Source organism: Thermosediminibacter oceani DSM 16646, from assembly GCF_000144645.1.
GTDB lineage: Bacteria > Bacillota > Thermosediminibacteria > Thermosediminibacterales > Thermosediminibacteraceae > Thermosediminibacter > Thermosediminibacter oceani.
In genome coordinates this window covers 1,957,546-2,015,216 of record NC_014377.1, presented here as the reverse complement: position 1 = coordinate 2,015,216, position 57,671 = coordinate 1,957,546, and the positions used below count along the sequence as shown (strand labels likewise).

52 protein-coding genes and 1 pseudogene (2 of these 53 only partly in view) are annotated in these 57,671 nt (G+C 44.6%); 36 read left to right on the top strand and 17 right to left on the bottom strand.

Annotated elements, in window-relative coordinates:
- Positions 1–347, bottom strand: partial view of a sigma-54 interaction domain-containing protein gene (locus tag TOCE_RS10045; RefSeq protein WP_013276735.1) — the 5' portion only. 1,072 nt of this gene lie to the left of the window's left edge; 347 of the gene's 1,419 nt are visible here — the first part of the coding sequence; the start codon lies at positions 345–347; its stop codon lies off the left edge, out of view.
- Positions 348–573: 226 nt separating this feature from the next.
- On the opposite strand from TOCE_RS10045, the gene zupT reads away from it, so the two are divergent.
- From zupT to iadA, 3 genes are all read left to right on the top strand, one after another.
- Entirely contained in the window at positions 574–1,395 is an 822-nt protein-coding gene (zupT, locus tag TOCE_RS10040; protein WP_013276734.1) for a zinc transporter ZupT, read from the top strand.
- An 82-nt stretch (positions 1,396–1,477) separates the two neighbouring features.
- The gene (locus TOCE_RS10035; RefSeq protein WP_013276733.1) at positions 1,478–3,124 is read left to right on the top strand and encodes a M20/M25/M40 family metallo-hydrolase; all 1,647 of its coding nucleotides are present in this window, start codon (positions 1,478–1,480) and stop codon (positions 3,122–3,124) included.
- 3 nt (positions 3,125–3,127) lie between these two features.
- The gene (gene iadA, locus TOCE_RS10030) at positions 3,128–4,303 is read left to right on the top strand and encodes a beta-aspartyl-peptidase (RefSeq protein WP_013276732.1); all 1,176 of its coding nucleotides are present in this window, start codon (positions 3,128–3,130) and stop codon (positions 4,301–4,303) included.
- Positions 4,304–4,330: 27 nt separating this feature from the next.
- Here the strand turns inward: iadA and TOCE_RS10025 are convergent, their stop codons facing one another.
- Positions 4,331–4,822 carry a hypothetical protein gene (locus tag TOCE_RS10025; protein WP_013276731.1) on the bottom strand — a complete coding sequence of 164 codons (492 nt, stop codon included), beginning with the start codon at positions 4,820–4,822 and terminating at the stop codon, positions 4,331–4,333.
- 948 nt (positions 4,823–5,770) lie between these two features.
- Here TOCE_RS10025 and TOCE_RS10020 point away from each other — a divergent pair.
- Positions 5,771–7,231 carry an IS1182 family transposase gene (locus TOCE_RS10020; protein WP_425358463.1) on the top strand — a complete coding sequence of 487 codons (1,461 nt, stop codon included), beginning with the start codon at positions 5,771–5,773 and terminating at the stop codon, positions 7,229–7,231.
- A 55-nt stretch (positions 7,232–7,286) separates the two neighbouring features.
- Here the strand turns inward: TOCE_RS10020 and TOCE_RS10015 are convergent, their stop codons facing one another.
- A complete protein-coding gene (locus TOCE_RS10015) occupies positions 7,287–7,796 on the bottom strand; it encodes a transcription repressor NadR (protein ID WP_013276730.1) in 510 nt (169 codons plus the stop codon).
- 156 nt (positions 7,797–7,952) lie between these two features.
- Here TOCE_RS10015 and TOCE_RS10010 point away from each other — a divergent pair, with 156 nt between their 5' ends.
- From TOCE_RS10010 to TOCE_RS09995, 4 genes are all read left to right on the top strand, one after another.
- A complete protein-coding gene (locus tag TOCE_RS10010) occupies positions 7,953–8,678 on the top strand; it encodes a protease complex subunit PrcB family protein (protein WP_013276729.1) in 726 nt (241 codons plus the stop codon).
- 217 nt (positions 8,679–8,895) lie between these two features.
- Positions 8,896–10,986: a ribonucleoside triphosphate reductase gene (locus TOCE_RS10005; protein WP_013276728.1), complete on the top strand. Its 2,091-nt coding sequence runs from the start codon at positions 8,896–8,898 to the stop codon at positions 10,984–10,986.
- Positions 10,970–11,665 carry an anaerobic ribonucleoside-triphosphate reductase activating protein gene (locus TOCE_RS10000; protein ID WP_041423934.1) on the top strand — a complete coding sequence of 232 codons (696 nt, stop codon included), beginning with the start codon at positions 10,970–10,972 and terminating at the stop codon, positions 11,663–11,665. Before TOCE_RS10005 ends, TOCE_RS10000 begins: the two co-directional genes overlap by 17 nt.
- Positions 11,666–11,677: 12 nt before the next feature.
- Positions 11,678–11,926, top strand: a complete 249-nt coding sequence (locus TOCE_RS09995) for a YkoF family thiamine/hydroxymethylpyrimidine-binding protein (protein ID WP_013276726.1) — start codon at positions 11,678–11,680, stop codon at positions 11,924–11,926.
- A gap of 51 nt (positions 11,927–11,977) precedes the next feature.
- Here the strand turns inward: TOCE_RS09995 and TOCE_RS09990 are convergent, their stop codons facing one another.
- Positions 11,978–13,438, bottom strand: a complete 1,461-nt coding sequence (locus TOCE_RS09990; RefSeq protein ID WP_425358462.1) for an IS1182 family transposase — start codon at positions 13,436–13,438, stop codon at positions 11,978–11,980.
- Positions 13,439–13,649: 211 nt separating this feature from the next.
- Between TOCE_RS09990 and mobA the strand changes: the two genes are divergently transcribed.
- The 6 genes from mobA (at position 13,650) to TOCE_RS09955 (ending at position 19,617) form a co-directional block, all read left to right on the top strand.
- Positions 13,650–14,258, top strand: coding sequence for a molybdenum cofactor guanylyltransferase (gene mobA, locus TOCE_RS09985; protein ID WP_013276725.1), 609 nt, complete (start codon positions 13,650–13,652; stop codon positions 14,256–14,258).
- A gap of 21 nt (positions 14,259–14,279) precedes the next feature.
- Positions 14,280–15,047 (top strand): tRNA (adenine-N1)-methyltransferase, encoded by a 768-nt coding sequence (locus TOCE_RS09980; protein ID WP_013276724.1) that lies wholly within the window; start codon positions 14,280–14,282, stop codon positions 15,045–15,047.
- Positions 15,048–15,254: 207 nt separating this feature from the next.
- On the top strand, positions 15,255–17,342 hold the full coding sequence (locus TOCE_RS09975; protein WP_013276723.1) for a BglG family transcription antiterminator: 2,088 nt from the start codon (positions 15,255–15,257) through the stop codon (positions 17,340–17,342).
- Positions 17,343–17,624: 282 nt separating this feature from the next.
- A complete protein-coding gene (locus TOCE_RS09965) occupies positions 17,625–17,951 on the top strand; it encodes a PTS sugar transporter subunit IIB (protein ID WP_013276721.1) in 327 nt (108 codons plus the stop codon).
- A gap of 12 nt (positions 17,952–17,963) precedes the next feature.
- Positions 17,964–19,280 carry a PTS sugar transporter subunit IIC gene (locus TOCE_RS09960; RefSeq protein ID WP_013276720.1) on the top strand — a complete coding sequence of 439 codons (1,317 nt, stop codon included), beginning with the start codon at positions 17,964–17,966 and terminating at the stop codon, positions 19,278–19,280.
- A 19-nt stretch (positions 19,281–19,299) separates the two neighbouring features.
- A complete protein-coding gene (locus tag TOCE_RS09955; protein ID WP_013276719.1) occupies positions 19,300–19,617 on the top strand; it encodes a PTS sugar transporter subunit IIA in 318 nt (105 codons plus the stop codon).
- 35 nt (positions 19,618–19,652) lie between these two features.
- Here the strand turns inward: TOCE_RS09955 and TOCE_RS09950 are convergent, their stop codons facing one another.
- Positions 19,653–19,925 (bottom strand): putative Se/S carrier protein, encoded by a 273-nt coding sequence (locus tag TOCE_RS09950; protein WP_013276718.1) that lies wholly within the window; start codon positions 19,923–19,925, stop codon positions 19,653–19,655.
- 182 nt (positions 19,926–20,107) lie between these two features.
- Between TOCE_RS09950 and selD the strand changes: the two genes are divergently transcribed.
- The 3 genes from selD (at position 20,108) to plsY (ending at position 23,470) form a co-directional block, all read left to right on the top strand.
- Entirely contained in the window at positions 20,108–21,145 is a 1,038-nt protein-coding gene (gene selD, locus TOCE_RS09945) for a selenide, water dikinase SelD (protein WP_013276717.1), read from the top strand.
- A gap of 148 nt (positions 21,146–21,293) precedes the next feature.
- The gene (locus tag TOCE_RS09940; RefSeq protein ID WP_425358462.1) at positions 21,294–22,754 is read left to right on the top strand and encodes an IS1182 family transposase; all 1,461 of its coding nucleotides are present in this window, start codon (positions 21,294–21,296) and stop codon (positions 22,752–22,754) included.
- Between the two features lie 119 nt (positions 22,755–22,873).
- Positions 22,874–23,470: a glycerol-3-phosphate 1-O-acyltransferase PlsY gene (plsY, locus tag TOCE_RS09935; protein WP_013276716.1), complete on the top strand. Its 597-nt coding sequence runs from the start codon at positions 22,874–22,876 to the stop codon at positions 23,468–23,470.
- Positions 23,471–23,543: 73 nt separating this feature from the next.
- On the opposite strand, the gene TOCE_RS09930 is transcribed toward plsY, so the two are convergent.
- The 3 genes from TOCE_RS09930 to TOCE_RS09920 all read right to left on the bottom strand — a co-directional run bounded on the left by TOCE_RS09930 (position 23,544) and on the right by TOCE_RS09920 (position 25,425).
- Positions 23,544–23,783, bottom strand: a complete 240-nt coding sequence (locus tag TOCE_RS09930; protein ID WP_013276715.1) for a thioredoxin family protein — start codon at positions 23,781–23,783, stop codon at positions 23,544–23,546.
- Positions 23,784–23,923: 140 nt separating this feature from the next.
- Positions 23,924–25,096 carry a permease gene (locus tag TOCE_RS09925; RefSeq protein WP_013276714.1) on the bottom strand — a complete coding sequence of 391 codons (1,173 nt, stop codon included), beginning with the start codon at positions 25,094–25,096 and terminating at the stop codon, positions 23,924–23,926.
- Positions 25,093–25,425, bottom strand: a complete 333-nt coding sequence (locus TOCE_RS09920; protein ID WP_013276713.1) for an ArsR/SmtB family transcription factor — start codon at positions 25,423–25,425, stop codon at positions 25,093–25,095. Before TOCE_RS09920 ends, TOCE_RS09925 begins: the two co-directional genes overlap by 4 nt.
- A gap of 255 nt (positions 25,426–25,680) precedes the next feature.
- Between TOCE_RS09920 and TOCE_RS09915 the strand changes: the two genes are divergently transcribed.
- Positions 25,681–26,049, top strand: a complete 369-nt coding sequence (locus tag TOCE_RS09915) for an ArsR/SmtB family transcription factor (RefSeq protein WP_013276712.1) — start codon at positions 25,681–25,683, stop codon at positions 26,047–26,049.
- A gap of 40 nt (positions 26,050–26,089) precedes the next feature.
- Positions 26,090–27,160 carry an ACR3 family arsenite efflux transporter gene (arsB, locus tag TOCE_RS09910; protein WP_013276711.1) on the top strand — a complete coding sequence of 357 codons (1,071 nt, stop codon included), beginning with the start codon at positions 26,090–26,092 and terminating at the stop codon, positions 27,158–27,160.
- A 90-nt stretch (positions 27,161–27,250) separates the two neighbouring features.
- Here arsB and hydF read toward each other — a convergent pair whose 3' ends face one another.
- On the bottom strand, positions 27,251–28,495 hold the full coding sequence (gene hydF / locus TOCE_RS09905; RefSeq protein ID WP_013276710.1) for a [FeFe] hydrogenase H-cluster maturation GTPase HydF: 1,245 nt from the start codon (positions 28,493–28,495) through the stop codon (positions 27,251–27,253).
- A 153-nt stretch (positions 28,496–28,648) separates the two neighbouring features.
- Here hydF and TOCE_RS09900 point away from each other — a divergent pair, with 153 nt between their 5' ends.
- The 9 genes and pseudogenes from TOCE_RS09900 (at position 28,649) to TOCE_RS12960 (ending at position 39,711) form a co-directional block, all read left to right on the top strand.
- Positions 28,649–29,503: a DUF8173 domain-containing protein gene (locus TOCE_RS09900; RefSeq protein WP_013276709.1), complete on the top strand. Its 855-nt coding sequence runs from the start codon at positions 28,649–28,651 to the stop codon at positions 29,501–29,503.
- A gap of 77 nt (positions 29,504–29,580) precedes the next feature.
- Positions 29,581–30,402 (top strand): diadenylate cyclase CdaA, encoded by an 822-nt coding sequence (cdaA, locus tag TOCE_RS09895; RefSeq protein WP_013276708.1) that lies wholly within the window; start codon positions 29,581–29,583, stop codon positions 30,400–30,402.
- A complete protein-coding gene (locus TOCE_RS09890) occupies positions 30,395–31,600 on the top strand; it encodes a CdaR family protein (RefSeq protein ID WP_013276707.1) in 1,206 nt (401 codons plus the stop codon). The genes cdaA and TOCE_RS09890 overlap by 8 nt, the downstream gene beginning before the upstream one ends.
- Positions 31,601–31,643: 43 nt before the next feature.
- Positions 31,644–32,984 carry a phosphoglucosamine mutase gene (glmM, locus tag TOCE_RS09885; protein WP_013276706.1) on the top strand — a complete coding sequence of 447 codons (1,341 nt, stop codon included), beginning with the start codon at positions 31,644–31,646 and terminating at the stop codon, positions 32,982–32,984.
- Positions 32,985–33,332: 348 nt separating this feature from the next.
- The gene (gene glmS, locus TOCE_RS09880) at positions 33,333–35,162 is read left to right on the top strand and encodes a glutamine--fructose-6-phosphate transaminase (isomerizing) (RefSeq protein WP_013276705.1); all 1,830 of its coding nucleotides are present in this window, start codon (positions 33,333–33,335) and stop codon (positions 35,160–35,162) included.
- A gap of 474 nt (positions 35,163–35,636) precedes the next feature.
- Positions 35,637–35,984 (top strand): potassium transporter TrkG, encoded by a 348-nt coding sequence (locus TOCE_RS09870; protein WP_013276704.1) that lies wholly within the window; start codon positions 35,637–35,639, stop codon positions 35,982–35,984.
- 19 nt (positions 35,985–36,003) lie between these two features.
- Positions 36,004–36,177 (top strand): VanZ family protein, encoded by a 174-nt coding sequence (locus tag TOCE_RS12970; RefSeq protein ID WP_148218483.1) that lies wholly within the window; start codon positions 36,004–36,006, stop codon positions 36,175–36,177.
- A 738-nt stretch (positions 36,178–36,915) separates the two neighbouring features.
- Positions 36,916–39,532: pseudogene (locus TOCE_RS12965) on the top strand (phosphoenolpyruvate synthase).
- A gap of 17 nt (positions 39,533–39,549) precedes the next feature.
- A complete protein-coding gene (locus TOCE_RS12960) occupies positions 39,550–39,711 on the top strand; it encodes a putative immunity protein (RefSeq protein ID WP_425358482.1) in 162 nt (53 codons plus the stop codon).
- On the opposite strand, the gene TOCE_RS09855 is transcribed toward TOCE_RS12960, so the two are convergent.
- Positions 39,697–40,050 (bottom strand): winged helix-turn-helix transcriptional regulator, encoded by a 354-nt coding sequence (locus tag TOCE_RS09855; protein ID WP_013276703.1) that lies wholly within the window; start codon positions 40,048–40,050, stop codon positions 39,697–39,699. The two genes, TOCE_RS12960 and TOCE_RS09855, sit on opposite strands and share 15 nt — an antisense overlap.
- A 146-nt stretch (positions 40,051–40,196) precedes the next feature.
- Here TOCE_RS09855 and TOCE_RS09850 point away from each other — a divergent pair, with 146 nt between their 5' ends.
- The 3 genes from TOCE_RS09850 to istB (TOCE_RS09840) all read left to right on the top strand — a co-directional run bounded on the left by TOCE_RS09850 (position 40,197) and on the right by istB (TOCE_RS09840) (position 43,135).
- Positions 40,197–40,745 carry a GNAT family N-acetyltransferase gene (locus TOCE_RS09850; RefSeq protein WP_013276702.1) on the top strand — a complete coding sequence of 183 codons (549 nt, stop codon included), beginning with the start codon at positions 40,197–40,199 and terminating at the stop codon, positions 40,743–40,745.
- Between the two features lie 150 nt (positions 40,746–40,895).
- Positions 40,896–42,410, top strand: a complete 1,515-nt coding sequence (gene istA / locus TOCE_RS09845) for an IS21 family transposase (protein WP_083768529.1) — start codon at positions 40,896–40,898, stop codon at positions 42,408–42,410.
- The gene (gene istB, locus TOCE_RS09840) at positions 42,404–43,135 is read left to right on the top strand and encodes an IS21-like element helper ATPase IstB (RefSeq protein ID WP_013275115.1); all 732 of its coding nucleotides are present in this window, start codon (positions 42,404–42,406) and stop codon (positions 43,133–43,135) included. Before istA (TOCE_RS09845) ends, istB (TOCE_RS09840) begins: the two co-directional genes overlap by 7 nt.
- A 78-nt stretch (positions 43,136–43,213) precedes the next feature.
- On the opposite strand, the gene TOCE_RS09835 is transcribed toward istB (TOCE_RS09840), so the two are convergent.
- A complete protein-coding gene (locus TOCE_RS09835) occupies positions 43,214–44,098 on the bottom strand; it encodes an IS3 family transposase (RefSeq protein WP_281054657.1) in 885 nt (294 codons plus the stop codon).
- Between the two features lie 26 nt (positions 44,099–44,124).
- Entirely contained in the window at positions 44,125–44,808 is a 684-nt protein-coding gene (locus TOCE_RS09830) for a helix-turn-helix domain-containing protein (protein WP_013276699.1), read from the bottom strand.
- A gap of 288 nt (positions 44,809–45,096) precedes the next feature.
- Here TOCE_RS09830 and TOCE_RS12335 point away from each other — a divergent pair, with 288 nt between their 5' ends.
- Entirely contained in the window at positions 45,097–45,243 is a 147-nt protein-coding gene (locus tag TOCE_RS12335) for a hypothetical protein (RefSeq protein ID WP_013276698.1), read from the top strand.
- 27 nt (positions 45,244–45,270) lie between these two features.
- On the opposite strand, the gene istB (TOCE_RS09820) is transcribed toward TOCE_RS12335, so the two are convergent.
- Positions 45,271–46,041: an IS21-like element helper ATPase IstB gene (gene istB / locus TOCE_RS09820; protein WP_013275028.1), complete on the bottom strand. Its 771-nt coding sequence runs from the start codon at positions 46,039–46,041 to the stop codon at positions 45,271–45,273.
- Entirely contained in the window at positions 46,038–47,267 is a 1,230-nt protein-coding gene (istA, locus tag TOCE_RS09815) for an IS21 family transposase (RefSeq protein ID WP_013275027.1), read from the bottom strand. Before istA (TOCE_RS09815) ends, istB (TOCE_RS09820) begins: the two co-directional genes overlap by 4 nt.
- Positions 47,268–47,365: 98 nt before the next feature.
- On the opposite strand from istA (TOCE_RS09815), the gene TOCE_RS11990 reads away from it, so the two are divergent.
- From TOCE_RS11990 to TOCE_RS09805, 4 genes are all read left to right on the top strand, one after another.
- Positions 47,366–47,764, top strand: a complete 399-nt coding sequence (locus TOCE_RS11990) for a GNAT family N-acetyltransferase (protein ID WP_187286570.1) — start codon at positions 47,366–47,368, stop codon at positions 47,762–47,764.
- A gap of 119 nt (positions 47,765–47,883) precedes the next feature.
- Positions 47,884–48,090, top strand: a complete 207-nt coding sequence (locus TOCE_RS11985) for a DUF47 domain-containing protein (RefSeq protein ID WP_148218482.1) — start codon at positions 47,884–47,886, stop codon at positions 48,088–48,090.
- 580 nt (positions 48,091–48,670) lie between these two features.
- Positions 48,671–49,816: a DNA recombination protein RmuC gene (locus TOCE_RS09810; RefSeq protein WP_223156819.1), complete on the top strand. Its 1,146-nt coding sequence runs from the start codon at positions 48,671–48,673 to the stop codon at positions 49,814–49,816.
- A gap of 124 nt (positions 49,817–49,940) precedes the next feature.
- Positions 49,941–51,992 (top strand): UvrD-helicase domain-containing protein, encoded by a 2,052-nt coding sequence (locus TOCE_RS09805; protein ID WP_013276696.1) that lies wholly within the window; start codon positions 49,941–49,943, stop codon positions 51,990–51,992.
- A gap of 54 nt (positions 51,993–52,046) precedes the next feature.
- On the opposite strand, the gene TOCE_RS09800 is transcribed toward TOCE_RS09805, so the two are convergent.
- The 3 genes in view from TOCE_RS09800 to TOCE_RS09790 are tightly spaced (at most 14 nt apart) and all read right to left on the bottom strand, a layout consistent with a single transcriptional unit that may run on beyond the window.
- The gene (locus TOCE_RS09800) at positions 52,047–55,145 is read right to left on the bottom strand and encodes a restriction endonuclease (RefSeq protein WP_013276695.1); all 3,099 of its coding nucleotides are present in this window, start codon (positions 55,143–55,145) and stop codon (positions 52,047–52,049) included.
- Between the two features lie 14 nt (positions 55,146–55,159).
- Entirely contained in the window at positions 55,160–57,256 is a 2,097-nt protein-coding gene (locus TOCE_RS09795) for a site-specific DNA-methyltransferase (protein ID WP_013276694.1), read from the bottom strand.
- Positions 57,257–57,269: 13 nt separating this feature from the next.
- Positions 57,270–57,671 carry the 3' portion of a DUF4391 domain-containing protein gene (locus TOCE_RS09790; RefSeq protein WP_013276693.1) on the bottom strand. 324 nt of this gene lie beyond the right edge of the window, so only the last 402 of its 726 coding nucleotides appear in the window; the start codon falls outside the window, past its right edge; its stop codon occupies positions 57,270–57,272.

Here is a 57,671-nt window from a genome sequence, read left to right as displayed (position 1 = left end):
CCCAGTACCTGCCCGTTTTCGACGATGGGTATCGTGGTGTTTAGTGTCCTGATCTCCATGCCTTTGTAGTTCAGGTATTGCTGGTAGCGGTTGAATATAGGCCGTCCGGTCTCGATAACCTGATAAATTGTACTTTCTTCGGGAGTCAGGGATGGAAATACTTCGAGAAGCTTTTTCCCTATGACGTTTTTGGATTCCAGGCCTTCGAAGCGGGTCAGTGTATTGTTGTAGAAAATGATGTTGTAGTCCCGGTCGACGATGATGATGCCTTCGTCCAGGGCATCGAAAATCTTCCTTATGGTTTTGTAGGAGAGAATCTCCTTCAAACGCTTCTCGACCTCGTTCATTTTCCATCACCACATATAAGGTTTTCTACGGGCAATCCGGGATTCCTCCCGTGTGAAGAAAAACCGCAAAAAAATTTTGCTGAAAACGCCGGTTTTGCGCCCCGCATTGCCGCGTAGGAATAAATTTTCGCAGTATCGGAGGAAATTGGCAATAATATATCGAATTGATTAAAACCAATTATAAAGACTACGCTTTTCAAAATACCGGTTAAGGGGGGTGTGGAAAGTGCCGGAAGGCGGCATTGGATTCGCTTTTTTGCTCACGCTGCTCGCAGGTCTGTCTACTGGGATCGGCGGCGCTATAGCTTTTTTTGCAAAGCGCACCAATACCAGGTTTCTTTCGGCGGCTTTAGGTTTTTCCGCCGGGGTAATGATATACGTTTCCTTTGTCGAAATTTTTCCACAGGCCCGGGAGACCCTTGTCGAAAGTCTCGGGGAAGGATTTGGGCCCTGGGTGGCGGTCTTGGCCTTTTTCTCGGGCATTTTTCTTATCGCCGTCATCGATAAGCTCGTGCCTTCCTTCGAAAATCCTCACGAGGTCCATACCGTGGAGAAGGTGCGCAGCACCGGGACGGCGGCCGGTGACGACGGCAACTATAAACTCTTGAAAATGGGAATGCTAATGGCGATGGCGGTAGCCGTCCACAATTTCCCCGAGGGATTGGCTGCGTTCATAGCTTCTCTAAAAAGTCAGGCCTTGGGCGTTTATATCGGCATAGCTGTTGCCATACACAATATACCCGAGGGCATAGCCGTGTCCATCCCTGTGTATTACGCTACCGGAGACAGGAGGAAGGCATTTTGGTATTCGTTCCTGTCGGGCCTTGCGGAACCCTTCGGAGCCCTTTCAGGGTACCTGATCCTCTCTAAGTTTCTCACGGAAGTGGCCTTTGGTGCGGTGTTCGCCGCCGTGGGAGGCATAATGGTCTTCATATCTCTTGACCAGCTCTTGCCTACAGCCCGGGAATATGGCGAGCACCACCTTTCCGTGTACGGTCTGGTGCTGGGTATGATGGTCATGGCGGCGAGCCTCCTGCTGGCTTCCTGAAGAATTGCGGGTTGTGATGGCGCACAGCGGCCTTCGCCGTGAGTAAAAAGTTGAGAACATTATTTATGCCGGGAGGGATTGAATGTTGGAAAGAGAACTCATCCGGCAGCTCACCGTGGAGCTCACCGGAATAAAGAGCATAGTAGGCACCCCTGGAGAGATAAGGGTGGCCGAAAAGATTTACGATTTTTTAAAAGGCCTTGACTATTACGTAAAACACCCCGATTACCTCATGCTGTCGGATTTAAAGGAAGACGCTCTGGGCAGAAAGAACGTGATAGCCCTGCTGAAAGGGGAAAAGGGCTATTCCAGGAACACAGTGATCCTAATAGGGCACATAGACACCGTGGGTGTGGATGATTACGGAAATATCAGAGAATACGCCACCGATCCGGAAAGGCTGAAAGAGGCCCTCAGGATGAAGGAGCTGGACGAAGATACCTTAAAGGATCTGGAGAGCGGGGACTGGCTGTTCGGCAGGGGAATATTCGACATGAAGGCCGGGGTGGCGACCCATATGGCCCTGATGAAAAAACTTTCGGAAAATGTCCATCAACTGGAGGGCAACGTGGTGTTCCTGGCATTGGCCGACGAAGAGGGTAATTCCACCGGTATGCTTTCGGCGGTGGATGAGCTAGTGCGCCTTGCGGAAAGCCGCGACCTCGAGTACATGGCCGCCGTCAACACCGACTACATGGCACCCCGGTTTCCCGGCGACGACAGGAGGTACATCTATATAGGCACAGTGGGGAAGATACTGCCCTGTTTTTACATATACGGCAAGGAGACCCACGTGGGACAGGCCTTCGAAGGCCTTGACGCCAACCTGCTTGCAGCAGAAATATTAAAGGAAGTTGACCTGGCCTTCGACCTATGCGACATAGTGGAAAACGAAGCTTCTGTTCCACCCATAAGCCTGAGCCAGCGGGATTTGAAATCCGTGTACTCGGTGCAGACGGTGAACGAAGCATACCTTTACTTCAACTATTCCACCCACAGCAGCCAGCCGGACGAGGTGCTGGCCAAACTGAAAGCCAAGGCCGAAAAAGCCTTCAAGAGTGTGCTGAATAAGCTCAATGACGAGTACAGGCGCTACTGCCTGGCCACCGGTCTGCCTTACAGGGAACTGCCGTGGGAGGTGCAGGTGCTGACCTTCGAGGAGCTTTATAGCGCCGTCAGGGCTGAGATGGGCGACAATATCGACGAATTTCTCAAAAAACTTAAGGAGGAGTTGCTGCGCCAAAATCCCGACCAAAGAATATACAGCCTGCAGGTGGTGAGGGAACTGCACCGGCATTGGTCCAACAAGAACCCGGTTGTGATCCTGTTTTTCGCTCCGCCGTATTACCCGCACATTTACGTGAAGGGCGAAAATGAAAAGGAAAGAAAGCTGCTTGAGGCCGTAAACGAGGCTGTAGCCCATGCGTCCGCAAGATTCCCTTACAGGTTTGAAATAAAGAAGTTTTACCCGTATATTTCGGACCTGAGCTATTTCTCGGTTCCGGAAAAAGTTGAGGCAATCAGCGCTCTTATTAACAATATGCCGGGGTGGAATGAAATCTACTCGCTGCCAATCGAGTCTATACAAAAAATAAACGTCCCCGTCGTCAACATAGGCCCCTATGGTAAGGACGCCCATAAATTCACCGAAAGGGTTAACATATCCTATTCCTTCGAGGTGATGCCGGAAATCCTGGAGATGACGGTGAAATTATTGCTGGAGGGATAACCCGTGATTCACATTAAAGATGCTCATGTCTTTGCCCCGGAAGATATGGGAATTTGCGACGTAGTCATCGAAGCGGGAAAAATCATATACGTGGGTAAGAGCTGTGAGGTAAAGGGCCCTTTTCAGGTGGATGTGGTCCACCTGGAAGGTGCGTATTTGTGCCCCGGGTTTATCGACCAGCACGTCCACATAACGGGCGGAGGCGGCGAAGGAGGCCCGGAGACCTCGACGCCGGAAATAAAGCTTTCCGACCTGACGAGAAACGGTATAACAACGGTGATAGGCTGCCTCGGGACCGACGGTATTACAAGGTCCATGGCAAGGCTCTACAACAAAGCCAGAGCCCTTGAGATAGAAGGCATTTCCACGTATATATTCACCGGCGCCTACCAGTTTCCCCTCCCCACTCTGACCGGCAGCATCCAGACCGACCTTATCTTTATAGACAAAGTGGTGGGGGTGGGGGAAGTGGCCATATCGGACCACCGCTCCTCCCATGCCTCCGCCGCCGAACTTGCCCGACTGGCTGGTGAAGCCAGGGTGGCGGCCATGATAGGCAAAAAAGGTGGTAAGCTGCACCTGCACGTGGGCGATGGTCCGAGGGGACTCAAAGCGCTTTTCCGCATAGCCAGATCTACCGATGTACCGTTATCCCAGTTCCAGCCCACCCACCTTAACCGGTGCCGCAGGCTGATGGAAGAATCTATCGAATTCGCCATGGCGGGAGGTTACTGCGACTACACCGCCGGCGAAGACATCCTGGAAGACGACGGGGTTACCGCAGCCCAGGCCGTTTATGAGGCTTTAAAGGCCGGTGCACCGGCCGAGAACCTCACCATAAGCTCCGACGGCAACGGCAGCTTACCCGTATTTGATTCCTGCAAAAGGCTGGTGGGCATTGGCATAGGTGACGTTTCCTCCCTTTTAAAGAGCCTGAAGGCTATGGTCTTCAAATACGACATACCCCTGGAAATTGCCCTGGCCACGGTGACGAAAAATCCAGCCGGCATTCACCGGCTGGAGGGTAAAGGTGAGATAAGGGAAGGATTCGACGCGGACCTGGTGGTGATGGATGGAAATTTGGAGGTTCGAAGCGTCATAGCAAAAGGAAGATGGATGGTACGGGACGGAGAAGTACAGGTTTTCGGCACTTTCGAGAAATCGATGGGGGGAAAATAAAAAAGCCTGCATCTTAACGGTGCAGGCTTAATTTCTCACCCTGAATAAGGCCCTTGCAAGCACCGTCCTTGCCAGGACGACGGTAATAGCGCCGTCCACCAGATGGTGCAGGAGCGTTCCGGCGCCTACCAGGACAATGGCATTGTAGAGCGTAAAACCGAAGGGGAGAACTACTAGGGATTCCCCCAGAGCGTGTACCGGCGCCGTTATCATAAGCGCCGTTTCCAGGGGGGTACCTTGCTGGACCAGCTTCGCTCCAATATAGCCGAAGACGACGTGGATGAATGCCCTGGCGGCTACAACGGGCCCCATCATTATGAGAAACCCAGCGGTGGATCCGAGGCCGACCATTACCGCTACCAGCGGGTTGATTAAAAAGGCCAGCATGACCGGCACGTGGGAGGCCAGGGTTGCCGAAAAGGGCGGAATATAGATGCGCAGGTAACCGCCTAAGGATATGGGAATTACCAGGGCAAGGGCGGTCAGCAGTGCGCCCACTACCAAGTTTTTCGCGTTCATGTAAATCCCATCCTCCGTTCGATAAGATATCTGTATATATTCTACTGTATATACAGCTATATGTCAACAACTTACCGATCAGGAGACGCTTCATATGTCTTGTATTTTTAGCAAGTTGATATAAAATTTTCTATAAAATAATGGAGCATAAATTTTCTTCCTTACCCATTTAGCAGATATTAGATTTTTTAAGAAAAAATAGGTATGTATAAGTAAAATTTGGTACGTTACTGAAAAAAAGCTTGTAATTTTACTCTTTTTGATATAATATGATTTATAAAAACACCTCTTTTGGTGTATAATAATGGTGATAAAAAAGATATTCTCCGGTGCGGCAACACCGGAGAATATCGGCAGCGTGGTTAATCGAATTTTTCCGATTCCTGGTTTTGACGTTCCTTGATTGGGTGGCAAAAGTCTTTCTAATCTAGTTGCTTTTTAGGAGGCTTATTTTTTTTTCTTTGTTTAGCGCGATGATTGCAACTATTAATTGAAGGAGCTCTATTAAATCGGATATTGTCATATTGGATTTTCCTCCTCCCTGGCGTCAAAGACCAGGAGCGGAGGCAAATTCTCCCACACTGCTATCTAAATTATAGCGGTATTCTAAAAGGAAGGCAAGAGTATTATCATACTAGGCAGAAAAGCTAATTTGTACTAGTCCTCCTAGCTAGTTAGGCTAGGTTTTTTTCTTTTTTCCTTTTATTTCTTCGTCGGTCGTCTTTGATGGTGAGGACATCGGCACCGATTAATATCTGCATATTTGCTGTGTGGATTTTTAGGGGCAGGCGATTTCGATGCGGAAGAAAAAAAGGTTGCCCGCATCCGGGCAACCCCAGACTGTCGACAAAGTAACTGTCGACAGTCTTTTTTTGCAAAAGCCAGTACAAAAATCATCAGCTTTTTAGTAAAATTAAAGAAGATACAAAAATATTGTGGGGCGATGAAATGTTAACGAAGAAAAATCGAGAAATAATAGAGCAGGTAGAATTAGTAAGCATCGATAGCTTAGTACCTCAAGACCATCTCCTTAGGGCAGTAGAAGAAAGCATCGACTTTAATTTCATTTATGATGAAGTAAAAGACCTATATAGCGAAAATACAGGAAGACCTAGTATTGACCCGGTAGTGTTAATTAAGCTACTCATGCTCCAAGCATTGTATGGAATCCGCTCCATGCGCCAAACCATCAGAGAAGTAGAAGTCAATGTAGCTTACCGTTGGTTTTTAGGCTATGGATTACAAGAAAAAATACCTCACTTTTCAACTTTTGGAAAAAACTATGAACGGCGGTTTAAGGAAAGTGATCTATTTGAAAAGATATTCGAGCGGGTGTTGATGGAAGCAATAGAATGCGGGTTTGTTAAAACAGATGCAGTATTTATCGATGCTACTCACATAAAAGCCAGTGCCAATAAGAATAAATATATCGAGAAAGTCGCTAAGCAACGGACTCAAAAATATAAGAAAGAACTTTTAAAAGAAATCAACGCCGAACGGGAAGCAAACGGTAAAAAGCCCTTTGAAGAAGAAGATGATGATGACGATAACAACAAAGGAGAAAATAGCTCTAAAAAAGTCAGGGTAAGCACCACAGATCCTGAAAGTGGGATGTTTCAAAAAGGGGAAAAAGAGCGCTGCTTTGCCTACACAGCTTCTGTAGCCTGTGACCGGAACAACTTTGTCCTTGGTGTCAAAATAGCACCTGGAAATGTTCATGACAGCCAGGTATTCTCCGATTTATTTCAAGAAGTAAACGATAAATTTTCTAAAATAGAGGCGGTAGTGGTTGATGCAGGCTACAAAACCCCCGGGATATGCAGAGAAATCATTGAGGCAGGAGCGCTTCCCGTTATGCCCTACAAGAGGCCGATGACCAAAGATGGCTACTTTAAAAAACGCGAATACGTCTATGACGAATATTATGATTGTTACATATGCCCCAACAACCAAATATTAGAATACAGCACCACCAACCGGGCGGGATACCGGGAATATAGGAGCAACCCCCAAATATGCTGTAAATGTCCCATGCGCCTACAGTGCACCAAAAGTAAAAATTACACAAAAATCATAACTCGGCATATATGGGAGCATTACATAGAAATAGCGGAAGATATAAGACACACCCAATGGGGTAAAGAACTATACAAAATGCGCGGCCAGACCATCGAGCGGGTATTTGCCGATGCGAAGGAAAAGCATGGCATGCGCTATACAAATCTACGAGGCTTGAGGAAAGTTGGACATTACCTCACGCTTCTTTTCGCATGCATGAATTTAAAAAAGCTGGCTTTATGGAAGAAAAGACGGGGAACGTTTCCGCCAACAGTCCCCGCTTTACATTCGTTTTTCTTAAAAATTTTCTTCGCCTTCAACAAAAAGCCGCTTTTAGGTTATGCATCCTAAAAGCGGCTTTGTCTACAAGCTGAGGTTGCCCGCATCCGGGCAACCCGTTATCATTTCATTCCAACAGTATTCCCTTTCTTTTCAGGATTTCACAGGCCTTTTTGATGGAGTCCTCGTTTATGGCCTGGATCGTGTGCAGGTGCACCCCCTGGGTGAGCTGGGAAAGGAGGGCGGCGTTGTGCTGTTCCATTTTTCTCATAAAATCTTCCACGTCTTCGGAGCTGTTGAGCATGAGCATACCATGGATTTCGCCGTATATGGGATGTTCCACTATCACGTCGACCACCCTGCAGCCGCATTCCACGAAAGCCATGAGCTCCTCGTGCGTTTCCTCCCTGCCGTGGCGGCACGCCACCTTTTTCGTTATGAAGCCCAGGGGCTCCATTATCATGTAACCCTGGGATGTGGCTATTATATCTTTACCCGATGCCCGGAGGATGGCTATATCCTGAACGATAACCTGCCTGGTCACGTTGAAAATCTTTGCGAGATCACCGCCGGAAACCGGTTTTCTCTCCGCTTTTAGGATTTCCACAATTCTTGCTCTTCTCTCTTCGGCATTCATTTTTTCTCACCCCAACTTTGTGATGATTAAATTATAACAGAATTTGTCTGCCCGATAAATTATTCCAAGGAGGATGGTACACGTTGAACCTTGATTTTTTTGCGGCAAATGGGATATAATGAAGTAACACAGGAGAAACCCGGAGGGATGTTTTTTATGAAAACCACAAAGGTCATATTTATTAATTTCCTCGTGCTTCTGATGGCAGTCGTGCTCATCACCGGGTGCAGGAAAGAAGCTCAGGAGCCGGCGACGGTCGAGCCGGTAATGGGCGATATCAAGTTTGAGGTTATTGCCGAAAATTCGGTCGAATTCCAGGAACTTTTAAAGGATGAAACCTTCCGGAAGTGGTACGATGAAAAGAAGAAGATCGAAGGTTTTCACGCTTTCGACGGAAAGGGTAAAAAATACATACTGGTAAGCGCCGGTGAAAAGCCGACCGGTGGTTACAGCGTTGAAGTCCTTTCCGTTACCGGCAGGCAGGATGACCTCTACTTGCAGGGCCGGGTGAAAGCACCCGCCAAAGACCAGATGGTGACCCAGGTGATAACTTATCCGAGCGTCCTAATTAGCGTACCCGTGGACGAAAGGCAAGTAACCGGGGAATTAAAAACCGAGGAACTAAAAGTAGAAAAGCCTGAAGAACCCCAGAAGCCCGAGGGTCATAAAGCTTTAAAGGGTGAGGCGGTTTTTCTCGGCCAGATAGACAATAACTCCATCGAAGTCAAGGAAGGAGACACCTTCCAGGTATACAGGCTATCACCCGATATTAAGGACAGGTTTGACAGTTTTAACCTGAAAGAAAACGACCGGATCCAATTCATGTACTACGTCAATGAGCACAACCAGAGGGTGATGACCGAGCTGAAGAAGATGCCCTGATGATGCGGACCCCGGCTTGACGCCGGGGTCTCATCTTGAATCTATATAAAAATTCAAGGGGTGATTTGAAGAGTTCAGGGAAAGTACCTGAGGACTAGTATTAAATTCCCGCCTTTTTTAGCTTTTTTATCGCATTGATTGTCCATTTAACTATCGATAGAATATATATGATGCCAGGTATATTGACGTAATTTACAGTAAATTGGAGGTTTTCGTAATGTTGACTCAAATTATTAAGAGGGATGGGACGGTTCAAAAATTCGACAGAGAAAAAATAGAAAATGCTATTTTTAAGGCTGCCAGGGCCGTAGGCGGCAGCGACAGGACCATCGCGCAGCGCCTAACCGACGAAGTAATAAAAATCCTGGAAAAAAGATACCGGGGCTCGGTGCCCACGGTGGAGAACGTCCAGGATACAGTCGAAAAGGTGCTTATCGAAAACGGCCATGCCAGGACCGCAAAAGCGTACATACTGTACAGGAAGCAGCACCAGGACATGCGGGAATTCCGCAAAGTTTTCCTGGACATCGAGGATACGGTGGACAATTACATAGGCAGGACCGACTGGAGGATCAACGAAAACAGCAATATGGGCTTCTCGCTGCAGGGCCTCAACAACCACATATCCAGCGCGGTCATTTCTAAATACTGGCTCAGCAAGATCTACCCCGAAGAGGTGAGAAACGCCCACATCAGCGGAGATTTTCACATCCATGACCTGGGACTCCTTTCGGTTTACTGCTGCGGCTGGGACCTGAGGGATCTTTTGCTCTCGGGCTTTACGGGGGTCAAGGGAAAGGTTGCCAGCAAACCGCCCAGGCACTTCAGGTCCGCCCTGGGGCAGATAGTTAATTTCTTTTACACCCTGCAGGGAGAAGCCGCCGGAGCCCAAGCTCTTAGCAACTTCGACACTTACCTTGCTCCGTTTATTCATTACGACGGCCTTAGCTACAAGGAAGTCAAGCAGGCGATGCAGGAATTCATATTCAACCTGAACGTACCGACCAGAGTGGGCTTTCAGACTCCCTTTGTAAATATTACGCTGGACCTGGTACCGCCGGAGATAATAGCCAGGGAGCCTGTCATCATCGGCGGCCAGTTAATGGACAGGACCTACGGCGAATTTCAGAAAGAAATGGACATGCTGAACATGGCCTTCGCCGAGGTAATGATGGAGGGAGATGCCAACGGCCGGATTTTCACCTTCCCCATCCCGACCTATAATATAACAAAGGAGTTCGACTGGGATAACCCCGTTGTCGATAAAATAATGGAGATGACGGCCAAGTACGGCCTGCCCTATTTTTCCAATTTCATAAACAGCGACATGAAGCCTGAAGATGTGCGCTCGATGTGCTGCCGCCTCCGTTTGGACAACCGCGAGCTTAGAAAGCGAGGCGGCGGCCTCTTCGGAGCCAACCCCCTGACCGGCTCCATAGGCGTTGTGACGATAAACATGCCCAGGATCGGTTACACAGCAAAGAGCGAAGACGAATTTTTCGACAAGCTTTCCCGGCTCATGGACATTGCCAGGACAAGCCTGGAGATAAAGCGCAAGGTGCTGGAGAGAATGACGAGGGAAGGGCTTTACCCCTACGCCAGATTTTACCTTAGGGATGTCTACGAGCGGTTCGGTGCCTACTGGCAGAACCATTTCAACACCATCGGCCTCGTGGGCATGAACGAAGCCCTGATGAATTTCATGGGGTGCGGTATCGCGGACCCGGAGGGCAGGAACTTCGCGCTTAAAGTGCTGGACTTCATGAGGGAAAGGATTTCCCGTTACCAGGAGGAAACCGGTGAACTCTACAACTTGGAAGCCACCCCGGCGGAAGGTGCTTCCTATAGACTTGCGAGAAAGGATAGGGAGATTTTCGGCGAAAAGATCATAACCTGCGGCCAGGACGAGCCCTACTACACCAACTCCACCCAGCTCCCGGTGGATTTCACCGAGGACGTATTCGCCGCCCTGGACCATCAAGATGAGCTGCAGTGCAAGTACACCGGCGGTACCGTTTTCCACATGTTCCTGGGAGAAAAGATGGACAAAGACACCTGCAAGGCCCTGGTGAGAAAAATAGCGGAAAATTACCGCCTGCCTTATTACACCGTGACTCCCACGTTCTCGGTATGCGGGGAACACGGCTACATCTCCGGGGAGCACTTCCAATGCCCCAGCTGCGTGCGGGAATGCGAGGTTTACAGCCGGATAGTGGGCTACTACAGGCCCGTCCAGTGCTGGAACAACGGCAAGAAGGCGGAATTTGCCGATAGAAGGGAATACAGGATATATGCCGTTAATATATGACTTCATGCCGGTATCCGCCGCCGATTACCCGGGCGTCGTGGCTTGTACCGTGTTCCTGCCGGGGTGTAATTTCCGGTGCCCGTACTGCCACAACGGCCCGCTGGTAACGGGCAGCCCGAAAGGCAAGGTACCGGAAAGCGTTTTTTTCGATTACCTGGAACGCAGGAAAAAGTTAATTGACGGTGTATGCATAACCGGCGGTGAGCCTACGCTGTGGAGCGACCTTCCGGAGTTTATCTTAAAGCTTAAAAAAAGAGGATTGAAAGTCAAGCTCGATACCAACGGTTCCAGGCCCGAAGTCTTAAAGGAGCTTCTTAATAAAGGTTTGCTAGACTATGTCGCCGTAGACATAAAAACCCGTCCGGAACGTTACGGCATTTTTACCGCCGATGAAAGTCAGATAGAAGGAGTTAGGGAAAGCGTAGAGCTTTTGAAGGCTTCTTTGGCCGATTACGAGTTCAGGACCACGGTGCACGAAAAAATCCACTCGCCCGAAGACTTTGAGGCAATCGGCCGGTGGCTTTCGGGTGCGAAAAGATACGTGCTCCAGGGATACCGCTTTTCCGAAGGCGTGCTGGACCCGGAGTTTTGTGGGGAAAAGCCCTGTGACGGTGCCCTGCTGGAGAGGATAAAGGAAAGCCTCCGGGAAAGCTTCGGCGAAGTGGTTATACGAAATTAGGAGGCGTCGGGTATGTTCACATGCCAGGTGTCCCTCTTCCCGCTGGGAAGGGAGGATTACGAGAGGGTTGTGCTCAAATCTCTACAATCCCTCGAGGAGTTTGACGTGGACGTGGATGTGACTCCTTTGAGCACCCTTATTCGCGGCAGCGAAGAAGAAGTGTGGAAGGCGGTGCGGGCCCTTTATGACGCGGGAGCCCGCGAGGGCGGGAAGGTGGTTATGTTTTTGACGATGACGAACAGAACCGGGAAAGGCAGCTGATAGTTGAAGACCGCTCTTTCGAGCGGTCTCAGCTTGTAGACAAAGCCGCTTTTAGGATGCATAACCTAAAAGCGGCTTTTTGTTGAAGGCGAAGAAAATTTTTAAGAAAAACGAATGTAAAGCGGGGACTGTTGGCGGAAACGTTCCCCGTCTTTTCTTCCATAAAGCCAGCTTTTTTAAATTCATGCATGCGAAAAGAAGCGTGAGGTAATGTCCAACTTTCCTCAAGCCTCGTAGATTTGTATAGCGCATGCCATGCTTTTCCTTCGCATCGGCAAATACCCGCTCGATGGTCTGGCCGCGCATTTTGTATAGTTCTTTACCCCATTGGGTGTGTCTTATATCTTCCGCTATTTCTATGTAATGCTCCCATATATGCCGAGTTATGATTTTTGTGTAATTTTTACTTTTGGTGCACTGTAGGCGCATGGGACATTTACAGCATATTTGGGGGTTGCTCCTATATTCCCGGTATCCCGCCCGGTTGGTGGTGCTGTATTCTAATATTTGGTTGTTGGGGCATATGTAACAATCATAATATTCGTCATAGACGTATTCGCGTTTTTTAAAGTAGCCATCTTTGGTCATCGGCCTCTTGTAGGGCATAACGGGAAGCGCTCCTGCCTCAATGATTTCTCTGCATATCCCGGGGGTTTTGTAGCCTGCATCAACCACTACCGCCTCTATTTTAGAAAATTTATCGTTTACTTCTTGAAATAAATCGGAGAATACCTGGCTGTCATGAACATTTCCAGGTGCTATTTTGACACCAAGGACAAAGTTGTTCCGGTCACAGGCTACAGAAGCTGTGTAGGCAAAGCAGCGCTCTTTTTCCCCTTTTTGAAACATCCCACTTTCAGGATCTGTGGTGCTTACCCTGACTTTTTTAGAGCTATTTTCTCCTTTGTTGTTATCGTCATCATCATCTTCTTCTTCAAAGGGCTTTTTACCGTTTGCTTCCCGTTCGGCGTTGATTTCTTTTAAAAGTTCTTCCTTATATTTTTGAGTCCGTTGCTTAGCGACTTTCTCGATATATTTATTCTTATTGGCACTGGCTTTTATGTGAGTAGCATCGATAAATACTGCATCTGTTTTAACAAACCCGCATTCTATTGCTTCCATCAACACCCGCTCGAATATCTTTTCAAATAGATCACTTTCCTTAAACCGCCGTTCATAGTTTTTTCCAAAAGTTGAAAAGTGAGGTATTTTTTCTTGTAATCCATAGCCTAAAAACCAACGGTAAGCTACATTGACTTCTACTTCTCTGATGGTTTGGCGCATGGAGCGGATTCCATACAATGCTTGGAGCATGAGTAGCTTAATTAACACTACCGGGTCAATACTAGGTCTTCCTGTATTTTCGCTATATAGGTCTTTTACTTCATCATAAATGAAATTAAAGTCGATGCTTTCTTCTACTGCCCTAAGGAGATGGTCTTGAGGTACTAAGCTATCGATGCTTACTAATTCTACCTGCTCTATTATTTCTCGATTTTTCTTCGTTAACATTTCATCGCCCCACAATATTTTTGTATCTTCTTTAATTTTACTAAAAAGCTGATGATTTTTGTACTAGCTTTTGCAAAAAAAGACTGTCGACAGTTACTTTGTCGACAGTCTGAGACCGCTCTTTCGAGCGGTCTTTCGGTATTTTTTGTGGTTGCCCTGTGGAGGTTTTTGCTATAATATAATAGAGACTTTTTCGGAAGGACAGGTGTTTGTGGGGGAATTTTCGGCGGTCATATTAAACGGGGGTAAGTCTTCCCGAATATCCGTAAAGAACAAAGGCCTCCTGGAGATAGGAGGAATGACCATCCTGGAAAGGATCCTTGCTGTGCTGGACCCCTTATTTGAGGACATTCTGGTCATATCCAACTCCCCCGGGGAAATCGATTATTTCAAAGGCCGCTGCCGCATATTCAAGGATGAGGTAAAAGGGCTGGGTCCTATCGGGGGCATTTACACAGGACTTAAGAAAATGAAAAACCAAGCCGGGTTTTTCGTGGCATGCGACATGCCCTTTTTGAACGCGGAACTCATAAGGGATCTCCTCAAAAGCTCCGAAGGCTTCGACGCGGTATGTCCCCGGTGCCGGGAGATGATAGAACCCCTTCACGCCGTTTACAGCAAAAAATGCATCGGTGCAATAGAAGCTCTTATTAAAAAGAAAGGCTCCATCCGGGTCCGGGATCTGCTTGCCATGGTCAGGACCAGGTACATAGATGTGGATACGGAAAAAATCCACTTGGTTTTTTTTAACATAAATACAAGGGAAGACTATGAAAGAGCGCTGTTGTTGGAAAAGGATTTCCTCAATATGGAGAAATAGAATGAGAGAAGGGGGCAAAAGATGCAGTCGGGATTTGCAACAAAAAGGGTCATAATAGGGCCCGATGGGTTTAAAAAAGTGGTCGATATCGCTTCGCCGAACAAAATAGGATTGCCCAACGGACAAATAGATTCGACTGTGCTTGCTGGCGTAAGCCCTGGGGGCAGCTTCGAGGTCAACGGTACGGTGTACCATGTGCTGACTTGTGACATGTTCGATTACGTAATGCACTACCTTAAACGGCGCACCCAGATCGTGTATCCCAAAGAGGGAGCTTATATACTCATGCGCCTCGACGTCTCTCCGGGCAAGCGGGTGGGGGAAGCCGGCACCGGCTCCGGAGCCTTCACTGTGTGCCTTTCCCGGGCTGTGGGACCCGAGGGCAGAGTGTACACCTACGAGCAGCGGGAGGAGTTTCACAAGCTCGCCGAGAAGAACATCAGGGGCTTTTCTGAATTCGATAATGTTGTGATGCACAACAAATCCATCACCGAAGGGATAGAGGAAAGGGATCTGGATGCCTTTTTCCTGGACGTGAGGGAACCCTGGGAAGTTATTGCCGAGGTCAGGAAAGCGCTGAAACCCGCCGGCCACCTGGGCATCCTGGTTCCGACGGCGAACCAGGTTTCCGAGACCATGAAGTCCCTTAATGAGAACGGCTTTTACATCTCCGAGGTCGTCGAAATCATGATGAGGAAGTACAAGCTGGTCCCGGAAAGATTAAGGCCCGAGGACCTGATGGTAGGACATACAGGATATCTGATTTTTGCAAGAAAATTGGGAGAGTGAGGCAGTGGAAACACTGCCTTTTTTGTTTGTGTGTCGGGTATAGGCTGAACTAGAGCAGTGAAAATCTATAATATTAAAAATATGACACAAAACTCATGACAGTGTATTTACATCTTTTCCTTGGATGGATGGCTGATTGGTTGTATAATAAAAGTGAGAGCGGTTTGGTGTATTATTAAAATATTGACAAAAGGGTAATGAACTAAAATGGTTAAATTGAACGGGCGCCAACTCAATATTTTAAAAACGCTGCTGTCGCATCCCAATGTGAGAATTGAGGATATTGGAAATAAGTTTGATGTAAGCAGAAGAACAGTTTACAGGGAAATTGCTGTTGTAAATGAGTTTTTAAAGGATTACAACTTGAGAATTGCAAATTCACATGAAGGCTTAATCGTAGAAGGAAATGTTGCGGATATAGAAAAATTGAAGCTTGATATGATAGGTTATAGATCAAATATTGAGCCAAAGGAGAGAAGAAAGCTTATATTATCAGAACTTTTGCAAATTACAGAACCCGTCAAATTGGAATATTTTAGCCGCAAATTCAATGTAACTACGTCCACAATAAGTTATGATTTAAAAGAATTGGAAGAATGGCTTAAAAAGCAGGGACTCGTATTGGTTGCAAAGCCCGGCTATGGAGTTTATGTCTCGGGAAATGAAAATTCGTTTAGAAAGGCCATAGCTAAGTTCCTATATGAGAATTTTGATACATCCGATCTCATTAATTTTTTGAGGACGGGCTATTTGAAAAAGAACAGATTTGACAAAAATATCGAATTAAGGCTTTTGAACCTTATCGACTATGATACTGTACTAAAAATTGAAAAGGCCATTTTAAGGCTTGAATCGGAAATCGACTTTGATATCGTCGAGAGCTCATATCTTGGGCTTATTGTACATCTAGCTCTGGCGGTAAAAAGGTTGAAAAACGGCGAATCGATAGAGATGGGGGAGGAAAATTTAAGGGAGCTTAAAAAGACCGAAGAGTATAGATTTGCCCAGAAATTGGCCGGATATTTGGAAGAAGAGCTGGACTTAACTATACCCGAAGACGAGATCGGCTATGTGACGGTTCACCTAATAGGAGCAAAGTACAGAGCTAATGCGCAAAGTTACAACTACAAAGATATAGAAAATATTGCAGAAGAAATGATTAAAAAAGGAGAAGAAATTTTTAACATAAATTTTTCCAACGATAAACTTTTAGAGGAAGGTTTAAAAACTCATCTGGCACCGACGATATACAGGCTCAAAATGGGGCTGGACATCAGGAATCCTTTGCTTTGCGATATAAAATCTAAATACCCCCTGCTCTTTGAAAAAAGTGATAAAATTTGCGATGTTCTGAGGGAAAAGTTGAATGTCGAAATCCCCGAAGATGAAGTAGGATATGTGGCGATGCACTTTGGAGCGGCTTTAGAGAGAATGAAAGATGTCGCAAAAACATACAATATAATGGTGGTATGCGCCAGCGGAATAGGGACCTCAAGGATGCTCATGTCGAAACTTAAAATATTTCCCCAGATAAATGTTGTCGAGGTCGCGTCAAGCGTAAAGTTGAAAGATATTAAAGACAGAAAAGACATAGACCTTGTTGTATCCACAATACCCCTTGATATTGAAGATAAGAAAGTGGTAGTCGTAAATCCTTTGCTCTTGAAAGAAGACGTGGAAAAGTTAAAGGAAGCGTTGAATACCGATTTTATAATAGAGTACGAAACAAAGGCAAACGCTTTGAAGAATAAGAATTATCAAGAAAAAGCGTTGCATATAGCTAATTACGGAAAGAGGATTCTCGAGCTCTGTGATGCTCTGGTTTATGCCTCCGTGGAAGGCAGGAATTCTGACCGCATTATAGATAACATACTTGAAGTTTTACTGGTAAAAAAACTCATAAGACGAAATCAAACGGCCGGGATCAAAAAGCGGCTTTTAAATAGGGAAAGCCTCGGGAAAATAGTTTTACCGGGCAAAGGATTTGTAATATATCACTGCGCAATAGAGAATTTGGATTTTCCGCTGGTGGTTGTCGGAAGGGTAATCGATGAGTTTAAAATGGAAAATCTTGCTGGAGATTATGAAAAGATAAAGACGGCATTTTTGATGCTGGCGCCGCAGGAAGATCCTGAAAGTATCGAAGTTTTGGGGGATTTGAGCGCTTCTTTAATCGAAGATAGTAATTTCGTAGAAGACCTAAACAACGCAGCTTCTGAGGAAACAACCAGGCAAAAGGTTAAAGAAGTGTTAATGAAAAAATATTATGAAGAAATAAGAAGAGCGATTTTGTAGGGGGATAGTATGTTTACCATACCGGTACTGCAGAGAAAAATATTTTACGTGCTTTTGTCTATTGTGTGGGGATCTTTTGGTATATACTCTATGATTCACAGTAGTTTTGCCGATGGCCTAAAAATACTAATTTTTGGGGGCATCTTTATATCGTTTGTAGCAATAATTCAGGCATATGTGATAAAGATGTTACAAATGTACGATAATAATTTAAAGAAACAAGATAAAGGCTGAGAAGGATTAGATTGCTTTTAAGAATAATTTACGGAGGGGATGTAAAACATGACAATACGGGGTGTAATATTATGCAGCTGGGGAGCGACATCGAGTGCCCTTGCAAAAAAAGTTACGGATGAAGCAAAAAAACAGGGCCTTGACGTTGTAGTAGACGCCGGCGGGACGGGGGAATTTAAAAAGAAAGCGGAAGAATACGATGTTGCACTGCTGGAACCTCAAGTAAGGCATCTAAAAAAAGAAATCGAATCGATTGCTTCGAAGTACAATATCCCCGTCGACATCGTCGATATGCAGGCTTTCGCTTTAATGGATGGTAAAAAAATTTTAAATCAAATAATCGAACTTGCTAAAAAAAGTGGTAAAGAAGTTTAAGGGGGGTCTTTCATGAGCGAAAGGATTTCAAAAAACTGGTTCATGAAGTGGATGGAAAATTCCCTCATGCCGGTCCTGGCAAGAATTGCACAAAATGTATATCTGCAATCGATCAGGGATGCTTTTTCGAGTTTTGCATTGCCTGTGATTTTGACCGGCGCAATCTTCTTAATTATCGCGAACCCGCCGGAAGGGGTTAACCTCTGGCTGATAAGAGCGTGGGCTAATGCGGTTAAACCAATTTCAGCGCAAATTATATTGCCCTTCCATCTTACATTCGGCATAATGGCAATGATGGTTGCTTTCGGTACAGCCTACAGCCTTGCAGCAAGATGGGACCTTGACGAGACAATGACGGGAATCATTTCAATGCTCGCCTTTTTTATAACAAGTTTTCCGGCAACAGACGTAACAAAAGTAACTTTTGGAGATGCATTGAATTACCTTGGCGGACAGGGTTTGTTTGTAGCAATAATTATAGGTATAATTACGGCAAAAGTTGTTAAATTCTTTAACGAAAAAGGTTTGGTTATAAAAATGCCCGAAGGCGTGCCGCCTTACGTTGTGAGAAGCTTTTTAGCGCTGGTTCCTATGTTCGTCATGATAGTGTCGGCGTGGATTGTAGAGTGGATAGTATGGTCGAAATTCCACATAACGCTTCCCCAATTGGTGCTCAACCTGTTTAAACCCCTTGTCGCAGCATCGAATAGCTATCCTGCAGCCCTTGCGGAAATAGTACTCATGATGTTGCTGTGGTCATTAGGTATACACGGTATGAACGTGGTATCATCGATCGCTTATCCCTTCTGGATGACCCAGCTTGCAGCAAATGCGGAGGCTGCGGCAAAGGGCCTGCCTTTGCCGGGAATCGTGACCGAGCCATTTTTCCACATGTTTTCGCACCTCGGCGGTTCCGGTGTAACCTGGCCTTTGGTTATAATGTTCCTGCTTTCCGCATCCGCCCAATTGAGGACGATCGGAAAGGCAGCATTAATACCCGCAGTATTTAATATCAATGAGCCGGTTATATTCGGTGCACCCATTGTATTAAACCCGATATTGATAATACCGTTTATAGTAGCTCCGGCTGTTGTTGTCACGATAAACTACATTGCTTTTGCAACAAATATAGTCCCAAGGCCTATTATACAGCTTCCGTTTACCGTTCCGGTGTTCTTCGGCGGATTTTTATCGACAGGCGGACACTGGCAGGGAGCTGTGTTACAGCTTGTAAACTTGTTGGTTGCTGCGGTTATATATTATCCGTTCTTTAAAATGTATGAAGCTCAACTTCTGAAAGATGAAAAAAGCGCAGCGCAACACGAATAAAGTAAGAGGAGGATATTTCATGGATTTAGAGCAAATTATATACCACTTAGTGCTACACGGAGGAAACGCAAGAGCGGAAGCTTATGAAGCCTTAGACGCAGCTGAAAGAGGGGACTTTGAAGCTGCAGAGGCTCATCTTGAAAAAGCGGATGAGGAATTTTACGAAGGGCATAAGTACCAGAATATGCTGACACAGGGTGAACAGAGTCAGACCCCAAATTTCCTCGTGATACATGCTCAGGATCAGCTCATGACGGCCCTCGCTGAAAAAAACCTCATAAAAAGAATGATAAACTTATACAAAAGAATACACGACTTGGAAAAGAAATGTAATTAACAACAAAAGGGCTACACTATTGTAGCCCTTTAATTTTACTCCACTCTTTTCAACAGCCGGGGTTTTTCTTTTGGCGATTGGTAAAGGTAAATGGAATCATATTCGACACCGACCTTTTCGACGGTGTCGATTAAAGCCCGTTCACTGGTGGCGGTCACCTTTGCCGCTACCCCGCAGCTGGAGCTTATCTCCCTGGGCACCGGCACCAGCTGAAAAGATGTACCTGAGCCCTTCATTCTTGACTCGAACCTCAACGCGTGGTGGACCGATGGAAAAGTTATCATAAAAAAAGGGTATTTTTCAGTCATCAAATCTACCTCGCCTTCAAAGGAATTTTACCACAATTCTAAGCGAAAAAGGATTTAAAAAATATATTTATTTAATGCAGTTTATAGATATGATTTATACACCGAAGGGTCAACATTGACAAAGCTTGAATAAAATGGGATACTTTAATGGAAAAAATGAAAAATACGGAGGTGAACCGCCCGTGGAAAAGGTAAAACTCACAGAGCTCACCTGCAGTTCCGGCTGAGCTTCCAAGCTTTCGCCTTCGGCGCTGTCGCAGGTCCTGCGGCATTTACCGGTAATAAAAGACGAAAACCTGCTGGTGGGTCTTGAAACGTCCGACGACGCGGCGGTTTATAAGATAAACGAAGAGCTGGCAATAATCCATACGGTGGACTTTTTCACTCCTGTGGTGGACGACCCGTACCTTTTCGGGCAGATAGCCGCCTGCAACGCCCTCAGCGATATTTACGCCATGGGGGGAAGGCCGCTCTTAGCGCTGAACATCGTGGGCTTTCCCGAAAAACTGGTGGAGGACGTGCTGCCCCTGGTGATGAAGGGCGGTGCCGACAAGGTGATCGAAGCGGGCGCGATAATAGCAGGAGGCCATTCCATAAAGACTCCTGAGCCGGTATACGGCCTTTCGGTGCTGGGCGTGGTGCACCCTGACAGGGTACTTACCAATGCCGGGGCGAAACCCGGGGATGTTGTAGTCCTCACTAAACCCCTGGGGACCGGTGTATTCACTACGGCCGCCAAGGCGGGAATGGTTGACAGTCGGGTAGAAAGGGAAGCGCTCGAGGCCATGAATACCCTTAATAAGTCTGCTTCGGATGCTGCCGTACAGGTGGGCGTAAGCGCCGTAACCGACATAACGGGCTTCGGACTTTTGGGCCACGCGCATGAGATGGCAGCAGGCTCCGGTGTGACTTTGAGGATACAGGCGGAAAAAGTTCCGGTTATTCCGGGAATACTCCAATACGCCGCCATGGGGCTTTTGCCGGCAGGTCTCTACGCCAACAGAAAGTACCTGGCGGATAAGGTCGCTTTTGCCGAAAATATCAGGGAAGAACTGGCCGACGTTTTGTTCGACCCCCAGACGTCGGGAGGCCTTCTTATATCCTGTCCGGAAGAAAGAGCCGAAGCCATGATGGAAGAACTTAAAAACAACGGCGTAAAATGGGCGTCGATAATAGGGCGTGTTGAAGAAAAATCCGGTAAGGATATAATAGTAGAGTGAAAAATAGGTTATACTTTTTTATAAAAGTTATAACCTCAGACTGTCGACAAAGTAACTGTCGACAGTCTTTTTTTGCAAAAGCTAGTACAAAAATCATCAGCTTTTTAGTAAAATTAAAGAAGATACAAAAATATTGTGGGGCGATGAAATGTTAACGAAGAAAAATCGAGAAATAATAGAGCAGGTAGAATTAGTAAGCATCGATAGCTTAGTACCTCAAGACCATCTCCTTAGGGCAGTAGAAGAAAGCATCGACTTTAATTTCATTTATGATGAAGTAAAAGACCTATATAGCGAAAATACAGGAAGACCTAGTATTGACCCGGTAGTGTTAATTAAGCTACTCATGCTCCAAGCATTGTATGGAATCCGCTCCATGCGCCAAACCATCAGAGAAGTAGAAGTCAATGTAGCTTACCGTTGGTTTTTAGGCTATGGATTACAAGAAAAAATACCTCACTTTTCAACTTTTGGAAAAAACTATGAACGGCGGTTTAAGGAAAGTGATCTATTTGAAAAGATATTCGAGCGGGTGTTGATGGAAGCAATAGAATGCGGGTTTGTTAAAACAGATGCAGTATTTATCGATGCTACTCACATAAAAGCCAGTGCCAATAAGAATAAATATATCGAGAAAGTCGCTAAGCAACGGACTCAAAAATATAAGGAAGAACTTTTAAAAGAAATCAACGCCGAACGGGAAGCAAACGGTAAAAAGCCCTTTGAAGAAGAAGATGATGATGACGATAACAACAAAGGAGAAAATAGCTCTAAAAAAGTCAGGGTAAGCACCACAGATCCTGAAAGTGGGATGTTTCAAAAAGGGGAAAAAGAGCGCTGCTTTGCCTACACAGCTTCTGTAGCCTGTGACCGGAACAACTTTGTCCTTGGTGTCAAAATAGCACCTGGAAATGTTCATGACAGCCAGGTATTCTCCGATTTATTTCAAGAAGTAAACGATAAATTTTCTAAAATAGAGGCGGTAGTGGTTGATGCAGGCTACAAAACCCCCGGGATATGCAGAGAAATCATTGAGGCAGGAGCGCTTCCCGTTATGCCCTACAAGAGGCCGATGACCAAAGATGGCTACTTTAAAAAACGCGAATACGTCTATGACGAATATTATGATTGTTACATATGCCCCAACAACCAAATATTAGAATACAGCACCACCAACCGGGCGGGATACCGGGAATATAGGAGCAACCCCCAAATATGCTGTAAATGTCCCATGCGCCTACAGTGCACCAAAAGTAAAAATTACACAAAAATCATAACTCGGCATATATGGGAGCATTACATAGAAATAGCGGAAGATATAAGACACACCCAATGGGGTAAAGAACTATACAAAATGCGCGGCCAGACCATCGAGCGGGTATTTGCCGATGCGAAGGAAAAGCATGGCATGCGCTATACAAATCTACGAGGCTTGAGGAAAGTTGGACATTACCTCACGCTTCTTTTCGCATGCATGAATTTAAAAAAGCTGGCTTTATGGAAGAAAAGACGGGGAACGTTTCCGCCAACAGTCCCCGCTTTACATTCGTTTTTCTTAAAAATTTTCTTCGCCTTCAACAAAAAGCCGCTTTTAGGTTATGCATCCTAAAAGCGGCTTTGTCTACAAGCTGAGGTTATACTTTTTTATAAAAGTTATAACCTATTTTTTTATTTTCTTGAAATAATATATGTGATAAAATAAAAATACGGACGGGAGGTGAAGACCGGTTGCTCAAATTTATACTTGCGGGAATCATTAGTTACTTAATAGGTTCCATATCCTCCGCCCACCTGATATGCAAAAAATACTACGGTATCGATATAAGGAAATACGGAAGCGGCAACCCCGGTACCACCAACGTGCTCAGGGTGGTTGGCGGCAGGGCCGCGGCTGCAGTGTATGCGGCCGACTTCCTGAAAGGATTTCTCGTTGCTACCCTCGCTAAATTTATAGGCGGCGACGAACTGGCGCTTTTCAGCGGCCTTTTTGTTATAATTGGTCACGACTGGTCTTTTTTCCTCAACTTCAACGGCGGCAAGGGCATAGCCACCAGCATGGGCGTTGTGCTTGCCCTGGCCCCCAAGGTTGCGCTGTTTTCTTTTCTGGTGGGGGCAGCTGCCATACTGCTGACGAGATACGTTTCCCTGGGGTCCATTGTCGGTAGTGCATTCTTCCCTTTATTCCTTGTGATTTTCCGTTTCCCGGCCAAATACATAGCGTACGGCGTAATAATAGCTGCGATAGCCATTTACAGGCACAGGACCAATATAAAAAGGTTGGTTGCGGGCAAGGAGCATAAGCTGGGCGAAAAGATAAAAAACTGAAAAAGAAAAGGACAATTCGCGAATCGGTAGGAATTGTCCTTTAATATTTTATCAGGGGGAAATATGGCGTCTTTTAAATGAACTGTCGCAATATCTCTTTTATTTCATCCTTTGATGCAACTTTGCCCTCTACCTTAACCTCGCCGTTGACGACAAGTCCGGGGGTAAACATAATGTCGTACTCCATAATTTTGTTTACCTCCTGGACTTTTTCGATGTTTGCTGATATTCCCAGTTCCTCAAGAGCTTCTCTGGTATTCTGTTCGAGCGCCCTGCATTTGGGGCAGCCTGTACCTAGAATTTTAATTTCCATGATTTAACCTCCCTGGTCAATTTTAAATTTTATTCCCACTATACCGGGCCCATAATTATAGGTTTACCGGCAGGGTATCAAGAATTTGATGACTGCTTTTGTATAAGCCTCCCCTGTCCTTGTATTGTTATTTAAAAATTTTAAAATAGCACGCCAAATATATACCCGGTTATTGTGGCCATTATGACTACAAGAGATACATATGTGACGGTTTTCTTTGGCCCCAGCACACTGTTTATAACCAGCATATTGGGGAGGCTTAAAGCAGGGCCGGCCAGCAGCATGGCGAGGGCGGGCCCCTGGCCCATACCGGAACCTAAAAGCCCCTGGAGTATGGGGACTTCGGTAAGGGTGGCAAAATACATGAAGGCTCCCACGACCGACGCTAGAAAATTGGCGAAAAGGGAATTTCCGCCGACCACGGAGGCCACGTAACGGGCCGGTATTATACCCGCATCGACCTCCGGGCGCCCCATGAGAAAACCTGCCACGAGCACCCCGCCGAAGAGCAGCGGCGTTATCTGCTTTGCAAAGCCCCAGCTCGAGTCAACCCATGAAACCAGCTCTTCCTTTTTAAACCAGTGATATAAAATCAGCGAAAGGCTGGCCATAAGTATCGCCGTAATGTACCATTTTACGGCGTAAACCGCGCTGAAGAAGCCCACCGGCTGTGCGGGCTTTCCCCATGCGGTGAAGATGAGGATGAGGACGAGGTTTGTAAAATAGATTATTTCCTGATACAGAGTCCTTCCTTCTTCCTGGTCAGAAGAGCCGATGAGTCCAATCTTGCTGGTCCTCTCTTTGTCTTCTTTGCCAAACAATAACTCCATAATTAAACCGATAACTACCGCAAAAGTAATTGCCCCGAGAGCCCGGGCGATCCCCAGTTTCCACCCCAGAATCCGGGCTGTCATTATTATGGCCAGCACGTTGATGGCCGGGCCCGAGTAAAGGAAAGCAACCGCCGGCCCTATTCCGGCGCCTCTCTTATATATTCCGGCGAAAAGGGGCAGCACAGTACAGGAGCATACAGCCAGGATAGTGCCTGAAACTGAAGCTACTGCGTATGAGAGCCATTTTTTTGCTTCTCTGCCGAAGTACTTTATAACCGCAGCCTGGGAGATGAAATTGGCTATGGCGCCGGCTATGAAGAAGGCCGGGACAAGGCAAGTCAGCACGTGGAGCCTGGCGTAGTCCTGGAGCATGTAAAGGGATTCAATCACAGCACCAGTGAATCTCGAGTTTGAAAGGGGCATGTAATAGGCGAATAAAAATACGCCGACAATCAAAGATAGTTTCTGCCATTCCTTCATCTTAACATCTCCTTCCCGTTTATAAAACTGTACCTGCTTTTTAGATCCGCTTCTAGAACCTCATCAGCGCATTTGAGAAAGTTGACGACACAGGGCATTCTGACTTTATAATTAACCGTCAGGCCCTGTTTTCTGCTTTCTATAATTCCCACGTTCTTCAATACGGCCAGGTGCTTGGAAACGGCCGGCTGGTCGATATTCAATTTATCTGCGATATTGCAGACGCACATTTCACCGTACGTTGCAAGAATCTCGAGGATTCTCAACCTCGTAGGATGGGCTAGGGCTTTGAATATTGCTGCATACATATCGTATATATCATTGGGCATATGAAGAAACCTCCTCTGCTCGAATATATTCCAATATTAGCATATAGGAAATTAAATTGTCAATAGTTAGGCAAAAGATGGTTGAAAGAAGTTGACTTTTTAATAAAAGTAAATTATAATATAAGCAAATACTTATATATCGTGCTTACATAATAAAATACCAGAGGGAAAGGGGGGTTATAAGCCACTGGTAGATTAAATTCGTTTGCGAGATTGAATATTCAATGTTCTAAATAAATTCCTGGAGGGTTTTTCTTGCTCGAAGAATTGCAGAAGGTTTTCAAAGCCATGGGGCAATCCACCAGGCTCAAGATACTCATGCTTGCTGCAAACCGCACCTTGTGTGTATGTGAACTCGAATATATTCTTGGAATAACCCAATCGGCAGTTTCCCAGCATCTGAGGATTTTAAAAGAAGCCAACTTGGTGATAGAAACAAGGGAGGGACAGTGGGCTTTTTATTCATTAAATAAAAAATACCTTGAAAAAATAGCGGGGAATATAAAGACAATTTTCGGTGAAGATCTTATTAAATGCAGCGAACTTTCAGAAGAAATTAAAAGACTCGAGTACCTCGAAAAGCACCCAATCATAACATGTAAGAGACCGGACACTCCCCATTAAAATTCGAATCATTCAACATCCTATGAAAGGAGAGAGTTGTATGGCAGAAAAAGATATTAAGGTAAAGAAACCCGGACTGGGATTTTTTGAAAAGTATCTCACTATATGGGTAGTGTTGTGCATAATTGCTGGAATATTGATAGGTCAAAAGTTTCCGGCCTTTCCCGAGTTTTTATCTAGGTTTACCTACGCACAGGTATCAATACCCGTTGCTATTCTTATATGGTTTATGATCTATCCGATGATGGTCCAGATAGATTTCAGCAGCGTCGTCAGGGTGGGGAAAAACCCAAAAGGTCTTGCCATTACCCTTATTACCAACTGGTTAATAAAGCCCTTTACTATGTTCTTTTTCGCATGGCTGTTTCTTAAGAATATATTTTCCCCCTGGATTTCACCGGAACTTGCCCAGCAGTATCTTGCCGGAGCTATATTCCTGGGTGCGGCTCCCTGCACGGCTATGGTCTTCGTATGGAGCTATCTTACCGACGGCGACCCGAACTACACCCTGGTACAGGTTGCCATAAATGACCTGGTTTTACTCTTTGCGTATGCACCCATAGTAATGTTCCAGTTGGGCCTCGCGAAGCTCAGAGTGCCGTATGAGACCATAATTCTTTCCGTAGTTCTTTATATAGTAATTCCGCTCGCAGCTGGGTATTTAACTAGAAATTATCTGATAAAAAATAAAGGTATTGAATGGTTTGAGAGAGATTTTTTGCCTTTACTGAGGCCTTTTACCATAATCGGGTTGCTTTTAACTCTTATCATCATCTTCAGCTTTGAGGGAAAGTATATCATTGAAAATCCGATTCACATACTGCTCATAGCGGTACCGTTGACAATCCAGACTTACTTCATTTTTATACTGGCTTATGCATGGGCCAAATTGTGGAAGGTGGATCGTTCTGTGGCCGCTCCTGCAGCTATGATAGGTGCCAGCAACTTTTTCGAGCTGGCGGTAGCGGTGGCCGTATCACTTTTCGGCCTGGAGTCAGGAGCCGCCGTTGCCACGGTGGTGGGGGTTCTGGAAGAAGTGCCGATAATGCTAAGTCTTGTGGCTATAGCAAATCGTACGAAACACTGGTTTCCTGAAAGACAGAAGGTATAACGATTTCTGTTTAAAGCTCTTCAAAGCAAAAAGAGGCATATTCTCATTGGGAGAATATGCCTCGATATTTTTATTAATTGGAGAGTTTTCTTAAGACTCCGGCGAAAGCAGCGAAGCGGCTTCCGGAATTGGCTCCAGGGCCCTTTCCAGTATGCCCGTGGCGTAGGCGATGAAAACGCCGTAGTTCACTACCGGAATACCCTTTTGCTTTAAGAGTGAAAGCCTGTACATCATCTCTTTTGTGTTAATCATGCATCCGCCGCAGTGGATAACGAGCTTTATTTCGTCCAGGTTTTCCGGGAAACCGAATCCGCTTGTCCACGTGTAATCTAAGTCGAAGCCCAGGATCTGCGTAAGCCACCGGGGAATCTTTACCGTGCCTATATCGTCCTTCTGCCTGTGGTGGGTACAGGCCTCGGCGATGAGCACCCTGTCGCCGGGCTTCAGGTTTTTTATGGCCTTTACGCCCTCCACGAGCTGTGCCAGGTCACCTTTGTAGCGGGCAAAGAGTATAGAGAAGGAAGTCATGGGTATATCCCGGGGCGTGTCCTGGGCTACCCGGGCGAAGGCCTGGGAATCGGTTACGACTATGCGCGGCTTTTTTGCGAGATTTTTCAGGGTTTCCTTAAGTTCGGTTTCTTTGGTAACGACGGCTATGGCGCCGTGGTCTAGCACATCCCTGATCGTCTGTTGTTGAGGAAGGATAAGCCTGCCTTTGGGCGCCGCCTTGTCGATAGGCACCACCAGCACCACGAAGTCGCCGGGGGCAATGAGGTCGCCGATAAGAGGGCGCTCCGCAAAGCTCGAAGGGGCTTTGTTTATTATCTCCCGCTTGAGTTCTTCGATACCCTGCCTTTTCAGGGCGGACACTTCTACGAGCTTAAGGCCAAGCCGTTTTTCCCAAGTTTCTTTTTCTTCAGGCGTGTACCCAGCAACGTCGCTTTTGTTTATAACCCCCACTACGGGTATGTTTTTCTCCCTGATTCTCTCCAGGATTTCCAGGTCATAGCCGGTGACTCCCATTCCGCCGTCTATTATCAAAACGGCAAGATCGGTCTTATTCAGCACCTGGTAGGTCTTCTTGATCCGGAGTTCCCCGAGTTCGCCTTCGTCGTCGATACCCGCTGTGTCGATTATGACGACGGGTCCGATGGGTAGAAGCTCCATAGCTTTGAAAACTGGGTCGGTTGTTGTTCCAGCTACGGAGGATACCAGAGCTATGTCCTGGTTGGTAATTGCGTTGATGAGGCTGGACTTGCCTGCGTTTCTGCGGCCGAAGATAGCGATGTGAAGCCTGCTTGCCAGCGGTGTGTCGTTAAGGGTACTTTTCTGCAATTTATATCATCCTCTTCCGTATTATATATTGTAAGGTAATTTATTTTTTCAAAGCTGCCTGCAAGTTTATTATATCACATATTGAGAAGGGGGCGCATAAATGATATTATCATAGTAAGCTAACTGTAATTTTTTGGAGAAGGAGGAATACAATTGAAGAGGTTTTTGATTTTGCTCCTGGCGGCTTTATTCCTGCTTCCGGCCTATGCCCTGGCTGACGGGGGCTATATAGCACAGATGGGTAAAGATTTGGTGATAGGCCCCGGTGAGGTGCTCGACGGCGACGCAGTAGCTATTATGGGCAGCGTTATCGTGAACGGAAAGGTCTCGGGCGACGCTGTGGCCGTAATGGGTGACGTCGTCGTCAACGGAACGGTGGAAGGCGACGCTACAGCTGTTGGCGGTAGGGTCGTTATCGATAAAAACGGCAGGGTGCTGGGGAAGACAAACCAGGTCGGTATCGCCGGTGGCATCGGCGAGATGATGAGGAATCCGGGGATGCGCGGGTTTTACTGGAATCCCGGCATAATGGTCCGCCCCTTCAGGCCTAGAACTACCGTATTCAATTTTGTGCGCTTTCTGGGCACGTTAGCCCTCGGAGCTCTTGCAATAGCGCTTTTCCCCAACAGCGTGAGGACAGCGGCACAAGCCGTGGATAAAGACACCGGGAACAAGTTGCTCAAAGGGTTTCTTATAATGCTGCTGACGCCGGTAGTCGCGCTGCTTCTCGTGTTCACCCTCATTGGGATCCCTTTGATACCTGCTGTCATAATTTTGGTGGTTGCCGCCGGGTTTTTCGGATATCTTGCGATAAGCGTATTCCTGGGGAGAAAGCTAAACGTACACCTTCGCATAAATACTAATCTTTTCACGGAATACCTCCTGGGGGCGTTGGCGCTCTGGCTGGTACAGCTTGTGCCTTACGTCGGAGGCATTGTTTCCCTGGTGGTCTTCATACTTTCCCTGGGTATCACTCTTGAGACCAGATTCGGCACGAAGCAAGCTTAGAAATTTTGTGGCAAAATATATTTATTCCTTATAACATGTTATAATATTAAGTAGATTACGGGCCATGAGGTGGAAAGATGTCTTTACAGCTTTTTGAGCTTTTCAAGGGCTTCCGGTTGATGGACCTTCTCGATATAGCCATTGTGGCTTACGTTTCTTACAAGGCGATACAGCTCATCCGCGGCACGCGGGCGGTGCAGCTCTTAAGAGGCCTCATTGTATTCGTGGTATTTACAAAGGTGAGCGAATGGCTCGGCCTTTACACCATAAACTGGCTGTTGAAGAACGCCACGACCGTCGGTGTCATAGCGCTTCTCGTCGTATTCCAGCCGGAGTTGAGGCGAGCCCTGGAACAGCTGGGCAGGAGCAGGTTTTTCGCAAGCCCGCTCTTCGGCCTGGGGGAAGAGGATCTGCACCGGCTCATCGATAACCTGGCGGAGGCCGCCGAGGAGCTTTCAAAAAACAAAATAGGTGCACTCATAGTATTGGAAAGGCAGACCGGCCTCAACGAGTATATCGAGACCGGCGTCAATATAGGGGGTTATGTGACGGCAGAACTCCTGATCAATATATTCATACCCAATACCCCCCTTCACGACGGAGCAGTTATAATACGCAATGACAAGATAATGGCTGCGGGCTGCTACTTTCCCCTGACGGAAAACCCCAACCTCAGCAAGGAGCTGGGCACCAGGCACAGGGCGGCTTTGGGCGTTACGGAGCAGTCCGACGCCGTGGCCATAATAGTTTCGGAGGAAACCGGCGTAATATCCGTGGCTAAAGAAGGTAAGCTGAGCCGCTACCTGGACGTTAAGACCCTGAAGAACATGCTTAAAGAAGTTTACCAGCTGAACGAGAAAAAGCCAAACCTCTTGTATTGGAGGAGATTAAATGGGTAGGTTTTTCTCCAGCGACATGGTCTTGAAGGTTATATCCGTGCTGGTGGCCTTGGTCATGTGGATGTACGTGATGAACGAGCAGAATCCCCAAGTAACCTATGTGGTCAGGGACGTGCCCGTGCAGTTGAAAAACCTGGACGATTCAAAGCTGGCCCTGAAGGACCCTACCCAGCAGTATTTCGTAAACGTCAAGGTAAGGGCAAGGCGCAGCATAATAGCGGATCTAAAGCCCGAGAATATCGTGGCTGAGGCAAACCTCCGGGGGCGAATGGAGGGCGAAAACATGCTGCCGATCAGCGTGTACGTCCCTGCAAACGTGGAACTGCTGGATTTTTCCCCGAAGGAAATCATGGTGACCCTCGAAGCAGTAATCGAGGAGCAGTTGCCGGTATACGTGGATGTAAAGGGAGTGCCCGCCGAAGGTTTTGCCGCCAAGACACCTGGAGCGTCACCCCAGGCCGTGCTGGTGAGGGGACCTAGGACTCTGGTAAATTCTCTCAAAAAAGCCGTGGTGGAAGTTGACGTCACGGGGAAAAACGGCGTGGTTACCGCCACCCTGCCCGTTAGGGTCGTGGATGCCAAGGACAACGAACTAAGGGGCGTCACCTTCAGACCAGACACGGTGGAGGTCACCGTGCCCATAGTGCCCGTATCCACGGTAACTGTAAAGCCCGACGTTAGGGGTCAGCCACTGGAAGGCTTCGCAGTAAGAGATGTAAGGGTTGAGCCCTCGGTGGTCATAATAACCGGCAGCAGCGGCACCCTCAGGGACATCAGGGAAATTCCCACAAAACCCGTGAACATCAGCGGCCTTGACAAAAGCGTCGCTGTTGACACCGAATTGCAGATGCCCGGGGGTGTCATGCCCTTCGATGAAAACATGAACAAGGTGAGGGTGGTAGTTGACATAGAGAAGGTGACATCTGGCGTCCTGAGCTTTACGAGCAGCGATATAAACTTTCGAAACCTGGGCGAGGGGTTGAAAGCCGTACCTGAAGAGGGAGAATTCATGTTGACAGTCCGGGGACCTGAGAGTATTATAGAGAAAGTAGATAAAAACATAGTGAAGATATACGCCGACGCATCGGGACTCGGGGAGGGTGAGTATTACCTCAGGATTAAAGCTGAAGCACCCGAACCCTACCGGATAGTAAGGATAGAGCCCGAAAACGTAAGGGTAACGATACAAAGACTGTAGGACCGGACTATGACGAAGCCTATCAGTGGAGAGGAGATAGCGAATGACGGAAAGACTTTTCGGCACCGACGGAGTAAGGGGTATAGCCAATAAGGAGCTGACACCGTTACTTGCTTATCACCTAGGAAGAGCGGGGGCTTACGTGCTCTCTGAAACCCATGATAAACCCACGGTAGTGGTGGGCAGGGACACCCGCATATCCGGAGATATGCTGGAGTCGGCTCTCATTGCCGGTATATGTTCTGTGGGAGCCAACGTACTCAGGGTGGGGGTGATGCCCACTCCCGCCGTGGCTTTTTTAACCCGCCATTTCGGCGCCGACGCCGGAGTGGTCATTTCTGCGTCCCACAACCCCGTAGAATACAACGGCATAAAGTTTTTCAACGGCGAAGGCTTCAAGCTGCCCGACGCTATGGAGGATGAGATCGAGGCCCTGGTTAAGGGTCCCGACGGCCGCATACAAAGCCCCACGGGGCCGGCCGTGGGCAGGGTGGTGACCGAGGACGGCCTGCACCCCTACGCCGATTTTATAAAATCCGCGGCGGGGACGGATTTCAGGGGTCTGAAGGTAGCCATCGACTGTGCCAACGGCGCTGCGTACCGAGTGGCTCCGCTGGTGTTCCGCGAGCTTGGGGCTGAAGTTTTCGTGATAAACGACCGCCCCGACGGCTGCAACATCAACGTCAACTGTGGCTCGACCAGCCCCGAGGTTATCGCCGGGTTTGTGAGGGAAGTAGGGGCCGATGTGGGCCTATCCTTTGACGGAGACGCCGACCGGCTTATCGCCGTGGACGAAAAGGGCCAGGTGGTCGACGGAGACCACATCATGGCCGTATGTGCCGAATACATGAACCGCAAAGGGCTGCTCAAAAACGGCACTGTTGTCGCCACCGTAATGAGCAACATGGGCTTTGAGGTCGCCCTCAAAAAGGCCGGCATAAAGACGGTGAGGACCAAAGTGGGCGACCGCTACGTGCTGGAAGAAATGTTAAAGGGAGGCTACAACTTAGGCGGCGAGCAGTCAGGCCACATAATATTCCTCGACCACAATACCACCGGGGACGGTCTCCTTACCGCCGTAAAGCTGCTTTCGGTGATGGTGGAGGAAGCAAAGCCCCTCTCCGAGCTGAGGAACATAATGAAGGTCTATCCCCAGATTTTGGTGAACGTAGAGGTGAAGGATAAAGCAGGGTACGCCAAAAGCACGAGTATCAAGGAAGCAGTCGAAGAAACTGAAGCACTGTTGGGCGAAAACGGCCGCATTGTGGTGCGTCCTTCCGGCACCGAACCCCTTATCCGGGTCATGGTGGAAGGAGAGGACGAGAAGGTCATTAAAGATCTGGCCCACCGGCTGGCCGAAGTGATAAGAAAGGAACTTTCTTAAGGCTATCACCATTTAAAGGAGGTGATGGGGTCGAAAGGAGCCGCTCGACACGGTGAAAAACAGCAGGAGGGGGTGCGAGGCCGCGAAGGAATCACGTGGGTTTTAAGCAACGGAAAAGCGCCTGAGCTCTCGGAGAACTTCTTCGGGAGCTGACGAGGATGGGGTTTATCGAGTTTTCGGCGGATGCCCCACGGTGGACTGCCACCGTAAGAGGCCTACAAAACCGGTGAGCGATCGCCGGGACAAAGGGGTCCTCAGCAGAATTGAGTATGGTTTGAAAATACCGGCTCAAAAGCCGTTGTTGATCGAACCTTGAAAATACAAGAGGAGAAAGGTAGGAATAGACTTATGTGCGGAATTGTCGGCTATGTGGGAGACAGGGAAGCCGCTCCCATTCTGATAGATGGGCTGAAAAGGTTGGAGTACAGGGGGTACGATTCAGCGGGTATCGCCGTATATAACTCTCACAGCACGAAAGTGGTGAAGAGCGAAGGCAAGATAAAGGTCCTGGAAGACAAGATAGGAGGGGCTTACCCGGAAGGCCGCATGGGCATAGGGCACACCCGTTGGGCCACCCATGGCAGGCCGTCCGACATCAACGCCCATCCTCACGGTGACTGTTCCGGGGATTTCATCGTGGTGCACAACGGCATCATCGAGAACTTCCAAGAGCTCAAGGAATGGCTCGAATCCCAGGGTCATAAATTCCAATCAGAGACCGATACGGAAGTCGTGCCCCACCTAATAGAGCACTTTTACGATGGAGACCTGTTCCGGGCAGTGAGGATGGCGGTAAACAAACTGGAAGGCTCCTTCGCCCTCGGGGTGATTTCCCGCAAGGAGCCGGGGACCCTGGTGGCTGCGAGGAAGTCCAGCCCCCTCATCGTGGGCCTCGGCAACGGAGAAAATTTCGTGGCATCGGATATACCGGCCATACTCCAGTATACCCGTAGCGTTTACATCCTCGAGGACGGCGAGATGGCCAGGATTACCAAGGACAGCGTCGAGATTACGGACTTTGAAGGAAACCCGGTATCCAAGGAAGTATTCCAGGTCAAGTGGGATGCCGTCGCCGCTGAAAAAGGCGGTTACCCCCACTTCATGCTGAAGGAGATCCACGAACAGCCGAAAGCACTACAGGATACCATGACCGGCAGGCTTTACCCCGATAAGGGCGAGGTGCGCCTCGACGACATAAAGATGACGAAAGAGGGACTGGAAAGCCTTAAAAAGGTATTCATAGTGGCCTGCGGCACCGCCTACCACGCCGGCGTCGTAGGCAAGTACGTGATCGAAAAACTCGCCCGTATACCGGTAGAAGTCGACCTGGCATCGGAATTCCGCTACAGGGAACCCATGGTCGGCAAGGACACGCTGGTGATAGTAATCAGCCAGTCCGGGGAAACCGCCGACACACTGGCGGCCCTGCGCGAATCCAAAAAACTGGGCGCCAGAGTGCTGGCAATAACCAACGTTGTAGGCAGCTCCGTTTCCCGGGAGGCCGACGACGTGCTCTACACATGGGCCGGCCCCGAAATCGCCGTGGCTTCCACCAAGGCGTACAGCACCCAGCTCGTGGCCTTGAACCTGATAGCTCTCCACTTTGCGAAACTCCTCGGAACCATTTCCGACGAGGAGTTTAGGGAAATCGCGCTGGCCATGAAAAAGCTGCCCGACCAGGCGAAGGCCATCCTAGACGCAGAAGGCGAGATCAAGAAGATGGCAGAAAGGTATGCGGACAGGGAACACATCTTTTACATCGGACGGGGCCTTGACTACGCGGTAGCCATGGAAGGTGCCCTGAAGCTCAAGGAAATCTCCTACATCCACGCCGAGGCCTATGCCGCAGGCGAGCTGAAGCACGGCACCCTGGCCCTCATAACCGAAGGAGTGCCGGTGATATCCCTGGTGACCCAGGATCACCTCTATGAAAAGACCCTGAGCAATATAATAGAGGTCAAAGCCAGGGGCGCGGCAGTAATAGCCTTAGCCAACGAGGGCGACGAAGAGATCACAAAATCGGTGGACCACGTCATATACATCCCCAGGACACACCAAATGCTGACACCGGTGCTGTCAGTTGTGCCTTTGCAGCTTTTTGCCTACTACGCTGCGGTGGCAAGAGGCTGCGACGTGGATAAACCAAGGAACCTGGCAAAAAGCGTAACGGTGGAATAAGGTAGAATTAAGTTTTTACCGAATAACAAAGGGATAAGTGGTAAGACCTCGAAAAATTAGATTACGCCACTTATCCCTTTTTCCTTTAATCCTTGGCACTAGTGGAGTGTTCAAGGGACGGACGGCAAACCAGTAATGGAAAAGCGGTGATAAGGAAGGAATTTTAACCAAGACATGGAGAATTGTATTTGAGTTTATTCCAGAATAAAAATCTTGGCGAGGAGAATCATGGCTGAAGGTTGGTAAAGAAGTAATGCCGCTGATTTATGATACCGCATCTTCTTTCATAAAAGGATATAACTATTTCAAACTTAGAGACCTTGCCAAAACATTAAGCAGGATGCAGAAGCACTTTGAGGTGGCTTGGAATGCCAGCCCAAATATTATACTTTATTCTCATTATTTCCCTTGCAGGCTGCTTGGCGGGTTATGCTTTGAATAAACAAAATACTATACTTGATTGACCAGTAAATCATGTATAATGGTAGCGTGTGGGGTTCTACGGCCGGTGGCATTAAAAACATAAGGATTTTGCTGATATTTAAAATAATAAGAAATGCCGTTTTGAATATAGTCCACCCTCGTGCGGTATATAGCGTCAGGGACGGTGGCATGGGAGTTAAGAAGGAAACGAAAATGGAAGTTCTGATTTATTTTGTGATGTATATGATCATATTTTTCTCTGCTGTGGTGATCGTTGCTTTGGACGGGAAAGATATTGTAACCACCTTCACGTCCGTTGTTGCCAACTTGTGTAACGTCGGACCGGGGCTTGAGAGGGTGGGACCTGCCGGAATTTTTCGGATTTTCCTATTTGAGTAAAATCGTTTTATCGCTGTGCATGATAATAACCAGCGTTGCTTTTGTCAAAAGTTTAATCTTTGAATTGATACAGTTGATATCCGGCATAGGGAATTTTGATATAGATGACTTGATTTTAAATTCATTTGGTGCAATGGTAGGGTTTATCGTATATGTGAGGTGGATAAAATGCGTAAAAAATTATTCTTTGTAGCAATCTTAATCTTTTTAACGGTAATTGTTTTTCATCTTACCCCTACGGGGGCAATCCGATTTTATGTGGCTTACACGGTAGCCCTATTGCAGCCGCGAAGGTTAAAATCACACCAGGGGGGCACTACGAGCCTCACTGGGCGACTACAGCTTACGGGTGGCAATTCGTCGTTGAAGGTTTTAGTGATCGTCAAACGGGCCAAGAACTATATTTCTTTTGTTTAAACAAAAGCCCTCTCGGTTTATGGATAGTCACTTCGGTTGGCACGGGACCATGAGAACGGATTGTAAAATGTGGGGAATGAATGAAGGAAAAAAATACGGTTAAGAATCTGAGAGGAGTTTTTATAATTAAGATTGAAGGGATATTCAATGAAGAATAATCTTAAAGCATTAATAGCACAATTAATTATTGTAGGAGCCTCTACCATCCTTTTATTCCTCCATCATTATTCGAATTATTTACATTTTTCATTCCATCTTTACTTATAGGTATTGGGTTATCATATAAGAGGTTGAAAATGCAAAGAAAGTATCCAAACTAAAATAAGCTCCTCTTTGCCGTTGCAGTTTTTGGCTTAGGTTCCGGCCAGGCGATGGCTGCTGTTGTTGGACCAATAATTGAAGTTCCAGTAATGTTGCACTTGTAAATGCAGCTAATAGGGCTTACGCCACTTATTCTTTTTTTTTATCCATCAGTCACTTAAGACGAAAAAAGAACAGAGAAGGTGACCGATCAATGAAATCTTATGTATTATTTTTTGAACAAGTAGATCGTTTCAGTCTCCCTTATGTCGGGGGAAAGGGAGCAAATCTGGGTGAACTGAGTAAGGCAGGCTTTCCAATACCAGGTGGATTCTGTGTGACAACAGACGCGTATAAAGACTTTATTGCCACTAGCCCCGAAATGGATTCGCTGTTAGATGAACTAAACCAAATGGACCCGAATAATTTAAATCAATTGCGGAAGTTAGGAGAGCAGATCCGCACACATTTACTGCAATTAGAGATCCCTGCCCAGATAAAAAGGGAAATTGTTCAAGCATGGGAATCGGTGGGGAAAGAGCATGCTTTTGCCGTCCGTTCCAGTGCAACGGCTGAGGACTTGTCCACAGCTTCATTTGCAGGTCAGCAGGACACCTATCTGAACATTAAGGGGCAGGATGAACTGCTTCACCGTATTCGAAAATGTTGGGCGTCTTTATTTACCGATCGCGCGATTTCCTATCGGGCGAAAAATGGGTTCGATCATCGTCAGGTCTATCTATCTGTCGTAGTACAACGGATGGTGAATCCGCAAGTGTCAGGTATTCTCTTTACTGCCGATCCTGTGAATGGCAATCGAAAGGTGGTCTCAATCGATGCCAGTTTCGGATTGGGAGAAGCCATTGTATCCGGAATGGTTTCCCCGGATTTGTATAAAGTGAAAGACGGTAAAATCATTCAAAAGAACATATCGGAAAAGAAAATCGCGATTTACCCCTTGCCGGAAGGAGGTACGGTGAAAAAAGACCTGCCTCTAGTTGAGCAAACTAAACAAGCCCTGACAGACGACCAAATTTTACGTCTGGCTGAACTGGGAAAGAGAATCGAAAAGCATTTTGGCTTTCCGCAAGATATTGAGTTCTGTATTGAAAACGGAAAGATTTTTGTTGTGCAAAGCCGGCCGATTACGTCGCTATATCCTCTGCCTGACATTCCGCAAGAACCGCTCCGTGTCATGATCTCATTCGGCCATGCACAAATGATGACTGATGCAATGAAACCGTTGGGACTTTCAGTGTTACGAACCATTTTTCCTAAAAATGTTTTTTTAGAAGCAGGGGGACGTCTTTTTATTGATCCTACGGATCTGCTTCGCACCAAGCTGGGAAGAAAGAATTCTACCTAAAGCCTTAAATAATATCGATGAAGCGGTCAGCAGCGCCATTAGTGAAGTCATTCAGCGACCTGAGTTTCTCCGAGTTCCTCCTAAACCGGGGTTTGTTAAATCAGCATGTCGCTTTGCTCTCCTCATCATAAAAGAGGTGTGGAAAAATCTTTGGAAGCGTGACCCAAAATTAGCGAAAAACAAGGTTGAAAGTTATATCCAGAAAAAATTTACAGAGGTCCGTGAAGCTTTGCAGGGGTTAAGTGGATCAAGGCGCCTGGAAGAGGTTCAATCTCAATTAAGTACATTTGCTAAGGATTTGTTGACAAACCTTCTTCCATATATTGCCTGTTTCCTAATTTCATTCATTTTGTTAAAGAAAGCGCTAGGGGATGTTAAAGAACTATATCAATTAAATAAATCACTTCCAGGAAATGTCACCAGTGAAATGGGACTAAAGATTGGCGATTTGGCCGATCTGGTTCGGGAACTGCCCGAAGTTGAGGAGTATCTGAAACATGCAAATGACCAAACCTTTTATGAAGGGCTCTTAAGCGTACGTGGGGGAGAGAGGTTTAAACAAGCCTTTGAAAATTTCATCGCTAAATACGGACACAGATGCCCGGGTGAAATTGACCTGACAAGGCCACGCTGGCGTGAAGCGCCGACTCAACTGGTTCCTGCCATTCTTGGACACATTCGCAGTGTAAAACCGGGAGAACATAGGCAAAAATTTATTCAAGGAGAAAAAGAAGCCCAAGAAGTGGCCCAGCGTATTATGGATCGTGTGAGACGTAATCCTTTTAAGTCCAAATTGATTACACGTCTTATCGAGGTATACCGCTATATGGGTGCACTTCGGGAGCACCCCAAATATCTGGTTACATTGATTTTGGATGAATTCAAAAAAGTGATTATGGCTGAAGCGGAAGAAATGGTAAAAAAAGGAGTTCTACAGCATGCAGAGGATGTGTTTTTCTTGACTCTTGACGAATTAATTCAGCTCTCAAAAGGAGAGCTCAATCAAAATGTCTCAACACTTGTTGCTGACCGCAAAGAAAAATATGAATGGTATCAAACCTTGAAGCCACCTAAAGTGATGACAAGTGAAGGAGAGATTGTAACGGGTTCCACCAGAAAAGGAGTGTTTCCCAAAGGGGCGCTTGTCGGAACACCGGCTTCTGCTGGAGTGGTTGAAGGGAGGGCCCGGATCGTTTTGAAACCGGAAGAAGCCCATCTCAATGAAGGCGAAATTCTCGTTGCTCCTCATACCGATCCCGGATGGACTCCTTTGTTTCAATCAGCTAAAGCATTTGTTACAGAGGCCGGCGGCCTGATGACTCACGGTTCGGTGGTTGCCCGGGAATACGGAATTCCCGCCGTGGTGGGCGTGGATGATGCCACAAAGAAAATTAAAGACGGACAAAGGATTCGTGTGGATGGAAACCAGGGATTTGTAGAGATTTTGAGTGACGAAAATGAGTAAACGTTCTGTAGTTGAAAATGCAAAATCCCAAGTGTGCTCGTAAAGCCGCATTAGCATATCATGCTGCCGCAAGAAACGCTTTTGATGAGTCAGCAGTTGCTGCTGCTCGCGCTTGCGGACATGCAGCAGCAACCGCTCATGTAGCAACTCATCTATTCATGCGGCTATTTATGCTGTAAAGGCGGTTGGTTATGCAAAAAAAACGTTTTCATTTCCTTGCCCCAATGAGCTAGTGCTTTAAGAGCCGGAATAAGATTTTTTCCATTATCAGTCAAGAAATATTCAACGCGAGGCGGTATTTCCATATATTGCTTTCGGCTAATAATGCCGTACAGCTCTAATTCCCTCAACGATTGGGTTAGCATCATGTTGGTGATTCCATGAATACTCCTTCTTAATTCGTTATATCGCATAGTGCCATTTTTACTTAATGCCCAAATTATAGGTAATCTCCACTTTCCCCCGATGAGGTTTAAAGCAAATGTTAATGGGCAGTTGTCGAAGCTATTTTTATACATAAAGATCACTCCAATACTCAGTTTTATCTTACTTAGGCAGAAAATACTGCATACTTGTTATAATCGTTGTAATTGATATAATTATACCGAAAACTGATAGATTAATCAAAATATGTCTTCAATTCATTTTTAAAAGGGGGATCAACATGAGTATCCGTTATGAAGTTATTTCCGAAGATAATGTTTTTTGCATTAAGGATTTGTGCAATGAGTTAATGGCTTATCAAAAATCAATCGCACATATCCACCCTGAGTTTTTTGATAACATGCGTTTTGAAACTAGAATGATTCCATCCATCAAGAGTGCTAAAGCTAACTATATAATAGTAGCTAAAGATGGTGATGAAATTATCGGATACGCGTACAGCAATATTTCACCAAAGGAGATATATTCTAAGGGTTTTGCTACGTTAGACTGTGATTCCTTCTTTGACCTTGATTCTGTAAAGAGTCATGACGTAGGTTGTCTTTCGCAGATTTATATAAAAGAAGGTTATCGCAATAAGGGCATCGGCAGCGTTTTGTTTGAAAAGTCTATGGATTGGTTGAGATCATTTAAGTCGATAAGCGATATCTTTATCTTTGTATCAAATGGAAACGATAATGCGTTAAAATTCTATCTTAATAAAGGTTTCAAAATGAGTCACCAGATACTCGATGGGTTTATTATAGTATTAAGACTGTTTATTGCATAATTAAAATGGACAGAGTTGCAAAATAAAATCCCCACTTTTGCAACTCAAAAATCCCCAAATTTGCAAAGGTCATTGCAGGCACCCCTAAAAACCTTTACCCTTGTAGTTAGGGAAATCTTAACTGCAAGGGAGGATTGGAGGATGCTCACAATGACCCATATTGATAATATCAGAAAAGCGTTCTTTATGAAAGGGCAAAATATCAGCGAGATAGCCCGGGAGTTCCAAAAAGACCGAAAAACTATACGCAAGTATATTTATCAAGAAGACTGGAACACCAGGGTTAAAGTTGAAGAAGTTAAACATACCTTCCCAAAACTCGACCCTTTCAAGGCGGATATAGATCAGTGGCTTGAAGAAGATAAAAAAGCTCGCAAAAAGCAGAGGCATACCGCCAAAAGGATTTATGACAGGCTCTGTGAAAAATACCAAGATAAGTTTAACTGTTCTTACCGCACCGTAGCAGGCTACGTAGCCATGAGAAAAAAAGAATTGTACCAGGACAACTCATGTCGTCTGCCGCTGGAACATATCCCGGGTGAAGCGCAGGTGGATTTCGGTGAGGCAGACTTTTACGAAAACGGGACGCTGCATCACGGATTTTATCTGAACCTGTCGTTTCCCTACAGTAACGTAGGATATACCCAGCTTTTCAAGGGAGAAAACCAGGAATGCCTGTTTCAGGGACTTAAGGACATATTTGAACACTTGGGGGGAGTACCCCGTAAGCTATGGTTTGATAACGCCAGCACTATCGTGAAACTCTCGAAAAATGGAGAGCGCAAACTGACCGACGCCTTCCTGAGGTTCAAGCAGCACTATGGTTTTGAAGCGGTATTCTGTAACCCTGCTTCCGGCCATGAAAAGGGTAATGTGGAAAACAAGGTGGGATACCACCGACGTAACCTTCTAGTTCCGGTCCCCAGGTTTGAAAGACTAGAGGATTTTAACCGCGAACTTTTACGATTATGCGACCAGGACATGCACCGCGAACACTACCGGAAGGAAGCATCCATAGCCGAACTTTTTAATGAAGACCGTAAGGCTCTGCTTGAGCTGCCTACCGTTCCTTACGAGGTAGCCGGTTACATAACAGTCAAAACCAACGCCTACGCCAAATTCAGCTTGAACGGTGGAAAGCACCTATACTCTACCGCCCCCAAATACGCCAACAGCCGGGTGCTTGTAAAGATAACAGCCCATGAGGTCATACCGCTGGATGAGAGCCACCGGGAAATCGTGCGCCACCGGCGGCTTTACGGGGACAACAAGCAAGAAAGCATGGACTGGCTGCCATATCTTACCCAGCTTTCCCGCTGTCCGGGAGCCCTTAAGTATTCGGGAATATACAGCATGCTGCCGGACCCACTCCGGGAATACCTCGACGGCTTAAGCAAAAGTGAGCGCGGCAAAGCGCTCAAGGCTTTGGCTGTGCTTTGTACCAAAAGCAGTTTTGAACAGGCTGTGAACGCTGTAGCCGAGGCTCTCCTTTACGGAGTGCAGGATTTAGACAGCCTCGTAGCCATCCATAACAGGATAACGGGTATAACCCCGCAGTTGGAGCCGGTAAAGATTCCGGAAGGGGTTCCTGAACTCACTGCATTCCGCTTCAATGCAGAAGACTATGACAAAGCCTTTCTGAAAGGCGGTGCCAATTTATGCTGAAGGACGAAATCGCCGCCTGCTGTAAAGCATTAAAACTCAGCCGCAATCTAGTGGAAAACTGCGACAAGATCGAGGCTCAAAGCCATGAAGAATACCTGCTGAAGCTGCTAAGATTAGAACTGGAGCACAGAGACGCAAGCCGAAAGGACAGGCTTTTGAAAAATGCGGGCTTTTACACGATAAAGACCTTTGCCGGCTACATATTCGATGAAATCAAACTCCCGCAGGGGCTTACACCGCAGGACCTAAAAGATTGCAAATTTCTCGAAGAAAAGAAAAACCTGATCCTTTACGGCAACGTGGGAACCGGCAAAACCCATCTTGCCACCGCCATCGGTGTGGAGGCCTGTAAAAAAGGCTACAACGTAAAGTTTTTCCGCACTGCAGCGCTGGTAAACCGGCTGGTGGAAGCCCGGAAGGGAGGTGAACTTTCCGGGTTACTGAAACAGCTTTCCAAACCAGATCTTCTGATCTGCGACGAATGGGGCTATGTTCCTTTGGACCGCGAAGGAGCGCAGCTACTTTTTCAGGTGATTTCGGACTGCTATGAACGTCGCAGTGTAGTAATTACCACTAACCTGGAATTCAGCCGCTGGGCGAGCATTTTCTACGATGAGCAGATGACAGCAGCAATGATTGACCGGCTAATACACCACAGTTACCTATTGATCTTTGATGGTCAAAGCTACCGGATGAGGCAATCACTCATGAGGCAATTAAGTTAACATAAAAATTCCCCACCGGTGAACTGCCCCCTGTCAAGTAGACAGTGGAAATAATATAAAATCTATTTAAAGCACCAATCAAAAATGGTTGGTGCTTTCTTTATGCTGCATACCGGCAAGATAGTTGCGATACTCAATTGGCGTCATGCATTTTAAACGTTTCTGATATCTCCTTGTATTGTAGTAATCTATGTATTCCTCAATCGCTTTTTTCAAGCTATCATAGTCATCAAACTTATGTAAGTAATACATCTCCGATTTCAGAATTCCCCAGAATCCCTCCATAGGGCCATTATCTATGCAGCGGCCTACCCTAGACATACTCTGGGTCATTCCTGCCTTATCCAGTTTTGACTTAAAGGTTTTATTGGTATATTGGAAGCCACGGTCACTATGGAAGATGGGTTTTGCATCAGGATGGCTAGCAACTGCCAAATCAAAAGTCTCAAACACAAGTGCATTGTTGTTTGAATGGCCAATAACGTAAGATACTATGCTTCTATCTGCAAGGTCAAGAATTGCGCTAAGATATGCTTTCTGGCCATTACCATATTTGAATTCCGTTACATCCGTAAGCCATTTCTCACATGTATGTTCTGCCTTGAAATCCCGATTTAGTACATTCTCTGCGATAACTTCTGGAGTTGACTTTATGTAGTTATATTTCTTTTTCCTGCATACTGATTTTAAACCCATTACTTTCATCAGTCGATAAATTCGTTTATGATTAACCTTAAGTTGATGTTCACGGCGAAGCTTGATTGTCATTTGCCTGTAACCTAGTATACCATCTCTTTCCTCGTATGCTTCCCTGATAAGAACAAGCAGCTTCTCATTTTGAAGTTCATTTTGGCTTTTTTCCCTATGTTTCCACTTGTAGTAGGCAGATCTGCTGATTCCTGTGATTTTACATAGAGCTGAAACAGGGTAGTGTTTTTGTTCTAAAAGCATCTGGATAACCAGGTATATTTCTTCATGCTTAACCAGGCTTAATACCGCCCCCCTTCTATTTCTTGGAGTTTTTTTAGGACTTCGTTCTCCATTTCAAGCCACCTATTCCTTGCTTCCAGAAGCTTGTTCTGGGCTTTTAACCTATCCATCTCTGTAAATTCATCTTCAGATTTGCGTTTGCCCCTTCTATCAATTAGGGCATCTACACCGGATTTATCGTATTTTATTACCCAACTGCGAACCTGTTGATAGGAAACCTGATATTTCTCGGCGGTTTCAATGTAGTTTCTGTTATGCTCTAAACAGTATTTTACGATTTCTATACGTTCTTCCAATGTGGTATTACGTCCTTTGGTCATGATTGGTTTTCCTCCTGATCCCGAAGATTTTAGCCTCTCATGACCATTATACTTCAAAACCCAATCGGATAGTTGCTTTGTTGAGCGAATTTTATATTTCTTGCATATATCTAGTTTTGAAGCATTACCTGAAAGATATTCCTTAACTGCTGTATATTTCAGTTCTTGGGAATAGCTTGTATTTTTTGAGGAAGTAATTAATCCTGATTCTCCCATTGCTTGATAGTTAGAAATCCATTGCCGTACTGAAGAATGGTCAACATTATATTCTTTTGCTAGCTGCCTTTGGGTTTTCCTTCCTTCTAGATAATCTTTTACAGCAGATAATTTTTGCTCAAAAGAAACTTTTGGTTTTCGACTCATAAAAATATGCCCCCCTTGAAGTAACAGTTTTTATTATTTCAACTGTCTACTACAAGGGGAGCATATCACGGTGCCTGGGGAAAAACCTTTGCAAAAATGGGGAATTTCCTCTTGCAAAAAACAATTAAGACTTAACCTTGAAGAAGCTAATAAAGGAGAGGAATAGACGAGACAGATGGATGTCACAGACACTATATGTTTTTCCAAGAGAAAATTCTATATTTTTGCAAAGATTTTTCCCCAGAAACCGGTGGGGAATTTTTATGTTTAATCGAGGAGGATTTTGTGTTGGCTGTAAATCTATCCTTACGTATTGCAAATGAAGAAGATTTTGATTTTGTCTTCCAACTGAATAAAGCAAACTTTAAAGATTTTGTTGATGAAATCCGTGGTGTCAATAGCGGATTTAAATTGACCCATTTTCAGCGATTTTAAATTGACCCACCCTGGCTTTTTTTAAATTTAAGCATTATTATGTTGGTTACCATACAACCCGGTCTTTAGCCTGTCCTTTAGGCGGTAGCTGTTGCCCCTTATGTTGATTATGTGGGCATGGTGTAATAGTCTATCCAACACTGCAGTAGCAAGTACAGGGTCTCCCATGAGCTCCCCCCATTCTCCAAAGCCTTTGTTGCTGGTAAGTATTATGCTCCCCTTTTCATATCGGGCACTTATTAGCTGGAAAAAGAGGTTCGAGCCAAGGCCATCTAATGGAAGATAGCCTACTTCATCGATTACAAGGAGCTTGGGCCTAGTGTAGATCCTCATTCGCCTTTCTAACCGGCTTTCTTTATATGCCTTTTTGAGGTCCTCAATGAGCCTAGAAAGACTCGTGAAGTAGACTGATATACCACAAGATAGGGCTTCTATAGCAAGAGCCACGGCAAGGTGCGTCTTCCCTACTCCAGGCGGGCCAAGAAATATTACGTTTTCTACCCGGTGGACAAAGGCCATTGTGGCAAGCTCTTTTATCAGTTTTTCATCGATGCTGGGCTGGAAGGCAAAGTCAAATTCGGTTAGAGTCTTGCGGTATGGAAGCCGGGCAAGTTTTGACCTTACCTCGATATTCCGCCTTTGCCTTTCAGCAAGTTCAGCCTCGAGCAGGTTATTTAAGAAATCAAGATACGTGCTATTTTGGCGTTGAGCTCTTTCAAGGAGGGCGTCAAGGAAAGATGCTGCGTTTAAAAGCCCCAGTTCTTCAAGGTGGGACCGAGCTTTTTCAAGGTCTATCATACTGTGCCCACCTCCAGGAGGCTTTCGTAAACCCCCAGAGAACGCTTCTCAACTTCCAGGGAAGATAACTTGATAGCCCTCGGTCTAGGATAGAACATGCCTTCGGCTTCTTTTAGACCCTTATACTGACCTTTGAGGAAAACGATGGTCCTTGAGCGATAATGTTTTTCGTGGGTTGCTATCACCTTCCCATCATAGAGGATTTCGATTTTGCCGTTTTTGTCCCTTACAACCACCTCTTTTCCGCTATATTGCCAGGGAACGCCGTATCTTACGCCGTTAAAGCTCAAGAGGCCGTCTTTGTGGACTTTCCTTACTTCTTCAAGGAATTTTTGGTATCTGTCAGAGGCAGGGAGTGGTTTGAGGTTTTCTTCCTTCAGGCGGTCAATAGGCTTTTCCCCGGTGGTGCCGTGAATCCTCCTGTTTTTCTTTTCGCACCACACTATTGCCTGGTGGTTTAAGTCACCGTAGTTTATGAACTTCCTACCCGGCAGGAAGTTGCTTTTGACAAAGTCTATTCCGCTTTCTACTTTGCCTTTGGTCTGTGGACGTCGTGCTCTGCACACTTTAGGGGTAAATCCAAGGGTTACAGCCAGGTCTTCAAAGATGGAGTTCCATATGGGCTTTCTGTTTTCTCCGGTGCCAAGTATTACGGTCTTCATTCTGTCGGTAAGGACTATGTCGGTCACTCCGCCGAAGTATTCAAACCCGCGGATCAGGCAGCGGATGAAGGTATGTATGTCGCAGCGGTTTGTGAATTCTACGTATATGGCTCTGGAGTAACCCAGTACCATGACGAAGACGTAAAGCTTACGTATTTCGCCGGTTTCCTCGTCAATGTAGGTGTATTCGCCCCAGTCGACCTGGGCCTGCTGGCCGGGCTTGGTTTCGTAGCGGCATACGGCAGGAACCTGTTTTGGGGGTCTAAATTGTCTTACATAGTCCCTTAAGATAGTGCGGCCGCCGGTATAGCCTTCTTCTTTGATTCTTTCGTAGATAACTTCGCAATTGAATATACCAAGATTTATGAGCTCTTGAATGGTATCTTTGTATGGATCGAGCTTTGATCCTCTTTTGGGATGCGGCTTCCTTTCGGGAATGCCCTCTGCCCTTAAGTATTTTCTTACCGTATTCCTTGAACGGCCTGTTTCTCGTGCAATTGCACGGATGCTCTTGCCCATTGCTCTTAATTCGTGTAACATGATAATAGATCCACTCCCTAGCACTTATTTCCCTCCGATCTTTTGGCTGGTATCAGAGGGATATTTCGCCAGGGGGTGGGTCAATTCCTTTTCGTTGCTCCTGGGTCAATTATACACCGGCGGTGACACGTGGTTGGAATGATGAAATTGAGCGTGAGGATTTAAAACAATCTTTTCGCCCTGGAAAAGACTACATCATTACATATAATGGAGAGTCAATTGGTTATTTATCTATTGATTTTAATCAGGAATTCATTTATGTAAGACATATTGAAATCCTACCTTCGTATAAACGAAGGGGTATAGGGACATCAATTTTTAATCAATTAAAAGAAAAAGGGCTGCCAATAATATTGGAAGTAACCAAAACTAATACACCTGCTATTCGATTTTATGAAAAATTGGGGTTTGAAGTTTTGGAGGAGAAAAATATCAAAAAGAGAGGTGTAAGAGGAGAAGTCGAAATAAAAAAATTAAAAAAGAAAATATCTCAGAGTAATAGAGTCGCCCTCAACAATTAATGGGGTGACCCTTATATTTTATCACAGAAAATGTGATATAATATAACGAAAAATGTGAGTAACCATATTTATTAAAAGATGCCCTTAATGAATTTCCTAACTTCCGCAAATCAAATAAACTGCATGAACTGATTGTCGAAATCAACAGATTGGAAGAGGAAGGGGACGCAATCTATACCGAAGCCACTAGAGATCTTTTTGTTAATTGTACGGATTATAAAGAATTATTAGCATGGGATACGACATATCATTATCTTGAAAAGTGCTGCGACGCTTGCGAAGCTGTTGCGGATATTATAGAGAATGTTATTATGAAGAATACATAATCTTAACGTAGGGTTTATATATTAATATCAACGAGCATATAATCATCATAAAGAGAAACGAGTAAGCGGGGAAAATCTCACTCCGCTTTTTTTCTAGAATCCGTGATGCTTGGCTGAGCCACGGCGGATTGGAAAGGGATAAGTGCTAAGCCTTGAAAATCAAGGTTTATGCAACTTACCCTTTTTTCTCTTGTTCTTGATATTGCCTTTTTAGAACAACCTTTTTTTCAACATCCTCATTTAAGATATCCGTAATTTCTAATTTCCTTTAAAGGAATCTGGAATAAAATGTCGAATATTAAAAAGCAGTAATTTCCTTCATTTTCAAACTATTAGAGTTTCTGTCAAATAGCAGTATCCTGATGCTATTTTTATTTTGATCGTCGAACGATAAAGATTAAAAAAATTAAAAAGGAGGCTGGATGATGGATGTAGTGATCCTGCTCCTTTGAATCCTGGTTATACTGGAAGTATTATCGATTATTCCGCTTCAAAGAAAAAAGAAGACCCTGAACTTATACGGCTTCTTTCATCCCTTCAAAGCGACCAGAAGCATCTTGAAGGACTGATAAAAGAGGATATGAAATCAAGCAAAGAAGAAATGGTAAACTTGGTAGGTATGCTGGAAGGCAAGATCATTACGAATATCAACCAGATGAACATGTCCCAGCAGAATCTCATAAAGAACTTTTCCGACACCGTATCGTCGCTTGCCGACAAGACCGAAGAAAGGTTAAACAGGATGAGGGATACCATAGAGACGAAACTGAAGGAAATCCAGAACGAGAACAGCAGCAAGCTCGAACAGATGAGGCAGACCGTCGACGAAAAACTCCAGTCCACATTAAACGCCAGGATATCCGAATCCTTCAAGCTCGTGAGCGAAAGGCTTGAGCAGGTCCACAACGGTTTGGGTGAAGTTCAGACGCTGGTCAACGACGTCGGAGACCTGAAAAAAGTACTCTCCAACATAAAGACGCGGGGTATCCTGGGAGAAGTGCAGTTGGAGGCTATAATGGAAGACATACTTACGCCCGGGCAGTATGAGAAAAACGTGAGAGTTAAACCTGGCTGTGGTGAAACGGTAGAATTCGCCGTAAAAATTCCGGTGGAAAACGGCGGCGCCGGAAACTACATGTGGCTTCCCATTGACACCAAATTTCCGATGGAAGACTTTGAAAGGCTAATAGACGCAGAAGAAAGGTGCGACACTGCTGAATGTGAGAGGTTAAGGAAGGAACTGGAGCACCGCCTGAAGCAATCGGCGAAGGATATAAAGGATAAATACATATGCCCGCCTCACACTACGGACTTCGCTATAATGTTTCTGCCTGCAGAGAGCCTCTTTGCAGAGGCGCTGAGGAAGCCAGGCTTTATCGAGACCCTTCAGAGGGAGTACAAAGTGCTGATAACCGGGCCCACTACGTTGTCCGCTGTATTAAGCAGCCTGCGGCAGGGGTTTAAAATCTTCGCCATAGAAAAGAAAGCGGAAGAAGTGTGGAGGCTGTTAGGAGCGGTCAAGACAGAAATAGGGAAATTTGGCGATCTGCTTGAGAAAGTAAACAAAAAGCTACAGGAAGCCCAGAATGTTATAGAAGACGCATCCAGAAAGACCCGGACCATCGACAGAAAACTCCGGGACGTGGAAGAAATATCTCCTGAAGAAACGGCGGGGCTTCTTGCCCTTTCTTCGTCGCCAGACGATGTTGTGAAAAATGGTAGTTAATAAAATTATCTTTCGAAAATACTTAGAATGCAGTCAGGCCATCATTTATTATTTCCAGTATCAGAAAATTGAAATTAACGAATTTTATCTAAAAAGTTAATTCATATTCAGCGGAGGCTATTCTATGTCTCTTTTTAATTCGTATGAAAGATTTAAAGAAAAGCTTAGAACAAAGAAAGAGGATGAGCTTCTTAGGAAGCTTATACCTTCACAAACAAAGCTATATCATAAAGTTTACGGCGAAGGGATTTTTGTTTCCCTTGAGAGAAAATATTTTCGTGGGAGTGAGGAAAAATATATAAACGTAAAATTTAAAGGGGAAAAAGAAATAAAGACGTTCGCATTTCCGGACGCAATCGGTAAGCACCTATTTATGGAAAAGACTGCCGGAATAATTCCAGAAGAAAAAATAATACCAGATATGAAGGCTAAATTTTTTAATAAACAGCATTCTTCGGTAAAACCGACCGAGGAGCAAAAAAGGGTCTTAGAGGCTTTGGGGGGATTGGACAGGATAAGCATTAATGCATTTGCCGGAACGGGGAAAACGACAACTTTGGAACTTATTGTTGACCGATACAGGGACAAAAAGCTTTTGCTGATGGCTTTTAACAAAGCTATAGCCGAGGAGTTGAGGGAAAGATTAAAAGGATTTGGGAATGTTGACATTTACACAACTCATGCCCTAGCGTACAATTACGTTAAGGAGGAACTAAATATAGGGCATCTAAAGGATGAGCGAGAGCTTACACAATTTATAAAGGAGTACTACGATAATATCGATTACCCCTTAGCTGCATTCTTAAGAAAACTTTTAATAGCGTATTGCAGATCTTCAGCACGAGAGATAAATGAGAGGGTTGTAAATAGTTTAATTAATGGTGACAAGGAGTTATGGATTTATCATAGATTTGCCCTAAATAATGTCAAAGTGAGCGATCTTGCAGAAAAATTGCAAGAGATTTATAATGCCGCTTTGATAAACGATATGTTTGTTCACGAGTTATATTTGAAATATTTTCAAATTAACATTGATAGATTTCTGCGGCGTTTTAAGGGATATTATGGCGTTTTGTTGGATGAAGCTCAGGATACAAACCCGGTAACTTTTGATATATTCATGCACATTCCCGCTAAAAAGAAAGTTATTGTAGGGGACAAGCATCAAAATATCTATTCTTGGCGAGGAACGAGAAACTATTTGACACATAAAGATTTTGAGATTTTTTACCTTACCGAGACCTTTAGATTTGGAGAGGAAATAGCAGCTAAAGCTAACAGGATACTACGAGATTATAAAGGAGAGACGAACTTCATTAAACCCAAAAAGGCTGTGGCAAGAAAAAGCAACGGGAAGACAGCTTTCATTACCAGAACCAATTCAAGGATTATCAAGCTTGTAGAAGAATTTCCTTCTAATGAGGAAATCAAGTTTTTAAGACAACTTGATGATATTTTTCTACCCGCCGTCTATGCCCGTGAGATTATCAATTACTATAAGTACGGCAAGTTTTTAGGGTATGTAAAACTTCCGGAGTACTTTCTCGCTTTGATACAAAATTTCGAAAAAATTAATGATTTCATAAAGTACTGCAGCACTTTTGATAAAGATATTTCCATGGCTTTACAAATTGCTGAACGATACGACATTGACGAAATAAAAAGAAAAGCCGAAGCCCTGTGCAGTAAGAATGCGGATATCGTTTTTGCCACAGCCCATACGACCAAAGGTTTGGAATTTGACAAAATTGTTGTTGAAGATGACTTTCCGTGCCTCCAAAATTTTATAGAGGAATACGCAAAGATAGACGGAAAAGATATTGGGGAAATAATGGAAAAGATAAAAAAAGATGATCCGAATTATGCGGACCTTATTAACGAGATTAATCTGCAGTATGTTGCGGTAACGAGAGCTATTTTAGATGTAAAAATAAAAGAAAACGATACTTTTAACAAATACGACAAATACGACTTGAAGCCGAGAGTAAAGTCGTCTAATAAATACAAAACGAAGTCGAGAATTATGTCTTCACGTATGATGAGTTTGTGTATACGCTGTGAAAAATATGGTAATTGCCCCGGTCAAGTTGAAAGTGAAGGGACTTGGAATAGACCGAGATATCATTGTCCGTGGGGTTACCAGCCAAAAGAAATAGTGAAGTTTGGTGAAGAATGACTTTGTTAAACCATCTGAGCTACAAATCTAAAAGGAGCCTTGCGGCTCCCTTTTTTAGCTTCCTCCCTGGACACTATTTTTTTGAATACTTCTATTCACCACCTCTTTAAATTTTTTGTAACTATTAACCCAATCAAAGACCACATCACTGGCTACGCTGGCAAAATGTTTACGGGCGCATTCAATTTTAGCTTTTTCCACATCAGTTAAATTAACCCTTTCTTTATCAAATTTTGATTCCACAATAAAATATAGCTTTGCCGTATAGTCGTTAACTTTATGAATTATTGCCCAGTCGGGAGTATAATTTCCGTAAGGGGTATCGATAACAAGTCCTCCCTTTTTTAATTTCGTAAAGAGCAGGACGTCGGGGTCATCATCAAGACTTCTTGCAAATTCGTACTCGCCATCACTTTCTACCCGGATGTATTTCTGGAGGGCTTTTCGGTATTCTTCTTTTGTTTTATATGCTTTTTTGGCGCTTTCATTTAACATCCATTGCTCTATTTCATCTACGGCAAATATATTTTTCTCTTCAAATACAAACCCGTCCAAAACTTCATATTCTATGTTCTCAACCTGAAATTCCTTTAATTTATTTTGAATAATTTTAATCACTTCATCTAAAATTTCCTGTTTTTGGAGTAAGATTTTATTTTCTAAAGCCGAATAAATTCTGATTAAAGCTTTTCTGGGTAAAAAAGTTTGCTGCATTAGGTAATTTATTATCTCAAAATCGCTTTTAATAATTTTAATTTCTTCTGTTCCGAGATTAATCGTATATCTAGAAGGATCTTTTATTTCAAATTCACTGGGCTTTTTAAAATCTATACCGCCGGTTTCCACTTCATATTGCCGGTAGATAAACTTTGAGACAAGATGTTTGTTGATTTCTTCGACACTTTGTTTGATAAATTCTTCCTTATCAATTTTTACTTTATAGATTGTTTTCTTGTTTATTCTCTCCCTTAATTCCTTTAGAAGTTTTTGGAATTCTTTCTCGGTGACGAAGCTGTGATAACCATTTTCCACCGGCTCTTCATCGCCATTTTTGATTTCTATGCGTTTACTACCTTTTGCCTTCATATTTTCTACGAATTTTTCTTTAATAGCTTCCTGAAAAGGCTTAAAAGTTTGATTGGAAAATTCATGATAAATAATTTCTGCTGCATCTTTGGTTAGCTTGTTGGTTTTGGGATTAATAATCCCGGCATTAACAAGTTCCGTTCTAAAAGCTTCCACCGTGTTTACCCCAAGCAGTTCTTTCGGTATTCCGGCGTCTGCAAGAGTTTGATAAATAACATCAAAGGTAACTTCTTCCCGGTCAAGCCCGGCTTCCTGGCTAAAATCTTTCTGAAGGGCTTCGGCAAAGTGGTCGTAATAGTCATTGGCAATAACGGTCAAGACATTTACTTCCTTATCAAAGCATCGGTTGCCGTAGATATCCACCGCCAGCCGCAGGCCCCGTCCAATCTCCTGTTTTTTTGCAATATCCGAACTTCCTTTTTTCAGGGTGCATAGCTGGAAGACATTGGGGTTGTCCCAGCCTTCCCTTAAGGCTGAGTGGGAAAAGATGAAAGCCAATGGTTCCTCGAAAGAAATTAATTCGTCTTTCTTTTCCAAGATAAGCTGTATTCCCCGTTCAATATCTTCCTGGGACTTAGCTTTTACCTCCGTTTCGTCTTTTTCCCAGTCCCAGTCTTCTATCTCTGTCTCATTATTTTTTTTATCCCGAGCAAAATAACCTTCTCTCACTTTTGGAACGTTCTGGTATTCGGGGAACAGATCCGGATATTTTTTAAAAAGTACGTTGTATCGGGGGTCCTTAATTACTTTTTCGTACTCTTCGTCGAAAATCCGCGCATATATTCCTCGACCGTCAGGAGCCTCGTTGTCCCGGAAGTTTTTTACGCGGTCGATGAAGAAAAGGGATAACACTTTAATTTTATAACCTTTTTCGAGGATTTTGAGCTGCTTTGCGAAATGTGTCTGGATGGTCAATCGAATTAATATTCTGATTATATCGAGTTCGTCCAGATTGTAATTGTTTTCTCCCTCTTTTAATACTAAGATGCTGTCTCCATGACCTATCTTCAGCCCATTTAATTTATGGGGATCTTCCAGGACAATCATATCCCTGTACTGGGGTAATTCTCCAGACAATTCGTAAAAGCTAACACCTTTTTGTACGTTAAAGGTTCGAAGTTTAACCTGACCGCCGGCTTCCCGATAGAAAATTTCAATTTTGGCTTTTAAGTCCCGGGTAAATTCGATATAGCGGACATAAGGGTAGTCTTTACTGACGCTGCCGTAAACTGTTTTAACTTCGATTTTCTTTACTAAATCCTGTTTATAAGCCTGGTACGAATCAAGTTTGTATACCTGGTGATATAGTTTTTTATGGGTGGCTGAATACCTTAAAATAAATAAAGGGTCTAATTCTTCAATAGCTTTTAAAGATGCACTCTTCTTTTTACCGTTTCCTTCGAGCCTCTGGGGCTCATCAATTATGACAATTGGCCTGGTGTATTTTATTAATTCCCACAAAACCCGTCCGGTTTCATCTTCCTTTCGGATTTTATTGCTATCCTTGTTGAAAGCCTGGATATTCATAATGACAATCCTTAAGTCCCGGGCCTCAACAAAGTCTAAAAGCTTATTTAAATTATTCGATTCGTAGACGAAAGCATATTTGGATATGTCTAGGCCGTTATAAAGTGCTTTGAAGTGGTCTTTTAGGATTTCGATGTTTTTTTCAACCCCTTTGCGAATGGCTACCGAGGGCACGACAATCATAAACTTTAAGAAGTTATAGTCTCTATAAAGTTCAAAGATGGTCCGCAAATATACGTAAGTTTTACCGGTGCCCGTTTCCATTTCGATGGTAAAGTTATAGACAGGTTGTAGTTCGGATGACGGAAACAGCATATTTTGCGCCTGGATTTCCCGTAAATTTTTCAAAATATCATTGTTCCCGATATTTAGCTTATTTCTTACAATATTTTCAAACAAATCTATTTGCCTGCTTTTTGCACGGTAAATCACATCCCCAAGCTCCCGGTCTTGTCCCCGAAAAAGGCCTACTACAGAGTTAATGGCATCTTTTTGATATGGTAGATCACCGTCAAAGTTAAATATGATTTTACTTGCCATTCTTAGCCCACTCCTTAAATAAATTCTACCCTGTAGGTTTGATCTTTCCCCTGGTTAAAAAGTTTTATCTGGGTATCAAGCCGGTGCAGAATGTTTAATTTTAAGGAAATATCATCGTCAAAAGCACTATCCCGGAAAATAATTTTTATCGGTTTTGGTTCTAAAGAAGCTATTTTATCTACGATCTCCCTGGTAATTGTTTCTTCGAGACATACTACTACACTATCGGCGAACATATAAGTCCGATTACCTATGTGGGTAAGCTTCTCAATTTTAGATGTAAGCGGGAAATCCCGGTGACGCAACATAATCTCATATACTACATCAATATCGGTAAAACCGGGATTAAAGTCCAACGCATCCTTGGAAGAAAGGGTACTTTCTTCCAGAGTAATCGGGCCACTCTTGATAACATCGTCATTCCACCGGATATTGGTTTTGGCCACCCGGAAAACCTTAAAGCCAATGTCGAGTTTGTCAATCCATTCTTTGTCCTTAAATTCTTCTTTAATTTTTTCTCCAGCGCGGCGAATTCGCTCTTTGCCTATTTCAGTGATTAAAGGTTTTATCTTTTCTTCTTCCAAATATTTTACATAATCAGTTTTTTCCTTATCATCTGGTTTTATCAATTCAGGAATTTGAACCATAATAAATTTTCTTGAACCACCATCTTCTGCATTTAGTGCCATAACAGCATGAGCAGTTGAAGCTGAACCCGAAAAGAAATCTAAAACAATACTATTTTTATTGGCAACCATCGAAATTATATCTTTTATTAATTGAACAGGCTTTTTACCGTTAGGAAATTTAATATCTCCTTCTTTAGTTAAATTATTGAAGTTTATATCATCCCATAAGTTACCCTTATTGTCTAGTTTATAAATTATTCCATTGTCGATTTCGATAACATCTTTCAACCATGCGATTAAGTTTCTGGATTTGTCTTTGAAATATAACCTAATTTTTTCTCCACAATTTTTTCCTTTTTTAGGTATGTATTCGATGCTGATCAAGTCACTTTCAATATCGGAACATTCTTCAATAACGCGTGTTCTAATTGATGACTGTGCATTGGTTGTCCTAAAAATTTTATCAATATAATTATAATACGCTTCTTTTATATCTCCATTAAACTCTTCTTCTGCGATTCTTTTTATTGATGAAATAACGTATTCTTTATGTGAAAATACGTATATTTCATCGCCGTTGCCATCCTTAATTTTTTTAACAAATTCTCCATCATCTATATATTTAAGGACACTAGTATATTTCCAACTTTTATTGAGTAATTTCATTGTATTTATGTATTCAATTAATTCTTGCTTTTTTTGAGGTTGCTTAGCTATATAGAAATTTTCAATATTTTTTGCGTAAGCAAGTATATACTCTATATTATTTTGTAAGCTTTTTCCTAAATGACTACCACTGACACCAGCAATTTTTGTTTTGACAGCAATCGAATTTATAAAGTTTTGTTCGCCGAAAATTTCATTGCAAATTAGTTTTAGATTATGGTATTCATTATCATCTATAGATATAAAAATAGCGCCATTCTCACTTAATAATTCTCTTGCAATTTTTAATATAGGATACATTATATTTAGCCAATTTGAATGAAAGTGTCCGTTATTTTTATCATTAATTATAAACCTATTTCCATATTCATCAATATTACCTTCGCTCATATCATACTCTTTTTTATCAATAGAGTAATTATCTCTATAAAGTGGGTCATTACCAGTATTATAAGGGGGGTCTATATATATTACATCTATCCTGCCGTAGTACGAATTTCTGAGTAGTTTTAAAACCTCCAGATTATCTCCTTCTATATAGAGGTTTTCGGTGGTATCCGGGTTTTTACTCTCTTCGGGCACATATTTTAATGTTTTTCCAACTATGTCGGTCAAAGCGAGCTGTTTTGCCAGTGTCTTTCCCGGCCATGTTAGCTCGTATTTTTCTTTTCCTAATTCTTCGAATTGGCCAAGCTCTTGTTTTAAAGCTTCAAAATCCACCTGACCATCTTTTACAACAGAAGGAAATAATTCGGTAAGCTTTTTAATATTTTCTTCAACGGGATTAAATATTTCCTTTGATACTTTATTTTCCATGTAGTTACCCCTCCTAAATAGCGGCTATTTCATTTAGCCTTAAAAGAATATTTTTTATTTCTGAATTAAGACTAGCCTTCTCTGCTAATATAACCGCTTTATTAAGCTGGTTTTGGAGATTTATGATTTTCTTAAGAAGCATCCTAATTTCATTCATTTTTTCAATGTCGTAAAAGATTCTGGTTTCTAATGCCTTTAAAGCTCCTGCCCACAAGTGTTTATATGTGATAAGATAAGCTTTAGTTATAATTTCAGTGTAAAAAGTAAGTTTGTTGGTAGTGTTTAATATTTTGGAAAAAGCTAAATGTTGTTTAAGCAATTTTACATTTTCATCAGGAAAAAATGAAGAACTCTTCTGGGTAAAAATTATATCATCCACAACAACTTGCTGCGAGTCGATTTTATTTAATCTTTT

Bases quoted from the DNA above. Each gene is read 5' to 3' on its own strand.
- TOCE_RS10035 (WP_013276733.1), top strand. From the start codon at position 1,478: ATGTTGGAAAGAGAACTCATCCGGCAGCTCACCGTGGAGCTCACCGGA.
- TOCE_RS10025 (WP_013276731.1), bottom strand. From the start codon at position 4,822: ATGAACGCGAAAAACTTGGTAGTGGGCGCACTGCTGACCGCCCTTGCC.
- TOCE_RS10020 (WP_425358463.1), top strand. From the start codon at position 5,771: ATGTTAACGAAGAAAAATCGAGAAATAATAGAGCAGGTAGAATTAGTA.
- TOCE_RS10015 (WP_013276730.1), bottom strand. From the start codon at position 7,796: ATGAATGCCGAAGAGAGAAGAGCAAGAATTGTGGAAATCCTAAAAGCG.
- TOCE_RS10010 (WP_013276729.1), top strand. From the start codon at position 7,953: ATGAAAACCACAAAGGTCATATTTATTAATTTCCTCGTGCTTCTGATG.
- TOCE_RS10005 (WP_013276728.1), top strand. From the start codon at position 8,896: ATGTTGACTCAAATTATTAAGAGGGATGGGACGGTTCAAAAATTCGAC.
- TOCE_RS10000 (WP_041423934.1), top strand. From the start codon at position 10,970: ATGCCGTTAATATATGACTTCATGCCGGTATCCGCCGCCGATTACCCG.
- TOCE_RS09995 (WP_013276726.1), top strand. From the start codon at position 11,678: ATGTTCACATGCCAGGTGTCCCTCTTCCCGCTGGGAAGGGAGGATTAC.
- TOCE_RS09990 (WP_425358462.1), bottom strand. From the start codon at position 13,438: ATGTTAACGAAGAAAAATCGAGAAATAATAGAGCAGGTAGAATTAGTA.
- TOCE_RS09980 (WP_013276724.1), top strand. From the start codon at position 14,280: ATGCAGTCGGGATTTGCAACAAAAAGGGTCATAATAGGGCCCGATGGG.
- TOCE_RS09975 (WP_013276723.1), top strand. From the start codon at position 15,255: ATGGTTAAATTGAACGGGCGCCAACTCAATATTTTAAAAACGCTGCTG.
- TOCE_RS09965 (WP_013276721.1), top strand. From the start codon at position 17,625: ATGACAATACGGGGTGTAATATTATGCAGCTGGGGAGCGACATCGAGT.
- TOCE_RS09960 (WP_013276720.1), top strand. From the start codon at position 17,964: ATGAGCGAAAGGATTTCAAAAAACTGGTTCATGAAGTGGATGGAAAAT.
- TOCE_RS09955 (WP_013276719.1), top strand. From the start codon at position 19,300: ATGGATTTAGAGCAAATTATATACCACTTAGTGCTACACGGAGGAAAC.
- TOCE_RS09950 (WP_013276718.1), bottom strand. From the start codon at position 19,925: ATGACTGAAAAATACCCTTTTTTTATGATAACTTTTCCATCGGTCCAC.
- TOCE_RS09940 (WP_425358462.1), top strand. From the start codon at position 21,294: ATGTTAACGAAGAAAAATCGAGAAATAATAGAGCAGGTAGAATTAGTA.
- TOCE_RS09930 (WP_013276715.1), bottom strand. From the start codon at position 23,783: ATGGAAATTAAAATTCTAGGTACAGGCTGCCCCAAATGCAGGGCGCTC.
- TOCE_RS09925 (WP_013276714.1), bottom strand. From the start codon at position 25,096: ATGAAGGAATGGCAGAAACTATCTTTGATTGTCGGCGTATTTTTATTC.
- TOCE_RS09920 (WP_013276713.1), bottom strand. From the start codon at position 25,425: ATGCCCAATGATATATACGATATGTATGCAGCAATATTCAAAGCCCTA.
- arsB (WP_013276711.1), top strand. From the start codon at position 26,090: ATGGCAGAAAAAGATATTAAGGTAAAGAAACCCGGACTGGGATTTTTT.
- cdaA (WP_013276708.1), top strand. From the start codon at position 29,581: ATGTCTTTACAGCTTTTTGAGCTTTTCAAGGGCTTCCGGTTGATGGAC.
- TOCE_RS09890 (WP_013276707.1), top strand. From the start codon at position 30,395: ATGGGTAGGTTTTTCTCCAGCGACATGGTCTTGAAGGTTATATCCGTG.
- glmM (WP_013276706.1), top strand. From the start codon at position 31,644: ATGACGGAAAGACTTTTCGGCACCGACGGAGTAAGGGGTATAGCCAAT.
- glmS (WP_013276705.1), top strand. From the start codon at position 33,333: ATGTGCGGAATTGTCGGCTATGTGGGAGACAGGGAAGCCGCTCCCATT.
- TOCE_RS09870 (WP_013276704.1), top strand. From the start codon at position 35,637: ATGTATAATGGTAGCGTGTGGGGTTCTACGGCCGGTGGCATTAAAAAC.
- TOCE_RS12970 (WP_148218483.1), top strand. From the start codon at position 36,004: ATGATAATAACCAGCGTTGCTTTTGTCAAAAGTTTAATCTTTGAATTG.
- TOCE_RS12960 (WP_425358482.1), top strand. From the start codon at position 39,550: ATGCAAAATCCCAAGTGTGCTCGTAAAGCCGCATTAGCATATCATGCT.
- TOCE_RS09855 (WP_013276703.1), bottom strand. From the start codon at position 40,050: ATGTATAAAAATAGCTTCGACAACTGCCCATTAACATTTGCTTTAAAC.
- TOCE_RS09850 (WP_013276702.1), top strand. From the start codon at position 40,197: ATGAGTATCCGTTATGAAGTTATTTCCGAAGATAATGTTTTTTGCATT.
- istA (WP_083768529.1), top strand. From the start codon at position 40,896: ATGACCCATATTGATAATATCAGAAAAGCGTTCTTTATGAAAGGGCAA.
- istB (WP_013275115.1), top strand. From the start codon at position 42,404: ATGCTGAAGGACGAAATCGCCGCCTGCTGTAAAGCATTAAAACTCAGC.
- TOCE_RS09830 (WP_013276699.1), bottom strand. From the start codon at position 44,808: ATGAGTCGAAAACCAAAAGTTTCTTTTGAGCAAAAATTATCTGCTGTA.
- istB (WP_013275028.1), bottom strand. From the start codon at position 46,041: ATGATAGACCTTGAAAAAGCTCGGTCCCACCTTGAAGAACTGGGGCTT.
- TOCE_RS09810 (WP_223156819.1), top strand. From the start codon at position 48,671: ATGAAATCAAGCAAAGAAGAAATGGTAAACTTGGTAGGTATGCTGGAA.
- TOCE_RS09805 (WP_013276696.1), top strand. From the start codon at position 49,941: ATGTCTCTTTTTAATTCGTATGAAAGATTTAAAGAAAAGCTTAGAACA.
- TOCE_RS09800 (WP_013276695.1), bottom strand. From the start codon at position 55,145: ATGGCAAGTAAAATCATATTTAACTTTGACGGTGATCTACCATATCAA.
- TOCE_RS09795 (WP_013276694.1), bottom strand. From the start codon at position 57,256: ATGGAAAATAAAGTATCAAAGGAAATATTTAATCCCGTTGAAGAAAAT.